Consider the following 53991-nt stretch of genomic DNA (forward strand, 5'->3'; position numbering starts at 1 on the left):
CCGGCAATACCAGGTGGCTGGCAGAATTAACGGGTAGCCCGACAGGCTGCTAGCCTGTAGATATATTGTGTAACATTAGCATCTAAGAGCTAGGTTGCTTCATAAGTTTATTTGCATGTCTATCTTGCGAGCCATATTGTGCAGAAAGTTTTGCTGGTGTATAAAAGCCGTGTTCTAAAGTTTTGCATTTAGCTGCCGATAGTACATTTTATCCGCGTTGGAAAAAGAGGTCATCATGAAAATCGAAAAAAATAGTAAACCGTTGCCTACTACCACGTCGGGTGAAGAGCGAGCGCGTGCGCCCACCGCTAACCCTGCGGGTAGCACACAATCCACCGACACCAGCGTACATCTGGGAGCAACTTCCGCACAACTTCAAAAAATGGAAAGCAGCATGGCAAACACACCGCTAGTGGATGCAGCTAAAGTCGCAGATATTAAGCAAGCCATCAGTGAAGGCCGTTTTCAGGTAAATTCCAGTGCTGTGGCTGATGGTCTGATCCAAACGGTGAAGGACTTGATTAGTTCGCACAAAACCTGACGCAATATGGTTAACGACACACCTGCCGCAGCGACGGCAGAATTTATCTCTCAGATACATGCAGAGCGCACTGCCTTGCATGCATTCATACGCTTGCTCGAAACTGAACAACAAGCCTTACTTAACGAACAGACCGAACAAATACAAGCGCTGGCTGATAACAAGACCCAAATGGTGCAGGAGTTGACCAAGTTGGTGAATGCGCGGAGGAATGGCATGCTTGCGCGGGGTATAAAAATTGAACCCGGCAGTATGGAATCCTGGTTGCAAACCCACACTGCAATTAATTTGCCAACGTGGCAAGAAATCCGGCAACTGGCTACCCATGCACAGCATATGAACCGCACCAATGGTGAATTAATTCAAGTAAAAATGCGTCATAACCAGCAGACACTAACCGTGCTGCACAATGCCACACATAGTGCCAATGGTTTATACGGCCCTGATGGCCAGCCCAGCTTGCCCGTATCAGGCCGCATCTTGAACAGTGTCTAATATAAATTCATGACAGTTGCCATTACGGTCGCTACCCTTCCCGCGTAGGTGGGAATCTACAGTTTTATGTAGCAGCCCGCACAAAGCCATCCCCCGCATAGCGCCGTACAACAGAGCCGTTCCTTGATCGAGCAAGTATTCAAGTTGTGATGCGGAAACGTAATGCGTTCAGCTTGACGTGCCACCTTACAAAGCTTCTGCGCCAGTTTCACCGGTACGGATGCGAATTACTTGTTCTATGTTGTGGACGAATATCTTGCCGTCACCAATATTGCCGGTGTGTGCAGATTTTTCGATGGCTTCGAGTACCCTCTCTAGCATGTCCTTTTCAATAGCAGCTTCCAGCTTGACCTTGGGCAGAAAGTCCACCACGTATTCTGCGCCGCGATACAACTCGGTATGCCCCTTTTGCCGGCCAAAGCCTTTCACTTCCGTTACGGTTATACCCAGCACGCCAATCGCAGTCAGAGCCTCGCGTACTTCGTCGAGTTTGAACGGCTTGATGATTGCAGTAACCATTTTCATCATTATTACTCCTCATGTGTGGTAGAGCGTAACCAGCGTTATTCAGAATCTATTGTTGATGGACTAGTAATGCTTCTCGAGCGCAATCAGCCTTGGGATACACCTAATCCAAAAAAGGGCGCCTTGCAGCACCCGTGAATGAGTGAAACTAATGGGAATGCTTCGGGATAAGACAGATTAGAGGTTGTAAGCGCGTTCGCCGTGAGTTGTAGTATCCAGCCCTTCGCGCTCCTCTTCTTCTTTCACACGCAAACCGATGGTCATATCTACAATCTTGTAGCAAACGAAGGCGACTACACCGGACCAAATTATCGTGGTCAGCACGGCTTGCGTTTGTATCCACACTTGTCCGCTGATAGTGGTGTCGACGATAGTGTTATTGACATAATCAACGATACCGGTGCCACCCATGCTCCAGGTGTTGAACACGCCGGTGAGTAATGCACCCAAAATACCACCGATACCGTGGATGCCGAACACATCCAGCGCATCATCTGCCCCCAGCAGTTTCTTCAGGCCGGTTACGCCCCAGAAACAAGCCACGCCAGCCAGTGCCCCAATGATCAAGCCGCCGCCTACACCCACCCAACCGCAGGCGGGAGTAATGGCAACCAAGCCAGCGACCGCTCCGGAAACTGCACCCAGCACGGATGGCTTGCCTTTCAATAACTGTTCAGCCAGCGTCCATGTGAGTGCGGCGGCTGCAGTAGCAACGAGCGTGTTGACAAAGGCCAGCGTGGCCGTACCGGATGCTTCTAGAGCCGAGCCGGCATTGAAGCCGAACCAACCAACCCACAGCAGAGAGCCACCTATCATGGTCATGACCATGTTGTGCGGTGCCATTGGTTCCTTGCCGTAGCCAATGCGCTTGCCAACCATGAAGGCACCGACCAAACCCGCAACAGCCGCGTTGATATGCACCACAGTGCCGCCTGCGAAGTCCAATGCGCCCTTCTGGAACAGCCATCCTGCTGCTGCCGTTGCAGTATCAGCCGCAGCCTGAGTGGTGTAGGCATCCGGCCCCATCCAAAACCACACCATGTGCGCAATCGGCACATACGCGAAGGTAAACCACAATGCGGAGAACAACAGCACAGCGGTGAACTTCATCCGTTCGGCGAAAGCACCCACAATCAATGCAACGGCGATAGCGGCGAAGGTAGCTTGAAAAACTACGAATGCGAACTCAGGAATCACCACGCCCTTGCTGAAGGTTGCCGCATTAGCGACACTACCGGTTACCGGATCAAAGATACCCTTCAGGAACAGCCTGTCAAATCCGCCGATAAATGCATTACCCTGCGTGAATGCCAGCGAGTAACCGTAGATGGCCCACAGCACGATGATCAGCGCGAAGATGGCGAACACCTGCATCAGGATGGACAACATATTCTTGCTGCGCACCAGGCCGCCGTAGAATAGCGCGAGGCCGGGGATGGACATCATGATTACCAGCAGGGTGGCCGTAAGCATCCACGCTGTATCACCCTTGTTGGGCGTGGGTGTGGCAGCGTGTGTGGCTGCCGCTTGGGCGGGCTTGACCGCGTCGGTTGCCGTAGCAGTCTGGACTGCGGTTATTGTCGATGCTGCCGTAGGGGCGGGCTCATCCGCAAATGCCGGGACTACCAGGCCATACAGCATGCCCAGCAGCAAGAAAAGAGTAAGAAGGTTTTTCATGGCGTTCTCCTTACAAGGCTTCTGCGCCAGTTTCGCCGGTACGGATGCGAATTACTTGTTCTATGTTGTGGACGAATATCTTGCCGTCACCAATATTGCCGGTGTGTGCAGATTTTTCGATGGCTTCGAGTACCCTCTCTAGCATGTCCTTTTCAATAGCAGCTTCCAGCTTGACCTTGGGCAGAAAGTCCACCACGTATTCTGCGCCGCGATACAACTCGGTATGCCCCTTTTGCCGGCCAAAGCCTTTCACTTCCGTTACGGTTATACCCAGCACGCCAATCGCAGTCAGAGCCTCGCGTACTTCGTCGAGTTTGAACGGCTTGATGATTGCAGTAACCATTTTCATAATTATCACTCCTCATGTGTGGTAGAGCGTAAACAGCGTTATTCAGAATCTATTGTTGATGGACCAGTAACGCTTCCTCAAAAATGAAAACCATCATTTCATTGTGAGTGTGTTTGGTAAGGCAGAGTTCGGCCTATCCAAAAAATGCTGACTCAGAACGGGATCGTCGCATCGACCGAAACTAGCAATTGATCCTTTCTATTATCAAAAGGCCTGTAAGCCTGACCAATGCCATCCACTCTGTCGTAACGGATGTTTGGGCGAATATTCAGCTTTTGCATCGGCTTCGAATCCATTTTTAACTGTTTCGCCGGTTTCCAATTCATGCCTATGGTGACACCATAATAATCGGCAGGTTTACAGGTAGCCAGGAAGTCAGCCGCGAAGCTAATGTGTACGCTATTGGTTGCTTGAGCGACCCGGACTGGCGAGCAAACACGGAAGCCGTCTTTATCACGGAACCACTCACCACGGATGCCCACCGACAAATCCTCCCTGAGATCATGATGCAACTGCATGTCGAGGCCATGCCAAGTAACATCCTTATGGCCGTCAGGCATGAAAGTCCCGCCCGCGAATCCACTAGTTTGGTGCAAAACCAGGAGCGTTTGTGGGGTGATTTTATGTTGCAATACAAGGCTGTAGAAACTCCAAGGCTCATTGCTTCGTGTAGAAGTCCTGCTGTAGGAGCCGGTGAGATTGGCTGAGCTTCTCTTGTCGTCGCTGGTCCAGGTAGTTCCGGCTAATCCTCCCCAATTACTCATTTCTTTATCCCAACCACCATCCCAACCGCCGGTTGCGCTGCCGGTGATTGCGCCGCCCATAAACGACCAATTCTTGTTGACCGCATAGTTGCCCACCAAGCCGGTATGGGTAAATGGTTCGCCATTACTAAAGGTGTAGGAACGTGTATAAAAGAAGTTATCAGGTGCTGGAACAGTTTCATAACCGGTTGGCGAGTAAAAATGACCGATCTTGAGATTCAGGCCGTTTCCGACCGGCACATAGGTTTCTATATAAGCCTGTGGTAATGCCATATTGTAGAAGCGGCTAGAAGAACAGCATAAATTCAGATCCCAATTGCTCCTTTTCAAAGGTTGCCCGGTATTCACATCGAATGCGGGGATGCCGTACGCTTGGGCAAAAATTGCGTCGGTACCGAACATTAAATCGAATCGTCCCCCGAAATCCCACGCTTTACCCTCCGTTACCACGGCGCGCTGTATAAATACATTAAACTGATTCAATTGAAATTCTTTGGAGCGATCAGCGAAAGTGACAGGGCCATTGAATCTATCAGCTGGGTTATTCGCGTTATAAGTTATTCCCGCATTGATCCAACCGCCGACTTCAATGCCATTATCTTTAAATAGAGAAGCGGGTTCGTCGGCAGCTACTGCTGGAAGCATAAACAAACCACCTAGAGCAATAATGAATAATTTAGTTTTGTACATGGCGTTTCTTTCTAAGATTGAGAGCGAAATTAAGGAACGCCCAATCAGTGAAAAGCAGCTTTCGTGCCACTATAATTTAGTTAATAAAAACAATATATTGATATATTTTATTAATATATAAAAGGATTTTTATGCACCAATTTTATGCATCTTCAAATGCATGTCGCACTAATTAAGTGCTCGGAATTCGTCATTTGTAATAAAGTGTTTGTTGTGAATGAACTGTATGCATATTATTTCTTAATTTATCTTTAGTTAAAGATTTGTAAAGTAATCGATATGCGCAGTGGGTCAGGAAGCATGTAGTCCGCCAGCACATAAAACTGTTTTGCCCACCATTATTATTGATATTTGTTGGAGTTATAATTAACTATTACACTCCGAACTTGAATTAGCCATACTTTATATACTATTCACTGACTGTCGCCGTAATGCATAGAATCACATTCAGATTACTGTCTCTTTGCCTCATGCTGCTCGGACTAACAAATATGTCCTTGGCCGATAGTCTGCAACTCGATAAGCTGCGCCTTCCGCCTGGTTTTCAAATTGAATTGCTGACCGATGCCGTGCCGAATGCGCGTCAGATGGCCCTAGGTCGATACGCGGATGGGCGGGGTATACTTTACGTAGGTAGTATGACTGCCGGAAACGTCTATGCAGTTGAGCTGAAGCAGGATCGAGCTGCTGCGGTACACATTATTGCATCGGGTCTGACTAAGCCCGTAGGCGTGGCTTATCGAGAGGGCCAGTTATATGTATCTGCCGTATCCCGAATTCTTCGTCTGGATGGAATCGATGATCGATTAACCAATCCGCCCAAACCCATTGTTGTCACTGATCGCCTTCCCATCGAAGCCCATCACGGCTGGAAGTTTATTGCCTTCGGTCCGGATGGCTGGCTGTATGTACCAGTTGGTGCGCCTTGCAATATCTGCAATCCAGACGAGCGCTTTGCCAATATCCAGCGGATGAAACCCGATGGTAGCGCAATGGAAGTTGTGGCACGTGGCGTAAGGAACTCAGTCGGCTTTGACTGGAGCCCGACCGATAGTTCGCTGTGGTTCACCGATAATGGGCGGGACATGCTGGGAGATGATCTACCGAGTGACGAACTCAATCACGTCTTAAAGCCCGGTCAACATTTCGGCTATCCATACTGCCATCAAGGTGATACGCCAGACCCGGAATTTGGGAACAAGCGAAAATGTGAAGAGTTCGTGACGCCGGTGGTTAAGCTTGGGGCACACGTCGCGTCTCTAGGCATGCGGTTTTACACAGGTAAGCAATTCCCAGATGCATATCGGAACAACGTGTTCATTGCTGAACATGGTTCATGGAACAGAAGCAAAAAAGTTGGCTACCAGATTGTCAGGGTGGCGCTTGACAACCAGGGTCAAGTCGTTCGTCATGAACCTTTCATTAACGGCTGGTTGCATAAGGATGCCAGCGGCAAAGAATCGGTTTGGGGTCGTCCTGCCGACGTTCTAGTCATGCCTGACGGTTCGCTGCTCATTAGTGACGACCTTGCAGGGGCAATTTACCGCGTGAAGTATACGCTTTGAGTACTTGCATTGTTGCGCGCTGCAGGAGCTTGAATGCACGTCCGAGGAAATCGCTCGGATTTCGATCGCCGGTCGCGGTTTTCAACGAGCTCCTGCTCAGTATGGATCTCGCTAAATTTGAGACTAAACATTAACTGTTGTGGTTGATTCTTGAGCCTGCCAATTGTTTGCTCTGCATTTTACGAGGTTGCACACTTTTTGAAATAGGTATCCGTTATTTATTGTCTTGACTGAGGATGCCACTTTACATAGACTGCGACGGCTTTGCTGCTATCAGTAAAGTTGTCCATGCTTGTTTTATATTTTTTATGCTTTAAATTGTCAAACAGGAAAAAAATTATGCCCGCCATCGATGTTAATGGAAAAACCTATGAAACCGACAAGGAAGGTTATCTCGTCAATTTTGACGACTGGAACATGGACATCGCGAAATTCATTGCACAGGCCGAAGAATTGGAAATGACCGATAATCACTGGGAAATTATCAAATTTTTGCGCGCGTACTACAAACAACATCAAAGCACTCCAAATATTCGTGAATTAACCCAAGCAGTCAGCGAGGAATTAGGCGAAGAAAAAGGCAAAAGCCCGTACCTGTACGATCTGTTCCCTTCAGGTCCGGCGGAGCAAGGATGTAAGATCGCGGGATTGCCTAAGCTTTTTGTAGATCCCAATGCACATACAGTTATCTAAGTTGATGTTTTCCGGTAAAAAAAGGCTGACAATGCATGTCATAGACCCTAAGAGTTTTAGTAGCCAATTCAAAGCTAAATCAGTCTAGAAGATTATCTGATTTTTGATTCAGCTGCCCTATTGCTTATTCCGTCTGCTATGCTTGGTCAGTGAGCTCACTGACCAAGCATAGCCCCTCCACAATCTTATTCAGTCCTGCCTGGTAGTGTCATTGTCTATTTTCTTGCAGCTTTAGGTGATTGAAGATAGTGCGATGATGGTCACTTCTGATTTTGATCGTGTCGAAATGCGCTGCCAGCTTTGCTGATGGCGCATACTTCGCTCTTGACACAGGCATACAACCAACGCATCAAATTTACTCCGTGACCGTAATGATTTTCGCGCAGGGGGATTTGATCAAGTGTGCATTGATACCTGAACAGATTTGTTGGCGCTCGTGCAACTTGATTAAAAACTATGGTTGCTCTGAGTATCCGGACGATGTATTTGAATTGAGGTTAAGACGCTGGCGTTGGTTTATAGCGATGGGCATAATAATATGCGAGCGCCGGAAATAATTGCGGCGGAGCGTAGCTTGGATGTTAGGGTATTTGCGTCAGACTAATTCCAACGCAAATACCTTCTCTCGTTATCCTATACAATCATTAGCGTGCTGCATTGGCCAACGCAGCCAGCGTGTCGGCTCCCAAATCGGCACTGTAGTAGCCCAGGTTAGCGCCAGTCTCATCTATACTCACCTTTGGCATCAGCCCGGCGGCTAGTAGCGATTCATTCTTGGCAGCACGATGCACGTCGTGAGGATCAACGATACCTGCATTGCTATACACGTTAGAAACTGCGCTGCTATCGTTCTTGTCTGTGCTGTCGTCCAGCGTGTATATGGTGCGTTGGTTAAGTAGGGATACAGCATGGGAATCATACTCATTAAGTAGAAAAACCAGAATGTTTCTGCCGAATACTTCTTTCTTGTTAGTTGATTTCACATGCAGGATCGCGCTTTGGATTACGCGGTGGAAGGCAAGTGTAGGTTGCGTATTAATTTCGTCGCTGTCAGGTGCGACAGCATGCTGCGTGCGGTATCACGACAACGCGACATGTTGCTGACCTCTCAAGGTCGGCATATTCAGCACATGCAAAAAAACGTTAACCCAGATGAACGTGCAACTGGCCAACGTGATTTCAGACATCGTTGGCGAAACGGGGCAAAAAATTGTACGCGGTATTATTGCGGGCGAACGTGACGGTCATGTGCTGGCGAAGATGAAGAATGCCCGCATTCGCGCCAGCGAAGAGGAGATCGCCAAGTCGCTTCAGGGCAACTGGCGCGAGGAGCATTTGTTCGCACTCAAGCAGGCGATGGCGCTCTATGATAATTATGGAACGCTGCTGACTGAATGTGACACCAAACTCGAAAGCATACTGGCAACGCTCGTTGGCGATGATGATAGTGATCCGGGCCGGGGTCGACGCGCATCGAACTCCAAGAATGCACCGCAATTCGATGTGCGAACCTACCTGTTTCGACTGTGCGGTGTCGATCTGACTCGGATCAACGGTATCAACCAGATGACCGCGCTCAAGGTGATTGCCGAAGTCGGTCCCGACATGTCCCGCTTCAAAAGCGCGAAGCATTTTGCCTCCTGGCTGGGACTGTGTCCTGGCACAAAGATTTCCAGTGGTAAAGTACTCTCGTGCGCATCCAAACGCACAACCAATCGCGCTGCTCAGTCTTTGCGGTTAGCGGCCGCCGCACTTCACAAAAGACGGCTTGCCGCTCGTCCTCGCCAAGCGCGCTGAAAAACTTGGCATGCAACTCGTTCCCGCTCCTCAATCAATTTAAAAAATCATTCAACTAATGATGTGGATATATTGTGATTCTTGAGAGTCTGAAATTGATTTGCTGGGTCGGTCATTATGCGAAGCATGGTGATCAACATGGAAGAAGCAAAGCTACAGACCTTGGTGCAGATCAAGGCATTTTTGGACGGGACATCGGATTCCATACCTATCCAGGTTGCCGGGCTGCAAATTTTGCTCATATCCTCTAGCTTTCATGATGCTGCAGCCATTGCTCCAGCATCATCAGCACCCAAATCATAACGCCGTAATAAGCTGCATGTCCCGAGCGGTGTTGTTCTATCAACGCATCAAGGTATTCTGGTCTGATATAACCGCGCTTGCGCAATGATTTCAAGCTGTCGTAGGTCAATTCTTGCAGTGGGAGATAAGATTGCATCCAGACGCCAAAAGGTAAACCAAATCCTTGCTTGCTCTTGGTGAGAGTCTCTTGGGGCAAAAAATCTTTGAGCGCTTCCTTGAAAAAATATCTGAGCTTCAACCCCTTTACTTTAAGCGAAGGGGGAAGTTGCGCTGCGAACGTGACAATGTCTTCATCCAACAGAGGGTAATGGACAGCTACACCCGCCAATTCGCACATTCGGTTAACCTTGCGCAAGTCATTGTCGGCCAATGTGAATTTCAAATCGAGATTAAGCATTCGATTGATGGATGAAATGGAATCGGTACGCCCATATTCTGCTCGCAGCAGTGCGTCCGGTTCTTGGTGATTCACTTGAGCCAAGAAGTCAGCAGTGAATATCTCGTTCAGCGAAGCGCGACGTAAAAAATTATAAGATTCCAACCGATCTGGTAATGGAATTCGGGCTTGTGCGATGTAGCTTTTTAATTTTCTCAATAATGGAATGTGATCTATGCCCGGCACGCCAAACATAACAGGCTCCAGTATGCTATGTCGCAGCATTGCGGGTACAAGAGAATAAGCTTCGAATATTTTTTGTTTGGCATAGCGCGCGTTTCCGCCAAAAATTTCGTCCCCACCGTCCCCCGCCAGCATCAGCCGGATGCCTTGCTCTTTGGCCAATTTGGCACAGCAATATGTAGGGACTGCCGATGCATTTCCAAAGGGCTCGTCGTAGGCTTGGGCAATCAGCGGGATCGTATTAACGACATCTTGTGCCGTAACATAGTATTCGTGAGCACGGGTGCCAAAATGCTTGCTAGTAATTCGTGCAAATTCCATTTCATCGTAGCCTTCGGCTGCAAATCCAATAGAAAAAGTATCTGCTGGTTTATTAAATGACTGGGCGAGTACCCCCGCGATAGTAGAGCTGTCCGTACCACCACTTAGAAAGGCGCCTACTTGTTCATCAGTTACCGATCTTCTCAAAGCGGTTTGCAGCAATTTTTTGAGACTTTCCTGGCGTTGTGTAAAGTGGCTTTGACCCGAATCAGCATACTTCAGGTGCCAATAAAAATTCGTTTCAACTTTCCCATTTTGGAATAGCGCATACTGTCCGGGCAGAAGCTTGCGCACATTTTTATATATACTTCCTGGAGAAGGAACTGAATGAAAAAATAAATAATTAAATATCGCTTGAGGATCAATCACTCGCTCCATATCGGGATGAGCGACTACCCCGTTTGTGCTGGTCGCGAAAATAAAATGGTTCCATGGTGCGGCATAGCAAATGGAATAAATACCCAATCGATCAATGGCGACAATGGCCGTACCTTCCTGTGCATTAATAACAGCAACGCAGAAAGCTCCATGCATATCCTCAAGAAAGGCATTCCCTGACCGAGAGTAGGCTTTAGCCACTGCAGCGGCTGAAGTTTCCTCTTGAGCCAACTCATTTAACTCATCGTTTCCCCAATATACATTGCCGACAATAACTACCTTGAGCAAGCCTTCTTCATGGCAACTTGCCTGGTCAATTTTTGACCAAGCTGCTACTCCCACACAACAACCGTAAAGCGACCGGATCGAATCGGCTTTTTCGTCAGTCATAGCGTCCACCATGGCATCGGTTATTTCCTTAGCAAGAATAGGATCCCTCTCGCCACCAAACCAACCACACATTCCATTCATGCAATCTCCTTAGTTAATGCTCACGATAGAATTTCACATATCAATGCAATAACCATGTATTTCTCCCATGCAATTCTTTTGTTACTTATACTTATGCCAGCATGTTACTTTATAATATTCAATTATGGAAAACGCCAATTGATGATATTAAAAAGCTATGGGATGCAATCTGAATACGGCTATCCTATCCCATCATCTACCGGAAAGAGGGATTCACGCCTTCTTTCTCGATAGAGAGATTTGGCAACTTGATGATAAGGGCATACACATCAAAAGTTCTGTTCCAGTTTAAGGTTCTAGATTTTCATAAACATTATTTCAAAAATTTCAATTGAGTGAGTTCTGGATAAAAGTCGATAAAACGCTTCGCTATCATGGGCGGCAGATCCTACGTTCAACGCGTGGTGCGTTGTGGGGTATGCGCCGTTTACCTGTAGAGCGTCCTGTCTTCGTCATCGGCTGTAGCCGAGCGGGTACCACTTTGGTGTACAAAACCTTTTCTGAATCAAAGAATTTAGGCACACTTCAGCGGGAAACGCATGATTTTTGGACGGGAATGCACCCTCTGGCCAACAAGCACTGGGCTACCCATGCATTGGGTACACAAGACGCCACTCAGAACGACAGGGATGCTGTGGCTCGCTATTTTTATGCTTATACTGGTAAAACGAGGTTTGTCGACAAGAACAACCAAAATGGCTTATGCGTACCATATCTATATACTTTATTTCCTGATGCGCATTTCGTTTATGTAAAACGCAATCCTGGTGACAACCTTCACTCTCTGATTGAGGGTTGGGGCAAGCCCGAAGAATTCGCCACTTGGTCCAGCGAACTGAAGGAAAAAGTCTCAGTAGACAACGGGCGCTACATACAATGGTGTTTTTTTCTGTCCAATGGCTGGCGCGATTATCTCGACAAATCTATTGAGGAGGTCTGTGCTTTTCAATACCGCGCTATTAATGAAGAAATTCTTGCGGCAAAAAAACGAATTCCCGCACAACAGTGGACTGAGGTGTTTTATGAAGACTTGGTACGTGACCCGGTTGCAGGATTTCGCCAAGCTTTCGAGCAATGTGGTCTGACGTTTACTCACGATCTTGAACAACACTGCGCAAATGTCTTGTCTACGCCCTATAACGCCTTTTCTGAAATTCGGCTAGACAAATGGAAAGATGGGCGCAACTGTGACCGCGTCGAGCGCGTGCTGCCGGAAGTGGCCGCTGTGGCGCGGGCGATGGGGTACAAGCTCTGAACATGTTGCTGCTGCTGCCGTTGCTGGCTTGGGCGCTGTTATTGGCGTTGTATGCCGGGCGGCTTATTACCTTGTGGCATGAGCCGGTATGGCGCTGCCCTGTACTGGTGATCGAAAGCGACGACTGGGGCGCGGGTGTGCTGTCCCAGGCGGTAGCGCTGGATGCTCTGCGTACGCTGCTCAACCGCCACTGCGATCACACTGGGCGGCCCCCGGTGATGACGTTGGGCATTGTACTGGCCATCGCCGACACCGAGGCGATACGCGCTGCTGCTGGCCGTGAGTATCTACGTATCGCATTGGACGATGTGCGCTTGACGTCAGTGCTGGCCGCGTTGCGCGCCGGTATCGATGAGGGCGTGTTCGCTCCCCAGTTGCACGGCATGGAACACTACTGGCCCCCTGCCGTCATGGCCGCCGCCCAAACCGACAAGCGGGTGGCAGCATGGCTGGCGGGCGATGCCCTGCCGCGCACCGAAGACCTGCCCTCGCCGCTGCAAAGCCGCTGGACTGCGGCTGCCGTATTGCCCTCGCTGCCGCTCTCAATCCCGGAAATCAACGAAGCCGCTGCCGCTGAAACCGCTGCATTCCAGCGCATTTTCGGCATGACGGCGCAGGTTGCCGTGCCTACTACCTTTGTATGGAATGATGCGGTCGAACATGCCTGGTCGGCGCATGGCGTGCGCTGCATCATCACCCCTGGCACGCGTTACGAATACCGCGATGCACAAGGTCGCCCGGCGGGTGATGGGCGGAGCATACTGAACGGCGAACGCGGCCAGGGCAACGTGCTATACGTGGTGCGCGACCAGTATTTCGAGCCTGCTCTCGGCCACCGCGCTGAACAAGGGCTGGCGGCGCTGGCGCGGCAAACTGGGTGCGCTCGTCCAACGCTGCTGGAAACCCACCGCTTCAATTTTATTGGAGAATCTGCCAACGCAGCCATACAAGAGCTGGATAGCTTGTTGGGTAAGGCTTGCGCTGCATACCCCACGCTGCGTTTCTTGTCCACCAAGGAAATCGCCGAGGCTATGGCGCACAAGGATGCGGAACTGATCGAAACCGGCCTGCACCAACATCTGAGTGCGTGGCTGGCACGCATCCACAACCTCCCGCGTTTTACCAAACTGGCGCGCCTCACCGGGCTGGTGTTGCCGTTGTGGCTACTGGGAAAGTTTGCAGCATGAGTAACCCACGATTTTCCGTTATCATCCCCGCCTACAATGCGGCGGCGACGCTGGCGCGCGCACTGGATTCGGTGCTGGCGCAAACCTGGCCAGCGCACGAGATTATTGTAGTAGACGACGGCTCCAGCGATGCCACCGCCGCGGTGGTGGCCGCGTATGGCGATAAAGTTCGTTATCTGTATCAGTACAACGCGGGTGTATCGGCCGCACGTAACGCCGGGGCACAGGCAGCTAGCGGCGACTGGCTGGCATTTCTCGATGCTGATGACTGGTATTATCTCAACCGCTTGAAATGGCACGCCGACTGGATTGCGTGTGATTCTGAACTCGATTTTCTGACCGGAGATTATGAATACCGCGACCCGGCGGGTAAGCTGATTGGCACGTCGATGGCTGCCAATCACTCGGGGCAACACATGCTGCTAAAAGCGGCGGGCGCACGCGAGGTGGTGATGCAAGGGTGCGAATTCGAGGCTTTTGTGGCCGATCATTTTGGCGATACCCACACACTCAGTGTGCCTCTGGCCACGTTTCTTGCGCTGGGCGGGTATCCGCTGGGCTTCGAAGTGTGCGAGGACGTGCACTTTCTCACCCGTCTGGTCGCGCGTAGTCGTCGTGTTGGGGTCGTTTGCGCGCCGTTGGGGGTTTACTTCATACACTCGGCCAGTGCCACACGTGCCGACCCGGTGCGCGCGCAGTTCGAAAATGTGCGTACTTTGATTGCCCTGGGTGAACAGGTCGCCAACTTGCCCGCCGTAGTGCGTCGTGGGTACACCACGCGGCTGCGCCAGGCACGCCTGAATCTGGGCTATGCGTTGAGTAAAACAGGCAATCGCACGGATGCGATACGTGCCGTATTACCTTCGTTAATCGAAGCGCCGAGCCTTGGCAGCGTGCGCAATTTGTTCTCCATTCTTAAAGGCTGAACATGCCGTGTTACCTGGTACTCACCGAATTATTCCTGCCCACCAAGGGCGGCACCGCAGTCTGGTTTGCCGAGGTGTACCGGCGCCTGTCGGGCAAGGAAACTCACATTGTGACTGCCGACGTGCCGGATGCGGCGGCGGTGGATGCAGTGCATCCCAACACAGTACATCGTATCCGTATGCATCGTGTGACTTGGCTCCGACCGGAATCGTTGGGCATGTATGCTAACCTGTTTGTTAAATCCTTATGGTTGGCGCTTACCCACCGCTTCACTGCTATCCATGCCGGTCGCGCCCTGCCGGAAGGCATTACAGCCTGGGCAGTGGCGCGGCTGACATTCCACCCGGTCGTGATCTACGCCCACGGCGAGGAACTTACCACCTGGGGGCACGGTGGCAAATATAAGGCAATGCGCTTTGCTTTATGTCACGCTGACCGAGTCATTGCTAATAGTGAATTCACTCGCGATGCACTCATCAAAATGGACGTGGATCCTGCCAGCATCACACTTATTTATCCTGGTGTGGACGTGACCCGCTTTCACCCAGGTTTGGCGTGTGCAAACTTGCGTCAATCAGTTGGTGTAACGGATGCTGGCAAGCTGATTTTGTCGGTAGGGCGGCTGTCACGGCGCAAAGGGTTTGACCAGGTGATCCAGGCACTACCTGCACTGATTCAGGCGGGGTTGGATGTACAGTACGTGCTAATTGGTATTGGCGAAGATTACGATTATTTGTTCGATCTCGCACGCAAACACGGCGTGGCTGACCGCGTGCACTTATTGGGGCACGTCAGTGCTGATGACCTGCCGCGTTGGTACAATGCTTGTGACGTATTCATCATGCCTAACCGTGAGATCAATGGTGACAATGAAGGTTTTGGCATGGTGTTTATCGAAGCAGCGGCGTGTGGCAAGCCCGCCATTGCCGGGCAAGCTGGAGGCACTGGGGCAGCGGTAGTGGATGGGGTGACGGGTTTTAGAGTGAATGGCACGGATACCGTTGCAGTCACCATCGCATTGCAGCGGATACTGGAAAACACAAAATATGCCCTGCAGATTGGGAACCATGCATTAACAAGAGCAATCAAACAATTTGATTGGTCTATAGTGGCTGAAAAAACTCAACAATTGCAAACGAAATAATACCTGATCATTAGCCGCTGCTGCATTTAAGTAGTATTTAATACAAGGATAAAAATGATGAGACTAATCAAATTACGGATTGCATTTTCACTGTCAATACTTGTCGTGTTTGGATCAAATCAGGCTTTAGCTTTCGATAGTAGTTATGCAGGTACTGAGGCTGATAGATTAAGACTCCCTTCCTTTTGCCAGGCAAACAGCAGCGTCCACCCCCCCCCCCATTATTGTTCTGCACTCAATTTTATTAATCGGTATAAAAGTCATTTTGGTAACAAAACTGCGCAACGTTTTTATTTAGATAGTGCATTAGATGATTTAGGTTATGCTTTCGGTCATTCGTCACCCACGAACCCGTTTTGGCCAGAGATGCATGTTCAGAAAGGCAAGTTGCTTGCTGCCGCTAAACGCAATGTCGAAGCGGTAAGCGAATTTGAGCAAGCGCTACAAAGAAATCCAAACTATGTTGAAGCGTATGTTGCGCTCAGTGATCTTTATCAGAATACCGGTCAACAATCGAAATCTATTACGGTAGTGGAGCAAGCGTTACAGCGTGCGCCAAATAATAAATCTATGCAAAGACGATACAAACAGCTGACAGGTAAAGTTTTTACGCCTCCCCCACTCACGGCCGAGCAGGCTGCGCAAATCCCTCCCACGCCAATACCTGTTGTGCAAGCCGCTGCGACAAGCGGAGTTAGCTCGACCACTACACAACCAGTTCCTGCTTCATCGCCAGTTGTCGTGCCAGAAAAGATTGGCTCACCCACCAACCCCTGGTGTCGTTTCTGCACTGATTCTGACCAGCCTTGAATGAACAATTGAGCCGGACTCGGTAGCCCTATCATGTGCGGTATTTGCGGAGTGTTTTCTTTCAGTGGACCCGATCTCCTCGATCCCTTGCCGGATATGGTGGAGCTGATGGTGCGACGCGGCCCGGATGACGAAGGGTTGTGGAGCGATCACGTGCGCTGCGCTTTCGGCTTCCGGCGGCTGTCGGTTCAGGACTTGTCGTCTACCGGGCATCAACCGATGCCAAGCGATGATGGGCGCTATGTCATTGTGTTCAATGGTGAGGTTTACAACTTTCGCGAACTGCGCACCGAGCTGCAAAGTCAGGGCGTTCGCTTCCGTTCAAGCGGCGATACCGAAGTCGTCCTGTATGCGCTGGTCCGCTGGGGCCGGCAGGCGCTCGAGCGTTTCAATGGTATGTTTGCGCTGGCCTTCTATGACACGCTGGAAAAGCGCTTGCTGCTGGCGCGTGATCACGCCGGAATCAAACCGCTCTATGTCCTGAACACTGCACAAGGCCTCGTGTTTGCTTCACAGTATGACCAGATTTTGGCGCATCCGCTGAGCCGCGCCTGTGCAGTCAACGGTGATGCGCTCGGTTTGTATCTGCGTCTGGGTTACATACCCGCGCCCTACGCGTTGCTCAAGGGCAGCCAGATGTTGCCAGCAGGCGCCTGGATGGAAATCGACGCACTGGGTGCAATACGTGAAGGTCGCCATTTCGAGTTTCTGGTTTGGCGCGAACCCGACCTGCGCGGCGATGCAGCCGTGGAGGCACTGGACGAGGCCATCACCGCCAGTGTGAAAAGCCAGTTGGTGAGTGATGTGCCGGTCGGCACCTTTCTCTCGGGAGGCATTGATTCGCCCTTGGTCGCCGCCAAAATCCACGCTCTCGGTCGCGAAGATGTCAAAGCCTTCACCATTGGCACCGCCGGACACGCCACGGACGAATCCGCCGATGCAAGCATCTATGCAAAGGAAATCGGCATCACTCAAGTGATCGAGCACATCACGCCGGAACAAAGTCTCACCATGCTTCATGAAGTCGTCGAAGCCTGCGGTGAGCCCTTCGGCGACTTCTCCATGTTCCCAACCCTGCTGGTGTCGCGGTTGGCACGGCGCGAGGTGACCGTCATGCTATCCGGCGATGGTGGCGACGAATTGTTCTGGGGCTACGCCAAACGTTTCGCAGATGTGGTGGCACGTAGCCCAGACTTTGCGCAACCGCTGCTACTGCGCAAAATGCGTTGGGGGATGAAACGCCATCTCGGCATTGGCAACGCCTACCCACAGCTTACCTGGCCCACGATCGGTGACTGGTACCGTTCTAAACAAAGCCATCTGCACGAAGACTGGCTGTGTGAAGTATTTCCCGAAGGACCTTTCTGGCCGGATGATTGCAACCTTTTTCAGTACGCGGGGCATGACCGATCGGAAACAGCCCAATGGGCTCGCCACAATGAGTTCGTCGGGCGCATGAGCATGATCCTGCTCAAGGTAGATCGCGCCAGCATGCATGAGTCGCTCGAAGTGCGCGTTCCCTTGCTGGATCGCCGCGTCATAGAAGTCGCCAGCCGCACCGACTGGCAAAGCTGTCTCGACCTCGAGCAACGCGTTGGCAAACTGCCCCTGCGCCGCCTGCTCAGCCGTCACGTCAAACACCAAACCCAGGCCAAGCGCGGCTTCACCGTTCCCATGGGCGTATGGTTGCGCGGGCCATTGCGCGAAGTGTTCGAAGCTGAAGTGCTGTCACGGACCGAGTTTCTCGGCTATCCCATCAATCAACGCGCGTTGCGCCGCCGGTTTGCAGAGTTTTTGTCTGGATCATCGGACGAGGCATGGGGATTCTGGTTACTGTTGAGCCTGGCATTGTGGGAGAAACAGCACTATCGAAAATTCAGATATTGAAAATCCAAGCCAGGATGCGATCTTGTAGCCCTGCTGCCATTTGGGACTGCAAAGGAGAACTGATAACCCTTTCCACTACCTTCAACCATTGCGTGGAAATGTTTTCGGGACTGAAGTGCATCCAAGCACAATCCCGTGCATGGTATCCGAGTTTCTCCCGCGTAGCCTGATCTTGAAGCATGTCGATTCCCAGAGCGAATTCCTCTATGCTCGTGGCCAGAAGGCAGTTTTCACCATGCCGTGCGAAAGATTCATAAGCCGGCAAAGGGCTGGCGATCGTAGGCATGCCCAAGGCCATGAACATGTTTAGACGGTTTGCCGATTTCGCAACATACTGTTGCCCTTCCGGCATGGGGACAATGGCAATGTCACAATTGAGAATGTATGAGAACACAGTATCAAGCGACCACTTGTGTGTCGGCCAGTTTCCCTTTGAGATGGTCACGAATTCTACCTTGTCGCTGATGCTTTGGAGGCTGGACAACCGGTCAAGGTATTGCGAGATGAAGTCACGGTAGCTGCCATGTCCCACCCAAACAACCTTAAGTCGTTCGCCAGAAGCGGCGTAGTTATTCTTGAATACCTTGGGTGGCACCTCGATCATGTCTTCGATCACAAACGCGCGCCTTACGCTTAAAAGTGCCTTAAGCTTTCCAGTAGGGACGATAGTAGCATCGAAATAACGGTCATATTCCCCCGGAATGTCGTCACAGCGGATGGCGATTGTGCGAATCCCGTTGAGTCGGCACCAAAGACTCAGCTTGTACATCATCCAATTGGGGCGTTCAAATAGCAACACATCATAGCCATTTCGGAGCAAGCGCCGTGCTAAACCAAGCAGTTTGCCTGAGTAGTTCGTGTGCTGACTATTGAAATCAGAAGCAACTATTTCTGAGTTGATGCCTCGCTGAAGAAATTCTTTGTGTACATGGAATCCTTGCAATCGTGAACTCGCGACTGTCATGTCGCCGGATATGCACCATCCCACCTTTATTGTTTTATTCGTTTCTGGCATGGCAATTATTGAATACGGCAAAATTTAGCCATGTTTATGCAAATCGATTTTATGTAACTGGTATCGAATTTCATAACATGGAAAGATATGGCAAAGGTTTTCCTCATAGAACTCCGTTGTGTATACATTGAAGTTAACGATTTTCTCTATGATTTTTTTAATTTTTTTGCGCCCGCGGAATGGCGAAGTAAAAATTAACTTCACACCAAGCAACTCTAACGAAGGCTTGTTCTTATAGTTAGGCACCTTTCTTTTTAAGAATCTATCAATAGACAGATAGGAAAAAGAGTAAAGCCCGAAGAATTGTTTGTGTGTGTAGTCTGAATAAAAATAGGGATTCGTGAAGTGAGGCACAACACATACTAATTTCCCGCCAGGCTTTAGCACTCTGCTCACTTCCTCTACCAACTTAGGCAAGTCTTGAATATGCTCGAAAAAGTGAAATGAATGCAACTCATCAACCGTATTCTGTGGGATGCGTTCGAGAATTTCAAATACGTCACCGACAATGTCTACACCCTCATAATCGATAGCGTCTATGCCTATTGCTTCTGGTATCTTCTTTCTTGGGCCGCATCCGAGCTCAAGTATCACTGGGCTGCATTTTGTAATATTGGTCAATAAGTTTTGATGATCAATGATTGGCATAATATGGGGCCTCTAAATTGCTTTCAAGTTCGCCATTCTGGCGACAAGCCGTAATCTCGTGGAGAAAATCAACAACCCATATCCAGAGCTTCCAGGCTTTCTTCGGGTTAGAATAGTCGTTGTCCGATATTGGTCGCGAATCATGTGTTTTGATTCTTTCCCGTGATCAAACGGCGCGCAACAGAAATGCCTGGAAGCTCGATCCATCGATATGTTGCTGAAGCAAAGAAATAGGTGGTCAGTACAGTGAATGCCAGCGTAACAGATAGCTTCAATGACTCACCCCACAAGCCGAGGTTGACGATGAGCAGCACCGAAATACCAACGAACAGGTTGAATGTCGGCCAGATTCTGAAGGTACGCTTGAGATAGTAATGCCGGATGTCACGCAGGCCGGACATTTTGCCGTTGCTGATCCATAGCGTGCATCCGCTCAATACGAAAAACAGGGCTACCGCATAAGAGCCCAGATCGAGCAAGCCCAATGGCAAAAAATAGCTGGGCTCGTCCAAGCTGGAATATTTAATCTCCGTTGCCCTGATCGAGTGCGACACAATGACCAGAAAGGCGGCAATGCCTCTCAACCAGGTCAATTGTTCAAGACGAGGTTTGCTCATGGTTTCATTGTCCGATTGCCGACGCCTGAACCCGCTGCCATCCAGCACTGTCTGTCGTACTGACACGCCCGATTTTTTGAATCAACCCCGCCATGTATTCCGCCGAATGGCCTTCGTGCGCGTAGAACGTGCGGCGCATGTGCGCCCGGCCTTCGGCCTTGGCCTGCGGGTTGGACAACGCGGCTTGGCAGGCGGGCACGAGCTCGTCGAGACGGCTGAATGAATGCGAGGCGCCGACGAAAATATCCTTCAAGCCGGCAAAGGTGAACTCAAAATCCGGTTGGTCGAAGAATACGATGGGGCGGTCGAGCAAGCTGTAAGTGGACATCACCGAACTGTAATCGCCAACCAAAAGATCAGCCGCCGCCAGCAGGGTTTCGACATCGCTGGTCTGAATGAAACGGACATGGGGATACTGTGCTTCGATGATGCGCATGTCTTCGAGCACGGCGGCCTGCCAATCAGCGGGCACGTTGTGGTTGGCTTTCCACAGCCAGGGATGCCCGGTCTGGATGAGATTGCACTCGGGGAAGGCTTGCGCCAGCGCGCGCAGTGGTGCGGCGTTGTAACTGCGCAAAATGGCTTGCGGCTGCCAGTGTGAGGTGATGAGCAGGGTCATGCGATCGGGAAGCCCCAGTTGTTCGAGCACGGCACGGCGGTCGAATTCCCCCCTGCAGAGTGCGTCACTCTTGGGGAAGCCAACGGGGATGAATACCCGCCGTTCATTGAAAAGTCCAGGCTGGTAACGGTCGAACCAATCATATTCGGCTTCCGAGAGGCCGCAAAAAATATCGCATTGCTTGATCGGTCCGGTTTTATTGCCGAGGATGCCGAACCCGGGGCCGTGATGCATGTATAGGCGTAAAGCGTTGAATGCCGGGTAAAAGGGGTTCATGTGTGTGCTGACCAGCATGTGCCATTTACTTAGGCGGGCGCGCCGGCTTGGTAGTTGCAGGGAATGGAATAGTACGCGATCTTCCGGCGTGGCGAAATCGATGTCGTTTACTACGTCGGGTTTGTCGGTCGTGATCAGCACCAGCACATCCGGGCAGGCCTGCAGTGCACGGATGACTGGCGATTGACAGGCAAAGCCATAGCTGTCGGTCAGCACAAAAAGCACTCGAGTACGGTGGGCGAATCTTTCGAAGCACCAGTCGAAGGCAGCTCGGACATTCGCCAGTATTTTTCTGCGCAAGTGCGTGGACGTGAGCGCGGGCAATTTCACGATTGCACCCTCACCGCAAGTCACTGCATGGTGATTTGCAATGCGCTCCTCCGGTTGTATGTAGAGCTCGAGTCGCTGCCACAGTGATTGAGCGACTTCGGGTTGGCAGTCGATGACATCGCGGGTACAGCCGGGGTCGCTTTCAACATCGAAGAGCATCAGCTGATAGCCCTCTTCCAAGGGTTGGTATACCAGTTTCCAGCGCCCGCTGCGCAGCATGCGATCTTTGGCCGTGAGCACAATAGGCAGGTATTCGGGCTTGAGCGTGAGGGTGCCGCTTTCGCGGTCGGGCACTGCGATCAGTTCCAGCAGGTCGGGATAACGCAAGTGTTTGTCGGGCAGCCCCGGAATGTCAGTGATCCACATGCCGGTTTCGTTGAAGGCATCGAGTTGCGGACAGTGTTCATGTTGACTAAAACAAGCCGCAAGGGAAACCCCATCCATGTTGGCGGCGGGGTTTGCACCGGCCAATTCCAGCAGTGTGGGCGCAAGATCGATGCTGCGAACCACTTGGTCTACTTTTCTGCTGGCGGGCTTGCGAGGATCGCTGATCAGAAGTGGAATGCGCGGGCTGAAATCGCCCACCGCCGAATTGCCCTGCCCCCAGGTATTGTGCTCGAAAAACTCCATGCCGTGATCGGAATAGACGACGACGATAGTGTTACCCGCCAGCCCACAGGTGTCGAGGTGTTGCAGCATGCGCCCGACTTCATCGTCGAATTGCGCCACGCAGCTGTCATACAGATCGATGATCTGGTCAAGATCGAACTCTTCTTTAGGCGCGCCCTGGCGACGGATGATATCGAACGGATCGGTCAGCTTGGCCATGGCGAACTTGGATTCACCGTTATAGGACGGATCGGCAAAGCGCGTGTACCACGGCCATTCGGAGGCAAACGGCGGGTGCGTGGTGGAATAAAACACATTGAGAAAAAATGGTTGGGTACTTTCCGATAGACGCGAAACCAGATGCCGGGCATATTTGCCCATCGGTTGGGTCAGCGGTACGCCTCCTAGGTAATAAATTTCCGGGAGCATCAGTCGCCCCAACCGGTTGTGGGTAAACAGCGATAAAAAAAGGCGTAAATCCTTAGGCCCCTGCCGGATCAGATATTTTAGGTTCCACTGGTCTTCTGGCAGGTCGGTGTAATCGAAACCGAAGGAGAATTTGCCCATGTCGCCGCCGCACCAGTCGGAGATAGCAGCGGTGCGGTAGCCCTGTGCCTTGAGAAGATGGGGCAGTGCATCGACTTTTAGCCGGGTAACATCGTCCGCGTTAAAATTGTCGCGAATGCCGTGGGTGTGCGGCCAAGTACCTGTCATTAGCGAAATCAGGCTGGGAGCGGTGCGAGCGCAGGGTACATAGCAATTGGAAAACAGCACCCCCAGCTCGGCCAGTTTATCAATATTGGGCGTGAGGGCGCGTCGATATCCCAGCGTACCCAGCCGATCTGCACGCAAGGTGTCTGATCCGATCATGAGAATATTGGGTGGCGCATCGGCCGCACGTTCGGGTGTTCGGCGGGGTGGACGTGCCTCGGGCAACCAAGCCGCCCAGGTAATTGTGCCTGCAAAAAATAGCACAGCAGCCCACAACGCAATCAGATCGGCCATCTGGTTCTGCTTGATCAATTGTAATGAAGTGGCGATCAGCAACAACAAAGTGGCAGAAATACACGCAAACTGCATTAGATAAATGCGCTCCGGCGTCATCCAGCGCCACAGCCCATAAAAGCGGCTAATGCGGTAATGCATGGAGGCGACGAGCAACCCCGGATTGAAGCGCAGCTTGCGGATAAATTGCAGCATGACCGCGCCCGATATACCCAGCACTGCCGCGAGTGTTGCAAGGCCACTTGACCATTCGCCGCTCAGACTTACATTCAACATGTAATACAGTAATACTCCTGCACTGCCAGTAAATAGCATGATAGAAAATGCCCAGGCAGATAGACGGGCGAGCGCAAACAGGGTGTAGCGCCGGTAATGGGCGAGTACTTCTTTTTGAATGCGTGGCCCGGTTTGAGAAAAATCCATTAGCGATTTTGTCAGCAGTGCCATAGAACCTACGCCTGCCACAAATAACGCAGGTAATCCACCAGCCCAGCGTGCACTGCCGCTGGTAAACCAGGCAATCAATCCACAGGTAACTGTCGAAATCGCCAGCGCTACAATGAGCAAGTTGCCGCGATCAGGGGGAAGCGAAAGGTCTTTACCACGATGGCCCGATTCCCGACGGCCTTGCAGTTCTCCCAAGGCGGCAGCCGTCCGCATCCAGTAGAAACGCCGCTTGGCCCATGATCGGCTGAACACGCTGTGAAGCCCATATTCAGCCAGCTTGCGCCACATATAGAGCGGTATCCGGCCATGGCCCTGAATGCGCGAGGTGGAGCGGGTGCGCTGAAAACTTTTTTTAAGCAGGTAGCTGAGTTTCAGGCGATCAATATCCACATAATGATGCTGAACTATGTCCGGCGCGTACTGGCAACGTATACCGCGAATCATGGCACGCAATACATATTCGCTGTCCTCGCCGCCACCCAAATCGTGACCGTGCGGCCCAAGCTCGGTTGAAAACTGCCCGGCAAGGGCGAACACGTGGTGTCGCACCACGAGATTGCCGCCCCCGGGGATAGGGCCTTCTTCCGCCGTGATCGTTTTGGGTTGATCGCCCTGGTTATAGCGTGGCACTGGCAGCGGGTAAATTCGATACGGTCCTTCGTCATGCACCCATGCGGGCTCAGTTCCATTCCAGTCAGGCAAGATGCGACCACAATACAAACCCGCATCGGGCCAGCTTTGGGCAGCATGTGCAATTGCAACCAGATAATTTTCATCGACTCGATGGTCATCATCGACAAAGGCGGTCAGTTCAGTGTCGATTTCTGGAATGGCCCGATTGAGCGCATGCGACTTGCCCGGCGTGGGTACTTCAATCAGGCGTAGCGGCAGCCAACCATTAGTTGCTTGTTGCGTCTCATATGCCTGCATGCGCGCCACCGTATCGTCGGTGCAGGCATTTGCTGCCACCAGAATCCGTACTGGCATTTCTGGTCGATGTGCTGCATTCAGTGAAGCCAGCAGCCGTTCCAGCAAATCGGCTCGGTTGTGGGTGCAGATGAGAACAGTGATCAGATTGGCCACAGGTCAGCGCGAACGGTACAGACCCTGCATCAGGCCGAGAAAATGGCACACCACCATTTCTCGGTTGAATGCTTCATCCAGGGGCTGGGTCATGTGTCCCCACAGCATGCGCGCCATGGCGCGCATGAACTGGGGTAAGACATACAAGGGAATGTTGAACAGCCGGCGTTCACCGGCCAGCCCGCGGCTCTGCGCGATGTTGAGGCTGGTCTGGAAGCGCCAGCGGCGAAAGTAGCGCTTAGTCAGGCGGAAAGCTTCAACTTTATGGTGAACTCGGGACTGTCCCAGGAAAATGGCTTTTAGCCCGGCCGCCAGGATCCGCTCGAACATCTCGCCGTCCTCACCGCTGGCCAACAAGTTTCCTTTGCGACCGCGGTTGGTATCGAACAGGGCGACGCGGTCGAACACCGTCCGTTTCATGGCCATGTTTGCACCAAATGGCGCCTGGCTCGCCAGCGTGATCGGGTAGTCATCGGTACGGTCGGTGCGAATCGCGAGAAAGCCATAAAAGCGCTCAGTGAGCCACGCGGGTGGCGGTGTTTCCCAGATCGGCGCGATGTATCCGCCGCAGGCATCTGCGTTGGACTTCTCCAGTCCACTTAGTGTCACTTCCATCCAGTCCGGTTCAGGCAGCACGTCGTCGTCGGTAAAAAGAAGGACGTCTCCCCGCGCTGCGGCGATGCCGTGATTGCGTGCGTGTGACAATCCTTGGGTTTGCTCGAACTCATAGCGGAGGAGGGGCCACTCGCGCTGCACCTCCTTCACGACCCGGTGTGTGTGATCTCTCGAATTGTTGTCGACAACAACAATTTCCCAGCTGCGAGACGGGCTCGTTTTTTGGGCGCGCAGTGCGTGCAGCGTGTCGCGGAGCGACTCGGCGCGATTGTAGGTGCAGACGATGATGCTAGCATCCATAACTTATTTCCGTAATATTTTACGTTATCTAATATTAGCGAAAGGTCATAAGATAATAAAGGGCACCTCTAAAAATCCAATTTCCATCACAATACGGCGTTACTCGAAAAAAATTATCGCTTACATATCAACTATATGCCGCGCTCAAATTTTTTACTCGTGCCTTGTCTTGCTTAGAAACTTGAATTTTTAGAGGCGCCCTAAAGTGGAGTCGCCTCGTGGCAGAGATGTGTATTAAGCGTGAGGTTTTCATCATTGTGTAGGATGACCGTGTATTTTCCGTCGCCGTGACGGAGTGAACTTTTTACAGATGACAGAACCATTCCGACATGTTTATGCGCCAGTAAAGTGTGAAGTTGAAGGTGAGGACATCCTCTCCGATCAGGCCGGGTGGATAATACTCTGGAATTATAGTACCGATATAGCAATTGAAGGTTTAGTCACGTGATTGTCTGAATTAACCGCCACGGCAAGCGCCTTTCGCGCACGAAACCCGAAACCAGATTCAGGATGTTTCCAATCCGAGATGGTGCTTTGTTTGTATCCATCAGCCCCCCTTGTTTAAGTGTGGCAATCAATCGCCGATTTTCGTATCTAAATCTGTATATTCATCGATCAGATATGCGGGACGCGCTTTCACCTCTTCGTAAATCTTGGCGATGTATTCTCCAATGATGCCCAGGCTGATCATAATGAAGCTGCCAATGATCAGCAGGGTCAGGATCATGGTGGCAAAACCGGATACGGCGCGGCCCTGAAACCAGGACCACAGAGTTTCAACGGTGAGTCCGAGTCCCAGCGCCAAGGTCAGAAGCCCCATTAGGGTCACGATACGCAACGGTGCGCTGGTGAAAGAAACCAGTGCGGTAAGCGCCAACTCGACCAGCCCCAGGAGGGACCACCTGCCCTCCCCGTCGCTTCGTTCTGCTACGTCGAAAGGAATTTCGACGTTCCTGTAACCCACCCAGTCGGCCAGCCCGCGGAAGAAACGCCGTCGTTCGGGCAGCTGTTTTGTAATCACATCCACGACAACCCGATCCATGAGCTTGAAATCGGACGAGTTCTGGATGTTGATTCCCCCGAGCCAGGATATGGTTTTATTGAAAATCCAGGCACGGAGGCGTGTAGCCGCGCTGTCGTGCTGGCGCTGGCGTTTGACGCCATGTGCCACTTTGGCTCCACCACGCCATGCGTCCAGCATTTGGGGTATCACACTGGGAGGATGCTGCAGATCCGCATCCATGGTAATCACCGCATCACCCCGGGCGGCATCGATCCCTGCCATCAAGGCGGCTTCCTTGCCGAAATTGCGGCTGAAGTGGATGCCGCGTATCCGGCTGTCGTCGCGGGCGCGCTGAGAGACCACGGCAAAGGTCTGGTCTTGGCTCCCATCATCAACAGCGATGATTTCCCACCTGACGTCGCAGTCATCCAGGGTGCGGCCTATCACGTCAAATGCATGGCTTATGCCCACTTCTTCGTTATGTGCGGGCAGGACAACGCTGATAAGTGCCTGGGCAAAGTCCTCGCCAGGTAGGGATGTGCGTTCCGTCACGTGTTGATCTCCTCTGGATTTACTCGCAGACCTTCTCTTGTGGTCAGCAGATGGCGGTAACCGATTAGTCTGATGTTGTTGGTTGCAAACGCTTTTTTCAGTTCAGGATCGGAGAGCGTTTGTCGCTCAAGCTCCCAGTCGTGATATGCAAGGAGACGCCTGCCCTTAACTTCCCCGGGATCGGCCATGCCGGGGTGACACATCAGTTCATAAACCTTTCCCGGTTTCAGCTTGGGTAGCCGGCTCGAAAGGTACCGCTGTGAGAGTCGGCCGCTCTCACCCATGCCAAGAAAAATGGGGACGGCATGCGCCATGTGGAAACGGTTCATTAGCGTTAGGGCAGACATGATGCTATCGCGAAGCAACGCACTGGCGGACCATGCTCGCGGCCATTCGGGGGTGGCAAAACGCACATGCTCGATGCCGTATTCACGCGCTAGCGCCAACGCTATCGGGTATAGGGGGGGCAGCATATGAATGTGCTCGTGAGAATTCAGGAAACTGAGCTGGAGGTTCCTGGCCAGGCAATGTTCGATTTGGGCACGCCACTCATCGCGAATCAGGTCGACCGGGATTCGACGCGACAGGACTGCTTTTGCAATGGAAAACTTGCCAGGAAATTGTCCACCCCAAGTGTTCAATGCATCTGAAAGAGGCCTTGTAAGCGGCAAGCGATCAGTCAGATTGAGGTGTACTCCGATATCCACGTCCGGCTGGTCTGCAAGCCAGGAGGCATGCTCATCCAGAAAAGGACTGTTTGCGAACACGCCCGTAGCTGTAACGGTACCTTGGCGCACACAGTCCAGAATGCCCCGGCTGACCCCCTTAAAGTAGCCGTAGTCATCAGCATTGATGATCAGGTAAGCGGGTTCGGGCCCGCTTCTGGTGGATAACTCCCCGGGTCCGTTCATGGTTGGGATTTCACCCCGTTGGAGGGTGGGTGCGCAAGAAATATCAACAGGTTCACTTCCCTGCCGACCACCTGGTAGCCTACGGGCAATCTGCTTGCAATTTTGTCCTGCCAATTCGCGCCATCTGGACTGCGGACAATGTGGTTGTCAGGCACGAGCACGACGTACACTGGGCGGTTCCTGCGCATGTCACGGAAGACCTGGCTTACCGCGCCCGTTACGATGGACAGGTTGCTTTCACTCGGAAATGGAAGCGTGCGCACCGGACGGCCGCTGAAATAAGCAAGCAACTGGCCTTGATTGGACAAGATCAATGCATCGCCGGGTAGAGCGCGCACTGCAGCCGGAATGGTCGCGTCTTTGGCAAGACGTTGCTTGATCTGATCGGTGAGGATCCGTCCATTTGCAAGAAAGGGTTGCGCTGCCTCGACTATGTTAGTGCTTCGGGAAAAGGCTTCCTGCATTGTGTGTTCCGTGCGCAGGTCGTCGACAATGAACCAGAGCCGGCTGGCCAGCAATATTGCCACGAGCAGCCCGGTCAACAGTTTCGCCTTCCGATCGCCAAGCGCCAGCAGCGCAACCACCATCAAGGCAAACAGGATCCAGACGTATTGCATCATATGACGCAAGAGGTAGTGGAAATCCAGCCCGTGGTAGGTATGGGCGATCACGAGCATGGCGGCGCCAGCACCGGAATACAACAATCCGTATAGCACGGCGAATCGTGCAGGCAGCCCCGCGTTGCGCCAGTGGCGTGTCAATCCCCAAGTCAGCAGCCCGGCTGTAGGCGCAGCCGTGAGCACAAGAATCTTGAAATCCCAGGCCAGATACCTGGCTAAGGTGGGCGAGCCGGTGATATCCCATAACAGGCCATGGAGATAGACACGAAAGGACTCGAGCAGGGTTGCATCTGTGCCAACCATCAGGACGTAAGGCTGTACCTCGCCAAAGACAAGGTAATTTCGCAGCAATAACAACCCAATGACGGGGGCGCTACCGAGAAGGATCCAGCCACAGTTCTTCGCCGCGGATGAAACGGGCATCAGCCGCAGCAGCGATGCGCCAATCAAGGCCGCTACCATCCCCGCAAAAGCCGCGGTGACAGAGTTGCGCAGCGCATATGCCAGGCCCAGGATTATGCCGGCAGAGAGCAGGAGGGCGATGCGCGGTCGCTCAGCGACACCCCGGACCATGAATCCCGTGGCCAACACGATCAGTAACAGCGTGGGCACATCCGTGTTGACCGTGGAACCATATAAATAGATGCCCGGAGAAAACACCGCCAGCGCTGTGACAGCTGCCGCCCATGCAAAGGGAAGGATTGGACGCATTGCAAACAGCAATGCCATTGGCAGCAAGGCCCATGAAAGGCGCGAAAACGCGAACGCTGCGTTTTCGACGCTTAACCCAAGCGCAGAAAGGCCGGCGATCGTCAGTGCGAACCCCGGGGGTTGATAGCGGGTGGGTGCATAGTCCAGGTCTGGCGACTCTGTTTCGTTGACGACACTTGTAATCCCCTGACCTTTGAGAAGATTCGTTGCGGACACCATATATCCGATGGCATCGTTGCCGATCGGGAAACGAACCTGAGCCGTGACGGTCGCCAGTGCCCAGATCAGGACTGCCAACGTCAACGCAAACAAAATCGAGAATCTGGAATTAGCTTCATGCGGCATGTTGTCTATCCCTTGGGCGACTATTTATTGAATCCGATAGAATTAACGCGCATCGTTAAAGGTCCAAAACCTGTTTCCAACGAAGTTCCAGACCAGTACGAGTCCGGTGGAAAGTACTTGGGCCAACAGATAATACAAGCTTAATATTTTGACAAAAACAAGCATGAAGGAAGCATTAAGTGCTAGCCCTGATGCAGCAATAATAAAGAATTTTGTAAGCGCTTCTCTATGTCGTTTCTTGCTGCGGAATGTATAACGCCGATTAAGCAAATAGTTCACCACGGCTCCCAGTGTGGCCCCGGCCGTCGAGGCAGCCACTGCGTTCGCGCCAAGCACCTCCACCAGCATCACCAGCAGCACATAGTGTGCCATTGTGCCAATTGCGCCCACTCCGGCGAACTGCATGAACTGCAATTGCCATTTTGGACGGAGTTGGTTCTGTTCCGGCATGGTGTCAGTCAGGCCGTAAGATCAAAACGTCGCGTGCTCGTTGCTAAACGAGTCGCTCCCATCGGCACACGGTTGCCTACCATTCATATCCTAGTGCCTCGGCCACCGGCGCGACAGCGCGCCGAAGCAACCACCGTTCCAGCGCATTTACCCGAGCCTTTTCGCCGCCACGCTCCGAGGTGCCAACCTTTGCTTTCAGCACGGTGCGGTCAATGGTGATGTTCAGATAGGCTTCAAGTTCATCTAGCGGCGTGAGGCCAGCCACCAGGTCCTCATACCGAATCACCAGTGCATCCAGGGCCTTTGCATCCGTCAGGAACCCTTGCATCAGATTGCGCCAATGCGTACCAAAGGCTGTCGGGGTGAACACAGGCTGGTCGGGGAATGTATTGTACCAGCTGCGGCCGTAGCGACAATAGGAACGGTAAGCCTCAAGTGGATTGCGGTACAGCAATACGAAGCGCGCTTTTGGATAGAGCCAGCGTAAATAGGCGCAATGCTCCGCGTCCAGACGCACCTCTTTTATGCCCCAGCGCGCAGCGCCCGCGCATTTCGCGGGCGCTGCGAACATCGCATCGAACAAGGCACGTTGGCCTTTGCGCCAATCCTCGAGCGAAGGAAAAAGGTTGGCAATCCACTCGCCGGATAATTGATTGGGCGGTGTGCCGTCGTAGAAATATTCCTGCGGCGGCCAGTCGGGCCGGAACGCCTTCATGCTCGTCGCCAGCGCCTGGATCAGGCCGCACTCGTCGTAGGGCTCGCCCCAAATCAGCACTCTGGAATCGGACATGATGAGCCGCTGCAGCAGCGTCGAGCCGGATCGCCAGCCTGCTGACAACAGGAAGATGGGCGCCTCGGGATCATTCGTGGCATCCGCGGGACACAGCTTCTGAAGCTGCGCCACCCCGGCCATAACGTCCGGGCTCTGCCGCAGCGACTGGCAGTGTTGGGCACGTGCCTGAGTGGGACCTTTGAGGGCAGTCAGGATCGTTTGGAACATGAGCATCAAGTCCTGGGGGCGATGTAGGCGAGGGTGCCGTGCGCACCGACACGATTCAGCAGCGCGGCGCGGGTATCACCGAAACTCGACTGGCTGGACTGATAGCGTGCAAACAATGGCTCGATCTCGCGGGCAAGCCTGCTCCGCAATTTGGATTGGCCGCGCTCAACCAGCCAGGCGCCGAGACGATAGGAGGCGCGCTGGCGGATTGCGAGTGCGCGCCGCAAGCCTGCGTCCTTGAGTTCGGCCGGGTGCTGCAGCAGCAGATTGGCAAGAATCTCAGCGGCGGTGTCGGCGTCGATCACGCCGTTCTTGAACCGCACCAGAACGTCAGACGCCTTGACCTCTGGGAAGCGTGAGCAATACAGCGTTGCGTCATCGCGACGGAAGTAATACAGCGGTTCGGCAAGATGGCAGAAGCGGAATTGGCGGGCGGCACGCAGGAAATAATCGTAATCCTCGACCAGGAACAGTTCGGGATCGTAGTCGCCAACGCCTTCATAAAGCTTGCGTGTGTACATGAAACATGCGCCAATGTGGTTGCCCTTATCCAGTTGCAGGGTGTCCGGCAGGCGATCGTGCTGCGGCGCGAGCGGGCGGCCGTTTGCATCCTGTTCCGAAAACAGCCAGTAATCGGCGTAAACAAAATCGCAGTCACCCGCCGCCAGCTCGCCGACCATTTTTTCGATTGCCATGGGGGCTAACAGGTTGTCGTCCGATGTCCAGGTGAGGTAGTCGCCACGCGCGAGCGAGAAGCCCTTGTTCAGGGTCTTGGGCAGTTTGAGATTCGGGTCGTTCTTCACGTAGCGGATGCGCGGGTCCTCAAAGGACTGCACCACGGCGGCGGTGTCGTCGGGCGAGTTGTCGTCGACGACGATGAGCTCCAGGTTGGCGTGCGTCTGGTCGAGCACGCTGCGGATCGCCTGCGCCAGCAAATGCGCCCGCTTGTAGGTGGGCAGGACGACGCTGACGAGCGGCTGGGTCACGCTGCGGGTTCCAAGTTTGCAAAAATCTTCTGCACGATCTTGATGCTCGCGGTGCCGTCGCCGTAGGGGTTGGCGCGCGTCGCCATCGCCTGATACGCGGCGGGGTCGTCGAGCAGGCGGCTCGCCTCGCGTACGATGTCGGCGGCGTCCATGCCGACGAGCTTCAGGGTGCCGGCCTCGACGCCTTCCTGCCGCTCGGTGACCTTGCGCAGCACCAGCACGGGCTTGCCCAGGCTGGGCGCCTCTTCCTGCAGGCCGCCGGAATCGGTCAGAACCAGGTAAGCGCGCTTCATCAGCTGCACCAGCGGCAAATAGTCGAGCGGGTCGAGCAGGCGAACATTGGGGATGTCGGCCAGGTAGCGGCTAACGACCGCACGCACGTTGGGGTTCCGGTGCACCGGGTAGACGAGCTCGATGTCGTCGGCATATTTTTGAGCAAGCTCGGCCAAGCCTTTGCAGATTGACTCGAACGGCCAGCCGAAGCTTTCGCGCCGGTGCGCGGTGACGAGCACGATGCGCCTCGAGTCGAATGGGATCGCCTCGAGCGGCGAGCCAGCCATCTCGAAGGGGCGGGCAGAAACGTCGAGCAGCGCGTCGATCACGGTGTTGCCGGTGACCGCGATCGCCGATTCGGCGATGCCTTCGTTGAGGAGATGCTGCCTCGCCTTGTCGCTGTGTGCAAAGAAAATGTCGGCCACTGCGTCGATCATCCTGCGGTTGGCTTCCTCGGGGTAGGGATGATGCTTGTCGAAGGTGCGCAGGCCGGCCTCGACGTGGCCGATCTTGACCCCCGCGTAGAAGGCCGCCAGTGCCGCCGCCATCGAGGTCGTCGTGTCGCCTTGGACCAGCAGCAGATCGAATTTCTCCTCACGAAGCATCCTGCCAATTTCCTGCAGCACGCTGACAGTAATATGCTCCAGAGTTTGGTTTTTCCGCATCAGGTTCAGATCGTGGTCGACGCGGATGCCGAACAGGTCGATCAGCGGCGCCACCATGTCCTTGTGCTGCCCGGTCAGGCAGTTGCGGTTGTCGATGACACCGGGATGACGCTCAAGTTCGGCGATCAGCGGGGCCATCTTGATTGCCTCGGGGCGGGTACCAAAGACGGTGAGTACCTTAAGCATGTTTATCCTCCGCGCGCATTTTAAGCAGGTGCGCATCGAGGAAATATTTCACCGCCCAACTGATTTCCGCACCCGAAATGTATTTTGCGCCCTTGCCGTAGCTGCCGTTGAATCCACCGGACTTGTTCTGGATCTTCTCCAGGTAGCGCATCGCTTTGTCCGCCAATTCCTTTTTGCCCAGTGTATACCAGACGATGGCGTACTGTGCTATCCCGGTCGAGCACACCCAATCCACATCTGGATAGGCCGGAATGCTGCCGTCGCGCCGCTGGCATTTTTCCACGTCGGCCATGCCTTGGGCAGCCAGTTCCAGTTCGCCCATCTCGCACAATGCCTCCATGGCATAAGCATGAAAATGCGACAGCCGGTTAAAGGGCACCAAGTCTTCCCGCTGCTTGTAATGGGCAAGCACGAAGTTCGCCGCATCTTCATATTCCTTCACCCCCAGCAGCTTGCCAGCCTGGGCCAGCGGCGGCAGCGCGTAGGTGTGGATCAGGTCGCTGGCGATGTCGGTCCACAATTCGGTCGTAGGCGTATTGAGGCGGCCGCTGGCATCCACCTGCGTCAGCATCCAGTCGCTTGCGCGCCGCAGCGAAGCTTCCGCGCCCTCCACATCGCCAAGGGCGGCGCATAGCCCGCGCATGATCTGCGCGGTATCGAACGTATAGGGCACGCCATCGGGCGCCGGAAAGGCGCCATCCGGCAGCTGGATCGACAGCAGCCACTTGGTGCAGGTGCGCGCCAGTTCTTTCTCGCCCCAGTTGTAGAGGGTGGGAATGAAATATCCCGTGACCTCCGGGTAGGGTACCGGCTGTTTCGTGTGAACGATGATGCCTTTGCCGGTCACCATGTTTTGTTTGAACCAGTCCATGGCTCTTTCATAACTGGGCTTTGATTTTTGCCAAAAAAACATCTACATTTCCTCGTCTTGTTCTGAGTCGCTAAGATGCAAGCACGATGCTGTCTAGCGCCCCAAAACTGCTGAGTCCACTGCCGCGTCAAACTTGCGTCCGAAGTCTTTACCAGAGCGCGTTATGGCGTCGAGATCTAAAAAAGTGAGTGTTTTGGGATGCTCCACCCTGGAGGTTTTCCACACAATAAATCTGCGGTTGTCATCACATACCTTTAGTTCCTTGCAATTCCATAGCACCGTCTGGAAGTAGGATTCAGATGGTATAAATGTATGGCGAAAATACTCAAGCACTTCCGGTCGGTGCTGCCCAAACGCAATGAGGTGCGTAAGTGCGCGGTGCGAACAGGTAAACCAGTCACTGCCTTTGTAGCACAATAAGGCGTCCGAGAATGGATGCCTTATTGTGCGTATGCCAAGCCGCAGTGGTGTATTGTGCGGACCGCCTTCGATCCGCAACAGCGATTGTTGAAGATTCAACTGCTGACGCCCCCAATTGAAGGCGGCACGCAGCCACCGTGGAATTCGGTACGCATAGCGAAAGCGCGGTAACGGCCGATAATGCAAATAGTAGCGGGCGTGATACGGGCCGTTTTTTACCGGTGCAGCTTTAACAAACGCGTCGTAGTGAGTGACTCTAAGTTCGGTTTCTATAGTGGCAAGGGGACGAAGTGGGTAGTCTTGGCCTGAAATAACCGACAACCAAGAGAAGTCTAGATTTTTGAGAGCATAGGCGATGCTGTGAAGGTATGCATCCAAAAAACTGTTATCTCCCCACTGCACCTCCACTCGTGGTACCACTGAATACACTCCATCAAGTTCCCGTAGGGCGCACTCGTCGAGAGGAGGGCTCTTCGCATCATGATGCAACAAGATGGCGGAATTCGGGCTCGTGGCACGCAGGGTTCGAATCAAACGAAACAGCTGCTCTACCTTGCCGTAAGACAAGATCAGATAAACGAACTCATGCCACGGTAAGTTGCTTGGCTTTGTCAGCTCAGTCATTACGCGGCCCCCCCGATCGCGGGCTGACCTGGCTCCTTGATGCGCAGCACCTGATCGGCCTTCACTCCCTGTAGTTCCTGTACCACTCCACTTGGCCACACGACCCTAATTTTTTCGACTTGCTGATGTTTGGCAAGGCCAAAATGCAGGCGCTGATGATTCTGCCCCCGCTCATGTATCCCGCCATCCTGGACGCGTACTTGGGTTACTCCTCCTGCCGTGACGCGAATTATCGCACCGATTCCGTCGCGGTTGGATGACGTTCCTTCAAGATCGAGTTCCAGCCAGTGGTTGCCATTCCCGACATTATGGTAGAGCCGATAGGTGCCGTTTTCGGAAGGCAGACCCAAACTTCGCCCCATGCTTCCCCCAGTGGCGACAAGAAGGTCGAGAAACCCGTCGCCGTTATAATCCACGGTTGTGACGGAGTCACCTACGCCTTTCCGGTCTCCGGCAGCACCTCCCGCCGCGCGCACCACATCGAAGTGTCCGTCGCCGCGATTGAGCAGCAGCAGATTCTCCTGCTTTCCGATTTCGCCGGAAGCCACCACGAAAAGATCCAGATGCATATCGTTGTCGAAATCTCCGGCAACGACATTGACACCGGCGATGATCCGCTTGTTGATACCCCGTTTGTCACTTTCTTCGACTAGCTTGGCATCTCGGTTCATAAATAGCCGCGCTGGTGCTTCTTCCGGGCTTGGCGGGTCGCCGATGGCCGCCAAGTCGGTAATGGCTCCGGTAGAGGTGACCTTGATTGCGATCTGTTGATGTTTGGACTTGTCTAACACCTCACGGGGTGCGGTTACACGCACCTCCCATTGATCCGGTGCGGTCATCCCGATAAAAACACCCGCTTGCTTGCCCGGTTCGTTGGCAGGTAAACCGGCGACGCCTGGTATTTTGGACGACAAGGCGAACGTGAAGTTGCCAGGGTGTGTGCCTTGCTTGCCAAGATGTATGCGATCAACCGACAGGGCATTATTAGGCGAGGCAGAGGCCACCCGGAATGTCAGCTGCCCAGTTGAGCGGAAGGTAAAACCTATCGGCTTGTCCACGTTTGCCTGGTCGCTCCGCACGTCGGCAATGACCTCGTTACTTCCGGGACGGCCAAAAGCGACTGGCCCCGGAGGGTTTTTTCGCGCTAGGTACAGATCAATGAAACCATCATTATCAAAGTCGCCGGCGGCGATATCTTCGAAGGCGGTTTTTGGTAGAAGATCAAGCTCTCTTGTAGGGAGTGTTGAAGTGTCGAATATTTGCGAGGTAGTTTTCCCCCCCGTGACTTTGCATACCACGTTGGGATGGTTGTCGTTATTGAGTGAGGTGGTAATGCAGAACATCGGCGACCTTGAGACGAACTTCAAAGCATCAGTCGATGCGGAAAACTTGCCGCCTTGCTGAAGAAAGATAAATGGCGGTTCAAGCTTGTCGAATCTTGATTCCGCACCCTGGAATAGATCGAGCTGACCGTCCCGGTTGAAGTCGTGCCACAAGGGCATGCGCGTTCTGCCAAAAGGATTTGCTATACCGGAAACCTCAGCTACATCCTCAAATTTTGTACCAAGATTTTGAAAAAGACGTTTCGGTTCCGAACCGACACCCTGGCCTGCGCCGGTCAGCTGAACCAGATCCATACGGCCGTCATTGTCGAAATCAGCCCAGGCCGCGCCGTGTTTATCACCTGAAAGATCCTTTGGTGCAAATAGAGTGTCTGTCACATCGGAAAAACGCCCTTGCCCCAGATTTCGAAAGAGTTTCGCCCCACGCAGGTGGTTGGTTACATAGAGGTCCGGCAGGCCATCGCCATCGAAATCACCCCAGGCTGCACCGTGGGTCATGCCGATGTATGTTATGCCGGAATTGGAGGTGGAGTCTTCAAAGATGATGGTGTTGACTTCAGCGTGGCGGAGGAAAGTCACGCCAAAGGCAAGAGCGATTATTATCACGATCAAGATAAAATAGCGCAGTGTCTTAGGCATATGGTTTACTCATTATTTTGGCTGGTATAAGTGCCATTCTACCCGATTGGTGAAGCCAGAATAATTCATCTGTTTGCACTGCTCGGTCATCGCTGTAGGGTGGCGCTGATTCATTCTTTTCCTGTTATGCCCGCGAAGACCAGGCATTCATAAATACCTATAAACACTGTATTCTGCATGCACGGCAATGGTAACGCAGAGTTGCAATTAATCCAGCGCTTTCTTAGCGGATCACATGTTTATCGAGATTCAGTAACTACCATTCCATCTAAGTCATGATCTTTCTTGACAAGTTCACTACGCAAAACCTCCAGATAGGCGTGCCCAAAGCGTAGATCCGGCTCCAAGTGGTTGCCTTCTGCCCACTCGTTCCAGGATTTCAGAAAAACCAACCTATGCTCGGGGGGCTTGCCTGATACATACTCAAGTGCTTGGCGCAAACTTTGGCGAAAGAGCTCGGGGGTAGAGCCTTCCATGACCAACCCATTCATCCCGCTTCGTGGTGTGTTGTCCCAACTTGGAATAACGCATGGCAGATATTCCATCTGTTGCGTGCATTCAGGAACAAAATTTTTCAGCAGGTCCTTGTATTGGTAGATAGAGAGACGATGCCCACCGAGTTTGGCCCTAAGCTTGAGTAGGGTATGTCGCCATGGTACCTTGCTCGTCAAGCCTGGCAGATTCTGAACCACTGCGGCATCAAAGCCGTTAATCTTGGGATCCCAATTATCGTGATGAGATACGCCCACTAAATAAATGCCAGGTAGCCCGGCTTGTTCCGCCATTTGTCGGAATAGTTGGGCAACGTGTTGAACATCGGGCACGTCTTTTGGTTTATAGATGATGAACAGCGGCTTGCCATCTACCTTGAGGTAACGCTCGTCTCTGAAGGCCGGCAGAAGCTCGCGGAAATGGGCCTCGTAATCCTCCGTGCCGGGATAAGTCTGCTCCATCAATATCCGCTTGGGGTTGCCATGCCAGATACCCGACCATGTGGCGTTTGCCCAGCATAGGCAAAATGGAAAATCTGGTTGACCTGACGCAAGCACTTCACTGAATGGTCGTTCGAGTAGGCGTTGACCCCCGAACCAATAGTGATAATAGCAAAAGGCCTCAATCCCATATGCGCGTGCCATTTCTGCCTGCGCAACGCGTGTTTCCGGGACGCGTAGATCGTAGAACCCAAGATCCGCTGGGACATGGGGTTGGTAGTGACCATGGAAAAGCGGCTTGGCCTTTGCGGCATTGGCCCACTCTGTAAAGCCTTTTCCCCACCACTCATCGTTTTCCGGGATGGGGTGGTATTGGGGGAGATAGAAAGCGATGGCGCGTGTAGCGGCCTTAGTGGTTAATTGCTTTAGCATACTTTGTCTCAGTTATTGGAAGAGTGGGTCTGCAGTCAACCTAATAATAATGGCTTCAATATTTCTGACATAGACATCCACGCTGAACAGGTCTTTAGCTCGTGCGCGGCCTGTGATGCTGAAATGTGATGCCAAATCGTTATTAGACAGAACCTGCGCGGCGGCAGCCGCTAGTTCTTCTGGGTGGTTAACAGGTACCAGGAAGCCGGTAATGCCATCGACGACGATTTCTTCTGGTCCGCCGCACCGAGTTGCAACTACAGGAACGCCAGCCGCCATAGCTTCCACAATGGTTCGGCCAAATGCCTCTTGCTCCGCCGAGACTACCAATAGATTAATGCCGGCCAGCATATTGGCTACATCAGTTCTCCATCCAACAAAATGGCATATATTTTCTAATCCAGCCTTTCGAGCTTTGATAATAAGCTCTCCAACCAATTTCTTCTCGCCATCACCAACAATTAAAAAGGCAATATCGTCAAAGGAAGCCTTCAGTTTTGATGCCGCCTCAATAAAGATACTATGGCCTTTTCTTGGTGTTATAGAACCTATCGTGGCAATGATCTTCGTATCTGATCCGACGCCAAGTTCTTGACGAAGCCCAGACTCCGTGTCCTGGATTAACTGGAATGAATCTAGATCAATTCCGTTATAAACCACAGACACTTTATTGTTGATGTTGCTACATGAGTACGCTTGGGCTAACGCCCGTGAATTCACAATCACATGATCTGAGAGTGCACCAACGATGTAAGAAATGAGGGATTGCGGTAGCAGTGGCTTGAGGTCTTTGTTTCCGGCTACATGTTCTCGTAGATGCCACAAATGGCGTCGATGGGTAGCGCGAGCGGCAAGAGCGCCCTCAATGCAGGTGACGGTATTGGTATAGACAAGGTCGATATCATGCTTCTTGATCACGGTCGCGATAGCATTAGCTCGCCTCTTTAATCCAATGAGTACTTTGGCTATACGTTTTGGGTAAATCTCTTTGGCCGCCTGGCCAAAAGCCACCCAATGATTAAGAGGAAGAATAATTACTGGAATATCCAGTTCCCTAGCTTCGTCAGTTAACGGCCCGTTCCGAGGTACAAGTAGATAAGGTGTAACAAGGTCGCGGTTAATGCCTGCCAGGAGCGCCAACAATGAGCTTTGGGCACCATAGAGCATTGGGCCATGTGAGATGAAAAGCACTTTAATCATTATGATGAAGTGCGGGGCGTGTTGTTAGTCCTTGTCATCTGGAATGCGGCATTTATGTTGACACAAGAGGATACCTGATTAGCCATGAAGTTCAGCCAGCGCAATCGACAAGCCTGAAGAGGCGCAAGATATGCGTCATTCTGACGAAAGGCGATGTGAAATTTGGATCAACAACGTGCAGTTTCAAAGGTTTTTCATCCATACCGGACGACGAAATTGTGTGGCTGAACATTGTGGCTAATCAGGATAGGATATGATTTGTCTTGTAAGAACTGCTATTCCTTTGCCGCGCTTTAGCCGAGTCAAGTGAAACTCGGGATATGCTTGTAACCATTCCTTAGATACCGCTATTTCTCCCGGTCTGTTCGCATCATCGAGAATGATGGTGCATTTCTCCGCCAAGTGTGGATATAAAACCAGCAGCGCGGGTAGTCGTGCTCTTTCTTGCCCATCTTGATAAGCGGGTGGTCCATCGACGATTAAGAGGTCAATTTTTTTGCCTTCCAGCAACTGGGGAACGTCAGCGTACCACTCCATGCCAAGTGGCTCGATTTTCACGAGCGGACAGTGAGCGAACTTGACGCGATCTTCGACGCCGTTTGCTTGCGCATACCTCCTGGAAATCTCCAGGAAATGACTTTCATGGTCGATTGAGATATGAAGATAATCTTTAGCTTTTTGCAATTCCATGGTGCGCGCTATTAGTACGGTCGAACTTCCGGAACCAAGTTCAAGGATGGTTCGAGGCGGTTCGGCGATGAGCTGCTGGATCAAATATTTGGCGTGGAAGCTATCGATACTTACATCACCTAGAAAGACCGGGAATCTCAGGCCAAGCGCCGTTATGGCCACAGTGTTTTCAATTTCGGCCGTTTTCTCGTCTAGCACGGTCAGAAATTGACGATCTATGTGGGAGGTTAGGTGGGAAATTTGGTTGCTAAGACGCCAAATCATTAACCCAATAATTCCAAAGGCGCCTACAAGTAAAACGGCAACGAATATAGATAAGATTGATAACATATTGTCCTCGAATGGTTGTTTTAAAAAATCATGCGGTGAAGGTTGATTCCTGAGAAAATTCCCACCGCGCTGGAATATCCACCAACCCTAACATTGCCATCTTGGAAACTGCAACATCCTTTGGGTGAACTGTAAATATTTTCATATTTTCACCATAAAATATTTCGCGCCGGTTCCTATCTAGTACGCCGACGCGAATACCGTATGTGCCAGGAACCAATGGTAATCGCTCGATTTTGCACTCTATGAAATTACGACCAACCATTACAGTTGCTCGATCTTCAAGGTGCGCAGTTCCCATGGAGGCAATGTAAACCATGTCGGTAGTATGGAAGCCATAGACAATTTCTGCATTTATAATTTCACGGTTAGCATTAAATATTCCGTGGATAGTAGCTGGTGCTCCACAAACTAATTCGTCTCGCTCGCTCCCTTCAGCATCGAAAAGAGTGAGCGATTCTAGAGTCACTTCGCCGGTCATACGTACATTCCGTCCGGACTTGTATTGTTGAGCAACCTGCTCGGAGATTTTGGCGTTGCTTTGTTTGTAGAAAAGTTCGCAAATATCTTTAGGTGCGCCCTCGGCACTAATTCTGCCATGATCGAGCAGTAGGGCGCGCGTACAGAGGCGCTCAACTTGCCGTATGTTATGACTAACGAGTAGTACCGTCCTGCCTTGTTGATGGATCAGATCTTCCATTCGATCAAAACACTTGCGCTGAAAAGCCAGATCCCCCACCGCCAGCACTTCGTCCACGATCAGGATATCTGCGTCGATGCTGGTAGCGATGGCAAACCCAAGGCGTACCGACATACCGGAACTATAACGTTTGATCGGTGTATCGATGAATTCTTCCAGTTCGGCGAATGCGACGATGTCGTCAAATTTCCTCTTGATCTCGGCCTTGGGGATGCCGAGGATGGCGCCATTGAGGTATATGTTCTCGCGTCCGGTGAGATCGCCCACCAGGCCGGCACCCACTTCGATCAGTGGCGCTATCTTACCTTTGACGGTGATGTTGCCGCTGGAGGATTTTGAAATATTGGCCAGCAGTTTGAGCATGGTGCTTTTGCCGGCGCCGTTGTGGCCAATTATGCCAACGACTTCACCTGCTTCTATGTTGAAGCTGACGTCGTCCAGCGCCTTGAATGGGGCACGTTCTTCAACTGGCTGGCCTGTGAGCCGCCGCCACTGGTTTAGTGCAGTGGATTTCAGGCTCTGCAACTGGCCAAGCTGGTATTCTTTGGTGACGTGGTTGACTTCGATGATGGGCATGGTTATTTAAAGTCTTCCTTACTAAGGCCGGACTGCCTGGGAATAGAGGCAAACGTGCCTAATGGTATTTTCTTCTTGGGATCAGGAACAATCACGGTTCTTTCACCTTTACGGAATTTCTTATGGCTGCTTTTTTGGGAAATAAAGATGAAACCGTGCCGCAGCAAGATATTAACAATCGTATTTGATGAATAAAGCTCAGCCATTGACAGCGTATTCTCCAAGCAGGGCTTCTTCTATGGGGTGGTATTCTGCCTCCCCTTCTTCAAAGTAGAGCTCGGTGGCGTCCTTCAGATTCTGGATCGCTTCGTCAATAGTGTCGCCACAGCTTGCTACGTCAATATTTAAGCATTGTGAAACGTAATATTTATCTTCCCGGTAAACGACAAATTTAAGGTTTTTCATGGTTCACTTCCATCCATAATAAAAGGAAACCGACTATCTGGAATAAGTGAAATGGGGTCGCACCAGTCAATTGGGATAGACACCATTTCCCGGTTTTCGCAGCTAAAGCCGCTCCTATAAAAGCGTTCGAGACTGAGGCCGCATGGGCAGAGCCCAGGTAATGATCTGCCAGCTTTGTTACCAGACGCGGCGAGAGATTTTGGTCGAACAACAGCTTCATGCCGCAACGGCGATCTGGTGTCTCTCGCGGTCGGCTGCATAGGCCAGGCAGGCCTGGATATCTTCCGCAGTAAGGTAGGGGAAGTCGGCCAAGATTTCACCAGGCGTCATGCCAGAGGCCAGATAGTCCAGAATGTCATATGCCGTCATGCGTATGCCACGGATGCATGGTTTGCCTCCGCGCTTACCTGGCTCGATGGTGATTCTGTCTCTGTAGTTCATGCTTGATCTCCTTATGTATTCCGCAGAATCAATAAACTCATTGCATATGGTGCGGGCCAGCCTGCAATTTGCTGTGACGTGCGGTGCTACCTTGATAATGATTGACGTCTGTTTAGCGTGTTGGCCAGCAGATTGAGCATCGTGCTCTCGACTGACCTGTTGGTGCCAATAATACCAAACAATACCGCGCCTTGCTCGACAGAGAACGTGACATCATCAAGTGCCTTGAACGGGGTGCGTTCTTCAATCGGTTGTCCGGTGAACCGCCGCCACTGGTTGATCATGGTGGTTTTCAGGTTCTGCAATTGGCCAAGCTGGTATTCTTTGGTGACGTGGTTGACTTCGATGATGGGCATGGGGCGATATCAGTTGGAGTGTGGTAACGCGATATTACTATCAGCGGACGGGGTACTTTTTTTCTAGTTCGTGAGCATAGGCAGTGACCTTTGGCACCACAGCGAGAAGCTCTGGAGCGAGGGCCGCGACAGCGGCATAAATTTCGGCCATCTTGTCCGCCGCGTATTCATGTGCGATCAGATTTCTAAGTTCACGAATTCGTACAAGCTTTATGGCGTCATCTACCCACCCGCGCTTTTCAGCACGATGAATGCGATCCAACAGTGTTCCTGTAGCCGTGAGCTCCAGATCGTCAATAAGTCGCATCACTCTTTGCATGAGCAGATCGGATAGTCGGGCAAACCTGCTGGCTAATGATTCCAGGCGTTCCAGTTCTTCCGGCTGCCAGTCTTGCTGATTGAGCAGGTTGTGCGTCGGGTTGAGGGAAAAGCGCAAATGAGTAGCGGCGTTTTCCAGGCCGCGCAGCTCTTCCTGCAGTAGGAGCAGTTTATCCACATTCATAGCAGTTTCCCTTCTTTTACAGCCAGACGAGCGAATGGCCTGGAAAGATCAGCGTAGACGGCAAGATCAATTTTCTGCTCACCCAGTTGTTGATGGAGTTGGGCAAGGATGGTTAATTTCGTCATCAGGTTTATTTTCCTGGATAAAACAAGAAGGTCAATATCGCCACCCTTGGCGATATCGTCCGCACGCGAGCCAAAAAGGTAGACAATCGCATCCGGGTCCACCGATCGGATGGATTGAATGATGGCGTGTCGTTCAGTTTCGTGAAGGCGCATCGGGGTGATGAAAACAAATCAATGAACAAATCAATGGGGGCAGACACCAATTCTCGTTACTCTTGCCGGCGCCGTTGGTACCAATAATACCAACAACATCGCCTTGCTCGACGGAGAAGTTGACATCGTCCAGCGCCTTGAATGGAGCGCGTTCTTCAATCGGTTGGCTTGTGAGCCGCGCCACTGGTTGAGCACGGTAGTTTTCAGGCTTTGCAATTGGCCAAGCTGGTATTCCTTGGTGACGTGGTTGACTTCGACGATGGGCATGGTGAGTAGCGTATAGGGGTAGCGGGTAGTCAGCAGCGGTAGTGGGTGGGACTGATTCCCCCTTGTAATTTTCATGCTGCTTTGTATTGTCTGACATCCAATTCTACGCCTGCTTTCAGCGCTTCCTCAGCGTGTTCAAGCAAGCGCCTGACGACGGCATCATGCCAGAGGCCAGATAGTCCAGAATGTCATATACCGTCATGCGTATGCCACGGATGCATGGTTTGCCGCCGCGCTTGCCTGGCTCGATGGTGATTCGGTCTCTGTAGTTCATGCTTGATCTCCTTATGTATTCCGCAGAATCAACAAGCTCACTGTATTTGGTGCGAGCTAGCCTGCAACTAACTACGACATGCGGCGTCACCTTAAGCTTGATAGTGCCTGATGTCTGTTTCGGCGTTTTGGCCAGCAACTTGAATATGTTACTCTTGTCGGCGCCGTTGTGGCCAATACTTAATGCCAAGTACCTCACCTTGCTCAACGGAGAACGTGACGTCATTTAAGGGCCTTGAATGGAGCGCTCTTCAACCGGCTGGTCTGTGGCCGCCGCCACTGGTTGAGCGCTGTAGTTTTGAGGCACTGCAACTGGCCAAGCTAGTATTTCTTGATGACATGGTTGGCTTCAAAGATGGGGATAGGGGTAGCGAACAGCGGATAGGGGTTGGTGGGTAGTCAGCAGCGGTAGTGGGCTACGGGCTGGTTTCAAAACGGGCGCGCCAATTTCGATACAGTCGGCTAAAGTTTTGGCTGCATCAATTGCAGCCATAAGGGCAGCAAAGCGAACCTCCGATTGGTCTGGATATTCGTGGGCCAACCTGTTACGAACTTCGCGCCAAGCCAACCAATTGTCCACATCAAGGTATCCCAGCTTTTCCAAACGATTTAGCCGGTCACGCATGGGCCAATCTTCAAATGGCTCACGCAGACTGGCCAGTGTTGCTGGTATTAAGCGCTCTCCCACCGTGTCCTGCAATTTGATAAAGCGAAAAAGCAGTTGGTCCACAATCCGGACGCGGGCGGGATCACTTTCCAACGCTTGCCACGTGATCGCAGGCGATACATTCTATTCAGCTAATACTTCCGTAAGGATGTCAAAGTGGCGATTCGCCTCCCAAAGCACAGCAACAAGTTTGTCTGTCGGCATCATACTTGCGCCACCTGGATTCCTTCACGTTTTGCCGCAGCAACTACCTCCCGCGAATCTTGCTGGACTTGCGTGGCAATAACGACGTCAATGCGCTGTTCATCAAGCAGCCGGTAAATGCGCGACACAAAACGGGTGCGACGGCGCACCAACTCCGCAGGGGGCATGGCTTCGGTAATCTCAACCAGCAGATCAATTTCTCCCCCACGCTTGCTGTCATCCACACGGGAACCAAAGAGAAACACTGATGTACCAGGTGTAAATGCTTCCCGGGCAGCTTGTGCAATGGCATTCACCTCGTTGGGTTGCAATCTCATGTTTATCCTAAAAAAACGCGCATAGCAGGTAACACCTGTAATCTTTACGCGCAATCCGCTAACGTCTATCTACTTGCCCTCAAATCACATCCGCGAAATAAGACTCCGCCCGCTTGAAGAAGGCGTAGCTTAGAGGGAGCAGGATCGTAACCAAGATAAGGCCGGGTACCATGGCCGCCAGATCCGGCGGCTGGTTTCTCAGCACTACGCTCTGAAACGCGTCAATGATGCCCGCCAGAGGGTTAAGGGTATATAGGGTATAGAGCAGGTTGGACCACTCGCCGGCAGCTTGTTGCTCCAAAAGCTTATCCTTCACCAGTTGCAATGGGTAGATCACCGGAGATGCATACATGAGCAGGGAAAGCAGCACGGGCAAGGCAGTCCCCATATCCCGGTAGTAAACATTGATTGCTGCGCCAGCAAATGCGATGCTTAAGGCTGCCAGAATCGTGTAAAGAATGATGAAAGGTACCCATAGGATGTACATGCTCGGTATATATTGAAACCAAATCATGAGTCCGGCCAGGATAATAAAGTTGATGCCAAGCTCCACAAGCTTGGTGACGACTGCCGTTATGGGGAATATCTCGCGCGGGAAATAGATTTTTTTGATCAGGTTGGCATTGCCCACCACACTGTTTACTCCCTCTGATGCAGATTCTTGAAAGAAAATCCAGGGCATGAGTGCAGCGAAGGTTAGGAGGGGATAAGGAATGTTGCCACTGTCAATGCCAACGAAGCTCTTGACCAATGTAAAGATCAGCATGAGGATGAGCGGCTTCACTACAGCCCAGGCAATGCCCAGATATGCCTGTTTGTAGCGCAGCGTGACGTTCTTCCAAGCAAGTACTGTCATCAGTTCGCGGTATTCGACAAGATTTTTTACTACTGCAATCATCTGCGTTGTTGCTCCCTTTGATCTGTTGATGGATTATAAATTTGAGTTGCACATACTTTGGATATCGGCCTGACTGGCACTGAGTCCGATACCTCGTATAGTTTGCGCCACCTGCCACCAGTATTCTTATTTGTTTGTATTGTTATTTTTGCGATTTTTTAGCTGTAAGCATGAGCCCGCGCAGATCAAATCTTAAATGGCATTTTTCGACTAAGCTTCAGAATTTGCGTCCTCTTTTCATTATTGTCGGCTATACAATTTTTATTGAAAATACCTGCCGTCATTAGCTTAATGAAAAACCTCTTTGCTTGCTTTGTATCCTAACATTTTTAATAAACTCTGTGCCAACTATGGTTTCGGGGATTGCTTGAGCATGATTGAAGTTTTTGATTTGTTTATGGGACAAGCCGAGAGCACATGTCTGAGTTGCTGGAGAACTCAAAATAAAACTGATAGTTGAAAGTTGTAAGCTAATGGAATGGTTTTAATAATTATAAGCACACGAATAATCATGCATGCCAAATTGATTGCGCCAGTATCAGCATGAACGATGGGGGTATTATGCAGCGTTCAATTGCACGCCCTCTTCAGGAGTGTTTGGCATTGCATGTTAACGAGAGTTTTTTAAGAAAAGCAGGATAGAATTGGCTAAAATTACAAAAATTGCAGGTCAACAAAAGTTATTTAATCTAACTGACTTTCATGTGCAGCCTGGTAACTATAAATGAACCGTACAGCAAGTAAAGATTTTCGCTCGCAGCATTTTATTAATCGTGAGCTAGGTCAACTTGAGTTCAACCAGCGCGTGTTGGCACAAGCAGAAAATGTCAGCATCCCGATTCTGGAACGTCTGAAATACCTGTGTATTGTCAGCAGCAACCTGGATGAGTTTTTTGAAATCCGTGTCGCCGGGTTGAAGGAACAAATCAATCTTAAAATTATTGCCTCCGGGCCAGACGGCATGGATGCACGCCAGACACTCAAGCAAATACGGGAGCAAGCGCATCGTCTCATCGAGCGGCAATATCGCATACTTAACAGCGACATTCTGCCTGTATTGGATATGCATGGCATTCGTTTCCTGCGCCGCACTAGCTGGAATGATACTCAACGCGCCTGGATCAAAAATTTCTTTTTGTGTGAAGTGATGCCGGTGCTTACTCCAATCGGCCTTGATCCATCACACCCTTTTCCTCGTGTACTTAACAAAAGTCTGAATTTTGCTGTCGATCTGGTAGGCAAAGATGCCTTCGGGCGCAATTCTGCCAAGGCCATTGTGCAGGCGCCGCGCGTGTTGCCGCGCACTATTTTATTGCCGTCTGAAATCAGCGGTTGTGCGCATGGCTTTGTATTTCTTTCTTCTATTTTGCATGCTCATGTCGGCGAGCTGTTCGGCGGAATGGAAGTGTTGAGCTGCCACCAGTTCCGTGTTACGCGCAACAGCAATCTGTTTGTGGACGAGGAAGAGGTGAAAAATCTACGCATCAGTTTGCAGGGTGAATTGCCGCAGCGGCACTTCGGCAATGCTGTGCGCCTGGAAGTTACAGACAATTGCTCGCCGCAGGTAGCCACGTATTTGTTGCAGCAATTCGAGCTGGGACAGGATGACCTGTATCGCGTAGATGGCCCGGTAAATTTGGTGCGCCTGATGGGTATTCCCGACCAGGTCGCGCGCGATGACCTGAAATTCCCTGCTTTTGCTCCTGGCATACCCAGCGATTTGCTGAAGAAGGGCGCAGATATGTTCAAAGTCATCCGCAAGAACGATATTCTGCTGCATCACCCTTTCCAGTCGTTTAAACCTGTCATCGATCTTATCCAGCAGGCCGCCGCCGATCCAAGTGTGGTGGCCATCAAACAGACCGTGTATCGCACCGGTGTGGATTCAGAATTAATGGAAGCACTCGTCACCGCTGCCCAACATGGTAAAGAAGTGACTGTCGTGGTGGAGCTGCTGGCGCGTTTTGATGAGGAAGCCAACATCAACTGGGCAAGCCGTTTGGAAGAAGTGGGGGCGCATGTGGTGTATGGTGTTGTTGGACACAAGACACATGCCAAGATGTTGATGGTGGTTCGGCGCGAGGATGGCAAGCTGCGCCGCTATGTGCATCTGGGCACCGGTAATTATCATCCGCGCACTGCACGGCTTTATACGGACTTCGGCCTGTTCACGAGCAATGAGCAAATGTGTGCAGACGTAAATGAGGTATTTACACAGCTGACCGGTCTGGGCAAAGCGGGCAAATTAAATTATTTGTGGCAATCGCCTTTTTCGTTGCACAGCCAGATTCTGCGTGCTATTCAGAATGAAACCAAACTCGCCAAGGCAGGCAAGCGCGCGCACATTATCGCCAAGATGAACGCGTTGCTTGAACCGGAAATCATCAGGGCGTTGTACGAAGCAGCGCAGGCCGGTGTGAAGGTGGATCTTATTGTACGCGGGGTGTGCGCGCTTCGTCCGGGAGTGCCGGGACTATCCGAAAATATCCGTGTGCGCTCGATAATTGGCCGTTTTTTGGAACACACACGCATATTCTATTTTCGCAATAATCTGGCGCATAACGTGTATCTGAGCAGTGCCGATTGGATGGACCGCAATTTCTTCCGTCGTATAGAGGTGTGTTTTCCAGTGCTCGACAAGAAGCTGAAAAAACGCGTGATCGATGAAGGACTGAAAGTTTATCTACAGGACAACTTTCAAGCTTGGGAAATGGATTCGAATGGCCATTATCGAGCGAAGGCCCCCCGTCGTTCTGTGCTGAAATGTGCGCAATTTTCATTATTGCAGCGACTCGCCGATCCGGCGCTTAAGCTGCCATAAGCGATATCTCTGGGCCAGGAAATGAGGAAGATGTAACGTCAGGAGGAAGAACAGTTTGATGGATTTAAAAGAGGACGAATAAAATATTACGTTGAATTCCCTTTCGATTCAATTTGTTCAAATATGAACCATATATATCAGGCGATGCAAAAAAAGTGCGTCAGGGGGAGCTGACGCACCAGAAGGGGAGCTTTCATGAACAAAAACAGAACAGAACTCAGATTATTTCGTTTGCCTACTTTCTTTCGCAAACTCATCTTTGCTTAATTTGCCGTCATGGTTGGCATCCAGTTCTTTGAATACCTGGGTGGGCATTTGCTTGGTTGTGGCTTCTTCCAAACTAACAAAGCTATCATGGTTTGTGTCGTAAGCTACCCAAGACGGCGTATCTTCTTTTGTTATGGAATCAGCCTGAACAATGCCAGTCGCGCCAATTAACAGCATAGAAACTAGAGCTATTGATTGGGCCGCTTTATTTTGTAACGTTGATGAATAATTCATCTTGTTTCCTTTATCAGCTCAGCAATATTGCTGTATTGATAAGCTAAGCATATATCATGCCATTTTTAATTTGTATTAAAAAACAGATAATTAATATTATTTTTTTATAAAATTTAAATAATTGGAATATTTGTGTCGCTACATGGCAACAGAAAACCTGCATGATAATTCTAACTACTTGAAATAGAGTAAGTACTATTGTCGTCGAGAACAGACGTATTAGAAATATCCATATGGATATGTGAGATTGAGTTATAAGTGCATCGCACACAACGTTCACAGCGAAGGCAATTCAGATTATTACGATTGAGTTGCTGACGCGGGTTAAAACTTTATTTATCTCCAGAGCTATGGATTTCTACAGTATTTATTTTTCAGTCAGTGCGTTGCACTTTGATTATTTGGATAAGTAGCGCATGGAATTTTCTACTGCCTGCCGATTATGTCCGCGCTTGGCGAACTTTCTGGATGAGGTGCGCCAAGCACATCCAGATTACTATGCTCATCCGGTCCCATCCTTCGGTGACGCGCAGGCGCGCCTGCTAATAGTGGGGTTGGCACCCGGCATGCACGGAGCGAATCGCACAGGTCGGCCGTTCACCGGTGATTTTGCCGGCAAATTGCTGTATTCCACACTTTATCAATTTGGTTTTGCCAGTCAAGCCGAGCCTTTGAACATGGCAGGCCAAGCTAATGCCGAACTGATTTTAAGCGATTGCCGCGTTACCAATGCTGTGCGTTGCCTGCCGCCGCAGAATAAGCCGGAACCTGCAGAGGTGCGGCAATGCAATCAATATCTGGTGGCTGAACTGGCTTCTTTGCCGTTGGGCGCAGTAGTACTGGCTTTAGGAGCGATTGCCCATCTGGCGGTGTTGTGTGCGCTGGGCTTGCAAATCAAAGACTATAAATTTACGCATGGCGTGCGGCATGCACTACCGAACGGCATAATGCTGTATGACAGTTACCATTGCAGTCGCTACAATACCCAGACCAAGCGCCTGAACGAAGCGATGTTTCATGCCATTTTCAGCGCAATTACTCTATATTTGCATAGCCTTGATCCAAACAATAAATAGCCTTGACCCAAACAATCGAGTTTGATCTTAAATCATTTGTCGCTAGTTTGCCCCTGCTGCCTGGTGTGTATCGTATGCTGGATAGTCAAGGGCAAGTGCTTTATGTCGGCAAAGCTGGGCAGCTTAAAAAACGCGTCGCATCCTACTTCCAGAAAACAAATATCTCGCCGCGTATCAGCCTGATGGTGTCGCATATTGCCTGTATTGAGGTGACGGTCACTCGCTCCGAGGCTGAGGCCCTGCTGCTGGAAAATAACTTAATAAAAGCATTAAAACCGCGATATAACATACTTTTTAGAGATGATAAATCCTATCCATATATCGTCCTGACCGGGCATGGCTTTCCTCGCTTGGCATATTATCGTGGTGCGATTGGTAAGCACCAACAATATTTCGGACCCTACCCCAACTCACATGCCGCCAAGGAAAGCATACAGTTGCTGCAAAAAGTATTTCGCATCCGTACTTGCGAGGACAGCACATTTTCCAATCGCGCCCGCCCCTGTTTGCTGCACCAGATTCATCGCTGTACTGCCCCTTGTGTTGGGTTGATTAGCCAGCAGAATTACGCAATCGATGTACGTAACGCGAATTTGCTATTACAAGGCAAGCAAGGTGAGGTAGAAGGATTGCTGCGACTAGCCATGGAGCAAGCGGCAGAAGCCCAACACTACGAGCAGGCCGCTGCGCTACGCGACCAGTTGCATGCGCTGCATACGGTGCAGCAAAAGCAGTTCATGGAAAGTGGTCGTGCAACGGATGCGGATATCGTCGCCGTCGCTGAGTTGAATGGCGCGCTGTGCGTGAATCTGGCCATGGTGCGCGGCGGCAGACATCTGGGTGATAAGAGCCTTTTTCCGCAAAATGCCGAAGGGCAGGCGGCTGATGAAGTGCTGCATGCCTTTCTGACACAGCATTACTTAAATCATAGCGTGCCGCCTCTTATTCTCACCAGCACGCCTCTCGCGGCAGATGCCTTGGAAGAACTGCTTGGAGAGCAGGTAGGACATAAGGTGCAGATACGCCACAGCGTAAGTGGTGAGCGGCGCCAATGGTTGGATATGGCGCTGAAAAATGCTCTACTGGCATTACATCAGCAAGCAGGTCAGCAGGCCGGGCAGCTTGCTCGACTGGAAAAACTGCGCGAAGCGCTTGCGCTCCCGCAACTGTCACGCATCGAATGTTTTGATGTCAGCCACACCATGGGTGAAGCGACTGTGGCTTCCTGTGTCGTATACGATAGTTTGGCCATGCGTACTGCCGAGTATCGGCGCTACAACATTAGCGGTATTACTGGGGGAGACGACTACGCAGCAATGCGCCAAGCCTTGTTACGTCGCTATCAAAAATTACAGGCAGGGGAAGGCAAGCGTCCCGATTTGATTTTGATAGATGGCGGTGCGGGTCAGCTAAGTGTGGCTTGTCAGGTGTTGGAACAACTTGGCCTGATGGAAATCCCGTTAATGGGTGTAGCCAAAGGCGTGGAGCGCAAGCCCGGGTTAGAGCAATTGTTGCTACCGCAGCATGAAAAACCGCTACAATTGTTGCCGGACAATCCAGCATTGCACTTGATTCAGCAGGTGCGCGATGAAGCGCACCGTTTCGCTATTAGGGGACACCGTGCCAAGCGTGGTAAAGCGCGCACAACGTCCATGCTGGAGGAAATCAGCGGGGTAGGGGAGAGGCGCAGACGTAATTTGCTGGCCCGGTTTGGAGGTCTGCAAGGCGTGTACCAAGCCAGCTTGGAAGAATTGGCGCAGGTAGATGGTATTAGTCTGGCGCTGGCGGAAAAAATTTATCAACAATTGCACTGATCATGCCACTCAATATCCCAAATCTGCTGACTTGGTTTCGCATTATGCTCATACCTGTGTTTCTCGGGGTGTTCTACCTACCCGACACAACACTTTCCCTGCACCACAAGCATTTAGTCAGCACGGTAATATTCGCGTTGGCCGCTCTTACAGATTGGCTAGATGGTTATCTGGCGCGCGCGCTCAATCAGACTTCCGCTTTTGGCGCATTTCTCGATCCAGTCGCTGACAAGCTGATGGTGGCTGCTGCATTGATTGTGCTGGTAAAGCTTGGCTATGTGGATATGGTCATTGCATTCATCATTATCGGTCGTGAAATTGCCATCTCTGCTTTACGCGAATGGATGGCTCAGCTTGGTGAAAGTAAGAGTACCGCGGTTTCCATGTTGGGTAAGGTGAAAACTGTATTTCAGATGAGTGCCATATTGCTGCTGCTTTGCCATGAATCGCTGGTTGGTTTGCCTGCTAATACATTGGGTACGTTGCTGATTTATCTTGCTGCTATTTTGACATTGTGGTCTATGATTTATTACTTGAAACTTGCGCTGCCACAAATTGCCCGCAACAAATAGAAGGGGCATTATGTTGCATAAAATGTCCACTTCTAGTGGCAAGGCGCCACGAAATAATGCTTCGCCATTGTGCTATACAGAAAAGAACATTTCATTGAGCCCCCTACAAACAACCCGAACATTATGTTAGCCCAAAGTAGTAATGTCCGGTTTCTCCCAAGTAGAAATGTCCGCTGGT

53 protein-coding genes are annotated in these 53991 nt (G+C 51.6%); 15 read left to right on the plus strand and 38 right to left on the minus strand.

Annotated elements, in window-relative coordinates; all coding sequences use genetic code 11:
* The first annotated feature begins 235 nt into the window (after positions 1-235).
* On the plus strand, positions 236-541 hold the full coding sequence (gene flgM / locus MJ768_RS11450) for a flagellar biosynthesis anti-sigma factor FlgM (protein ID WP_239291946.1): 306 nt from the start codon (positions 236-238) through the stop codon (positions 539-541).
* A gap of 6 nt (positions 542-547) precedes the next feature.
* Positions 548-1036 (plus strand): flagella synthesis protein FlgN, encoded by a 489-nt coding sequence (locus MJ768_RS11455; RefSeq protein ID WP_239291947.1) that lies wholly within the window; start codon positions 548-550, stop codon positions 1034-1036.
* A 186-nt stretch (positions 1037-1222) separates the two neighbouring features.
* On the opposite strand, the gene MJ768_RS11460 is transcribed toward MJ768_RS11455, so the two are convergent.
* The 4 genes from MJ768_RS11460 to MJ768_RS11475 all read right to left on the minus strand — a co-directional run bounded on the left by MJ768_RS11460 (position 1223) and on the right by MJ768_RS11475 (position 5041).
* Complete coding sequence (locus MJ768_RS11460; protein WP_239291948.1) at positions 1223-1561, minus strand: P-II family nitrogen regulator; 339 nt, start codon at positions 1559-1561, stop codon at positions 1223-1225.
* A gap of 177 nt (positions 1562-1738) precedes the next feature.
* Positions 1739-3238 (minus strand): ammonium transporter, encoded by a 1500-nt coding sequence (locus MJ768_RS11465; protein WP_305855928.1) that lies wholly within the window; start codon positions 3236-3238, stop codon positions 1739-1741.
* A 10-nt stretch (positions 3239-3248) separates the two neighbouring features.
* The gene (locus MJ768_RS11470; RefSeq protein ID WP_239291948.1) at positions 3249-3587 is read right to left on the minus strand and encodes a P-II family nitrogen regulator; all 339 of its coding nucleotides are present in this window, start codon (positions 3585-3587) and stop codon (positions 3249-3251) included.
* A gap of 152 nt (positions 3588-3739) precedes the next feature.
* Positions 3740-5041 (minus strand): porin, encoded by a 1302-nt coding sequence (locus MJ768_RS11475; protein WP_445082997.1) that lies wholly within the window; start codon positions 5039-5041, stop codon positions 3740-3742.
* Positions 5042-5532: 491 nt separating this feature from the next.
* Between MJ768_RS11475 and MJ768_RS11480 the strand changes: the two genes are divergently transcribed.
* Together MJ768_RS11480 and MJ768_RS11485 are read left to right on the plus strand one after the other, a co-directional pair.
* Entirely contained in the window at positions 5533-6606 is a 1074-nt protein-coding gene (locus MJ768_RS11480; protein WP_239291949.1) for a PQQ-dependent sugar dehydrogenase, read from the plus strand.
* A 339-nt stretch (positions 6607-6945) separates the two neighbouring features.
* Entirely contained in the window at positions 6946-7299 is a 354-nt protein-coding gene (locus MJ768_RS11485) for a TusE/DsrC/DsvC family sulfur relay protein (protein WP_239291951.1), read from the plus strand.
* Between the two features lie 644 nt (positions 7300-7943).
* On the opposite strand, the gene MJ768_RS11490 is transcribed toward MJ768_RS11485, so the two are convergent.
* Positions 7944-8282: a hypothetical protein gene (locus MJ768_RS11490; protein ID WP_239291952.1), complete on the minus strand. Its 339-nt coding sequence runs from the start codon at positions 8280-8282 to the stop codon at positions 7944-7946.
* A 169-nt stretch (positions 8283-8451) separates the two neighbouring features.
* On the opposite strand from MJ768_RS11490, the gene MJ768_RS11495 reads away from it, so the two are divergent.
* Complete coding sequence (locus tag MJ768_RS11495) at positions 8452-9096, plus strand: transposase (protein ID WP_239291953.1); 645 nt, start codon at positions 8452-8454, stop codon at positions 9094-9096.
* A gap of 247 nt (positions 9097-9343) precedes the next feature.
* Here MJ768_RS11495 and MJ768_RS11500 read toward each other — a convergent pair whose 3' ends face one another.
* Positions 9344-11188, minus strand: coding sequence for an asparagine synthetase B family protein (locus tag MJ768_RS11500; protein WP_239291955.1), 1845 nt, complete (start codon positions 11186-11188; stop codon positions 9344-9346).
* Between the two features lie 418 nt (positions 11189-11606).
* On the opposite strand from MJ768_RS11500, the gene MJ768_RS11505 reads away from it, so the two are divergent.
* From MJ768_RS11505 to asnB, 6 genes are read left to right on the plus strand one after another with little or no spacing between them, the layout of a single operon-like run.
* Positions 11607-12443: a sulfotransferase family protein gene (locus tag MJ768_RS11505; RefSeq protein WP_239291956.1), complete on the plus strand. Its 837-nt coding sequence runs from the start codon at positions 11607-11609 to the stop codon at positions 12441-12443.
* Positions 12444-12445: 2 nt separating this feature from the next.
* Positions 12446-13630: a hypothetical protein gene (locus MJ768_RS11510; RefSeq protein ID WP_239291957.1), complete on the plus strand. Its 1185-nt coding sequence runs from the start codon at positions 12446-12448 to the stop codon at positions 13628-13630.
* Entirely contained in the window at positions 13627-14556 is a 930-nt protein-coding gene (locus tag MJ768_RS11515) for a glycosyltransferase family 2 protein (protein WP_239291958.1), read from the plus strand. Before MJ768_RS11510 ends, MJ768_RS11515 begins: the two co-directional genes overlap by 4 nt.
* Before the next feature lie 2 nt (positions 14557-14558).
* Positions 14559-15701, plus strand: coding sequence for a glycosyltransferase family 4 protein (locus MJ768_RS11520; RefSeq protein WP_239291959.1), 1143 nt, complete (start codon positions 14559-14561; stop codon positions 15699-15701).
* Positions 15702-15755: 54 nt separating this feature from the next.
* A complete protein-coding gene (locus tag MJ768_RS11525; RefSeq protein WP_239291960.1) occupies positions 15756-16511 on the plus strand; it encodes a tetratricopeptide repeat protein in 756 nt (251 codons plus the stop codon).
* 33 nt (positions 16512-16544) lie between these two features.
* Complete coding sequence (gene asnB / locus MJ768_RS11530) at positions 16545-18398, plus strand: asparagine synthase (glutamine-hydrolyzing) (protein ID WP_256449859.1); 1854 nt, start codon at positions 16545-16547, stop codon at positions 18396-18398.
* On the opposite strand, the gene MJ768_RS11535 is transcribed toward asnB, so the two are convergent.
* The 31 genes from MJ768_RS11535 to MJ768_RS11680 form a co-directional block, all read right to left on the minus strand.
* Entirely contained in the window at positions 18388-19362 is a 975-nt protein-coding gene (locus MJ768_RS11535) for a glycosyltransferase (protein WP_239291962.1), read from the minus strand. The two genes, asnB and MJ768_RS11535, sit on opposite strands and share 11 nt — an antisense overlap.
* Positions 19363-19437: 75 nt before the next feature.
* Positions 19438-20061, minus strand: a complete 624-nt coding sequence (locus MJ768_RS11540; RefSeq protein ID WP_239291964.1) for a class I SAM-dependent methyltransferase — start codon at positions 20059-20061, stop codon at positions 19438-19440.
* Positions 20062-20201: 140 nt separating this feature from the next.
* The gene (locus MJ768_RS11545; RefSeq protein ID WP_239291966.1) at positions 20202-20678 is read right to left on the minus strand and encodes an acyltransferase family protein; all 477 of its coding nucleotides are present in this window, start codon (positions 20676-20678) and stop codon (positions 20202-20204) included.
* 4 nt (positions 20679-20682) lie between these two features.
* Positions 20683-25047, minus strand: coding sequence for a sulfatase-like hydrolase/transferase (locus tag MJ768_RS11550; RefSeq protein ID WP_239291968.1), 4365 nt, complete (start codon positions 25045-25047; stop codon positions 20683-20685).
* A 3-nt stretch (positions 25048-25050) separates the two neighbouring features.
* On the minus strand, positions 25051-25962 hold the full coding sequence (locus MJ768_RS11555; RefSeq protein WP_239291969.1) for a glycosyltransferase: 912 nt from the start codon (positions 25960-25962) through the stop codon (positions 25051-25053).
* 574 nt (positions 25963-26536) lie between these two features.
* The gene (locus MJ768_RS11560) at positions 26537-27517 is read right to left on the minus strand and encodes a glycosyltransferase family 2 protein (RefSeq protein ID WP_239291970.1); all 981 of its coding nucleotides are present in this window, start codon (positions 27515-27517) and stop codon (positions 26537-26539) included.
* A complete protein-coding gene (locus tag MJ768_RS11565) occupies positions 27514-28428 on the minus strand; it encodes a carbohydrate deacetylase (RefSeq protein WP_239291971.1) in 915 nt (304 codons plus the stop codon). Before MJ768_RS11565 ends, MJ768_RS11560 begins: the two co-directional genes overlap by 4 nt.
* On the minus strand, positions 28425-30104 hold the full coding sequence (locus MJ768_RS11570) for a glycosyltransferase family 39 protein (protein ID WP_239291972.1): 1680 nt from the start codon (positions 30102-30104) through the stop codon (positions 28425-28427). Before MJ768_RS11570 ends, MJ768_RS11565 begins: the two co-directional genes overlap by 4 nt.
* 42 nt (positions 30105-30146) lie before the next feature.
* On the minus strand, positions 30147-30554 hold the full coding sequence (locus MJ768_RS11575) for a GtrA family protein (RefSeq protein WP_239291973.1): 408 nt from the start codon (positions 30552-30554) through the stop codon (positions 30147-30149).
* A 76-nt stretch (positions 30555-30630) separates the two neighbouring features.
* Positions 30631-31554 (minus strand): sulfotransferase family protein, encoded by a 924-nt coding sequence (locus tag MJ768_RS11580; protein WP_239291974.1) that lies wholly within the window; start codon positions 31552-31554, stop codon positions 30631-30633.
* Positions 31555-31559: 5 nt separating this feature from the next.
* A complete protein-coding gene (locus tag MJ768_RS11585) occupies positions 31560-32540 on the minus strand; it encodes a glycosyltransferase family 2 protein (protein WP_239291975.1) in 981 nt (326 codons plus the stop codon).
* Positions 32537-33664, minus strand: a complete 1128-nt coding sequence (gene wecB / locus MJ768_RS11590) for a non-hydrolyzing UDP-N-acetylglucosamine 2-epimerase (protein WP_239291976.1) — start codon at positions 33662-33664, stop codon at positions 32537-32539. The genes MJ768_RS11585 and wecB overlap by 4 nt, the downstream gene beginning before the upstream one ends.
* On the minus strand, positions 33657-34577 hold the full coding sequence (locus tag MJ768_RS11595) for a prenyltransferase/squalene oxidase repeat-containing protein (RefSeq protein WP_239291978.1): 921 nt from the start codon (positions 34575-34577) through the stop codon (positions 33657-33659). The genes wecB and MJ768_RS11595 overlap by 8 nt, the downstream gene beginning before the upstream one ends.
* Positions 34578-34628: 51 nt before the next feature.
* Positions 34629-35579, minus strand: a complete 951-nt coding sequence (locus MJ768_RS11600; protein WP_239291979.1) for a beta-1,6-N-acetylglucosaminyltransferase — start codon at positions 35577-35579, stop codon at positions 34629-34631.
* Positions 35579-37561: a CRTAC1 family protein gene (locus tag MJ768_RS11605; RefSeq protein ID WP_239291980.1), complete on the minus strand. Its 1983-nt coding sequence runs from the start codon at positions 37559-37561 to the stop codon at positions 35579-35581. The genes MJ768_RS11600 and MJ768_RS11605 overlap by 1 nt, the downstream gene beginning before the upstream one ends.
* 239 nt (positions 37562-37800) lie before the next feature.
* Complete coding sequence (locus MJ768_RS11610; RefSeq protein ID WP_239291981.1) at positions 37801-38925, minus strand: glycosyltransferase WbsX family protein; 1125 nt, start codon at positions 38923-38925, stop codon at positions 37801-37803.
* Between the two features lie 12 nt (positions 38926-38937).
* Complete coding sequence (locus MJ768_RS11615; RefSeq protein ID WP_239291982.1) at positions 38938-40125, minus strand: glycosyltransferase; 1188 nt, start codon at positions 40123-40125, stop codon at positions 38938-38940.
* Between the two features lie 237 nt (positions 40126-40362).
* Entirely contained in the window at positions 40363-41145 is a 783-nt protein-coding gene (locus MJ768_RS11620) for a class I SAM-dependent methyltransferase (protein ID WP_239291983.1), read from the minus strand.
* 28 nt (positions 41146-41173) lie between these two features.
* Entirely contained in the window at positions 41174-42421 is a 1248-nt protein-coding gene (locus MJ768_RS11625; RefSeq protein WP_239291984.1) for an ABC transporter ATP-binding protein, read from the minus strand.
* Positions 42422-42423: 2 nt separating this feature from the next.
* Positions 42424-42627 carry a type II toxin-antitoxin system HicA family toxin gene (locus MJ768_RS11630; protein WP_239291986.1) on the minus strand — a complete coding sequence of 68 codons (204 nt, stop codon included), beginning with the start codon at positions 42625-42627 and terminating at the stop codon, positions 42424-42426.
* Entirely contained in the window at positions 42620-42826 is a 207-nt protein-coding gene (locus tag MJ768_RS11635; RefSeq protein WP_239291987.1) for a type II toxin-antitoxin system HicB family antitoxin, read from the minus strand. The genes MJ768_RS11630 and MJ768_RS11635 overlap by 8 nt, the downstream gene beginning before the upstream one ends.
* A complete protein-coding gene (locus MJ768_RS15500) occupies positions 42813-43046 on the minus strand; it encodes a DUF5615 family PIN-like protein (RefSeq protein WP_445082998.1) in 234 nt (77 codons plus the stop codon). The genes MJ768_RS11635 and MJ768_RS15500 overlap by 14 nt, the downstream gene beginning before the upstream one ends.
* On the minus strand, positions 43043-43267 hold the full coding sequence (locus MJ768_RS11640) for a DUF433 domain-containing protein (RefSeq protein ID WP_239291989.1): 225 nt from the start codon (positions 43265-43267) through the stop codon (positions 43043-43045). The genes MJ768_RS15500 and MJ768_RS11640 overlap by 4 nt, the downstream gene beginning before the upstream one ends.
* An 86-nt stretch (positions 43268-43353) precedes the next feature.
* On the minus strand, positions 43354-43623 hold the full coding sequence (locus tag MJ768_RS11645; RefSeq protein ID WP_239291990.1) for a hypothetical protein: 270 nt from the start codon (positions 43621-43623) through the stop codon (positions 43354-43356).
* A gap of 40 nt (positions 43624-43663) precedes the next feature.
* Complete coding sequence (locus MJ768_RS11650; protein WP_239291991.1) at positions 43664-44125, minus strand: HepT-like ribonuclease domain-containing protein; 462 nt, start codon at positions 44123-44125, stop codon at positions 43664-43666.
* A complete protein-coding gene (locus MJ768_RS11655; protein ID WP_239291992.1) occupies positions 44122-44403 on the minus strand; it encodes a nucleotidyltransferase domain-containing protein in 282 nt (93 codons plus the stop codon). Before MJ768_RS11655 ends, MJ768_RS11650 begins: the two co-directional genes overlap by 4 nt.
* Positions 44384-44767: an ATP-binding cassette domain-containing protein gene (locus tag MJ768_RS11660; protein ID WP_445082999.1), complete on the minus strand. Its 384-nt coding sequence runs from the start codon at positions 44765-44767 to the stop codon at positions 44384-44386. Before MJ768_RS11660 ends, MJ768_RS11655 begins: the two co-directional genes overlap by 20 nt.
* Before the next feature lie 18 nt (positions 44768-44785).
* Positions 44786-45169, minus strand: coding sequence for a DUF433 domain-containing protein (locus MJ768_RS11665; protein WP_239291994.1), 384 nt, complete (start codon positions 45167-45169; stop codon positions 44786-44788).
* A 123-nt stretch (positions 45170-45292) separates the two neighbouring features.
* A complete protein-coding gene (locus MJ768_RS11670) occupies positions 45293-45673 on the minus strand; it encodes a hypothetical protein (RefSeq protein ID WP_239291995.1) in 381 nt (126 codons plus the stop codon).
* A 140-nt stretch (positions 45674-45813) separates the two neighbouring features.
* Positions 45814-46131 carry a hypothetical protein gene (locus tag MJ768_RS11675; protein WP_239291996.1) on the minus strand — a complete coding sequence of 106 codons (318 nt, stop codon included), beginning with the start codon at positions 46129-46131 and terminating at the stop codon, positions 45814-45816.
* Positions 46132-46210: 79 nt separating this feature from the next.
* The gene (locus tag MJ768_RS11680) at positions 46211-47029 is read right to left on the minus strand and encodes an ABC transporter permease (RefSeq protein ID WP_239291997.1); all 819 of its coding nucleotides are present in this window, start codon (positions 47027-47029) and stop codon (positions 46211-46213) included.
* 724 nt (positions 47030-47753) lie between these two features.
* Here MJ768_RS11680 and ppk1 point away from each other — a divergent pair.
* On the plus strand, positions 47754-49850 hold the full coding sequence (gene ppk1, locus MJ768_RS11685; RefSeq protein WP_239291998.1) for a polyphosphate kinase 1: 2097 nt from the start codon (positions 47754-47756) through the stop codon (positions 49848-49850).
* Between the two features lie 222 nt (positions 49851-50072).
* On the opposite strand, the gene MJ768_RS11690 is transcribed toward ppk1, so the two are convergent.
* Positions 50073-50351 (minus strand): EF-hand domain-containing protein, encoded by a 279-nt coding sequence (locus tag MJ768_RS11690; RefSeq protein WP_239291999.1) that lies wholly within the window; start codon positions 50349-50351, stop codon positions 50073-50075.
* 416 nt (positions 50352-50767) lie between these two features.
* Between MJ768_RS11690 and MJ768_RS11695 the strand changes: the two genes are divergently transcribed.
* Genes MJ768_RS11695 through pgsA form a run of 3 tightly spaced genes read left to right on the plus strand, consistent with a single transcriptional unit; the run spans position 50768 to position 53813 of the window.
* Positions 50768-51427, plus strand: a complete 660-nt coding sequence (locus MJ768_RS11695) for a uracil-DNA glycosylase (protein ID WP_239292000.1) — start codon at positions 50768-50770, stop codon at positions 51425-51427.
* 14 nt (positions 51428-51441) lie between these two features.
* Positions 51442-53241 carry an excinuclease ABC subunit UvrC gene (gene uvrC, locus MJ768_RS11700; protein WP_256449860.1) on the plus strand — a complete coding sequence of 600 codons (1800 nt, stop codon included), beginning with the start codon at positions 51442-51444 and terminating at the stop codon, positions 53239-53241.
* Between the two features lie 2 nt (positions 53242-53243).
* Positions 53244-53813: a CDP-diacylglycerol--glycerol-3-phosphate 3-phosphatidyltransferase gene (gene pgsA / locus MJ768_RS11705; protein WP_239292002.1), complete on the plus strand. Its 570-nt coding sequence runs from the start codon at positions 53244-53246 to the stop codon at positions 53811-53813.
* Positions 53814-53991 lie beyond the last annotated feature (178 nt).

This window comes from Candidatus Nitrotoga sp. 1052, from assembly GCF_927312905.1.
GTDB lineage: Bacteria > Pseudomonadota > Gammaproteobacteria > Burkholderiales > Gallionellaceae > Nitrotoga.

Excerpts from the sequence above, each read along its gene's own strand:
- flgM (WP_239291946.1), top strand. The coding sequence starts at position 236 with ATGAAAATCGAAAAAAATAGTAAACCGTTGCCTACTACCACGTCGGGT.
- MJ768_RS11455 (WP_239291947.1), top strand. The coding sequence starts at position 548 with ATGGTTAACGACACACCTGCCGCAGCGACGGCAGAATTTATCTCTCAG.
- MJ768_RS11460 (WP_239291948.1), bottom strand. The coding sequence starts at position 1,561 with ATGAAAATGGTTACTGCAATCATCAAGCCGTTCAAACTCGACGAAGTA.
- MJ768_RS11465 (WP_305855928.1), bottom strand. The coding sequence starts at position 3,238 with ATGAAAAACCTTCTTACTCTTTTCTTGCTGCTGGGCATGCTGTATGGC.
- MJ768_RS11470 (WP_239291948.1), bottom strand. The coding sequence starts at position 3,587 with ATGAAAATGGTTACTGCAATCATCAAGCCGTTCAAACTCGACGAAGTA.
- MJ768_RS11475 (WP_445082997.1), bottom strand. The coding sequence starts at position 5,041 with ATGTACAAAACTAAATTATTCATTATTGCTCTAGGTGGTTTGTTTATG.
- MJ768_RS11480 (WP_239291949.1), top strand. The coding sequence starts at position 5,533 with ATGTCCTTGGCCGATAGTCTGCAACTCGATAAGCTGCGCCTTCCGCCT.
- MJ768_RS11485 (WP_239291951.1), top strand. The coding sequence starts at position 6,946 with ATGCCCGCCATCGATGTTAATGGAAAAACCTATGAAACCGACAAGGAA.
- MJ768_RS11495 (WP_239291953.1), top strand. The coding sequence starts at position 8,452 with ATGAACGTGCAACTGGCCAACGTGATTTCAGACATCGTTGGCGAAACG.
- MJ768_RS11500 (WP_239291955.1), bottom strand. The coding sequence starts at position 11,188 with ATGAATGGAATGTGTGGTTGGTTTGGTGGCGAGAGGGATCCTATTCTT.
- MJ768_RS11505 (WP_239291956.1), top strand. The coding sequence starts at position 11,607 with ATGCGCCGTTTACCTGTAGAGCGTCCTGTCTTCGTCATCGGCTGTAGC.
- MJ768_RS11510 (WP_239291957.1), top strand. The coding sequence starts at position 12,446 with ATGTTGCTGCTGCTGCCGTTGCTGGCTTGGGCGCTGTTATTGGCGTTG.
- MJ768_RS11515 (WP_239291958.1), top strand. The coding sequence starts at position 13,627 with ATGAGTAACCCACGATTTTCCGTTATCATCCCCGCCTACAATGCGGCG.
- MJ768_RS11520 (WP_239291959.1), top strand. The coding sequence starts at position 14,559 with ATGCCGTGTTACCTGGTACTCACCGAATTATTCCTGCCCACCAAGGGC.
- MJ768_RS11525 (WP_239291960.1), top strand. The coding sequence starts at position 15,756 with ATGATGAGACTAATCAAATTACGGATTGCATTTTCACTGTCAATACTT.
- asnB (WP_256449859.1), top strand. The coding sequence starts at position 16,545 with ATGTGCGGTATTTGCGGAGTGTTTTCTTTCAGTGGACCCGATCTCCTC.
- MJ768_RS11535 (WP_239291962.1), bottom strand. The coding sequence starts at position 19,362 with ATGACAGTCGCGAGTTCACGATTGCAAGGATTCCATGTACACAAAGAA.
- MJ768_RS11540 (WP_239291964.1), bottom strand. The coding sequence starts at position 20,061 with ATGCCAATCATTGATCATCAAAACTTATTGACCAATATTACAAAATGC.
- MJ768_RS11545 (WP_239291966.1), bottom strand. The coding sequence starts at position 20,678 with ATGAGCAAACCTCGTCTTGAACAATTGACCTGGTTGAGAGGCATTGCC.
- MJ768_RS11555 (WP_239291969.1), bottom strand. The coding sequence starts at position 25,962 with ATGGATGCTAGCATCATCGTCTGCACCTACAATCGCGCCGAGTCGCTC.
- MJ768_RS11565 (WP_239291971.1), bottom strand. The coding sequence starts at position 28,428 with ATGAACGGACCCGGGGAGTTATCCACCAGAAGCGGGCCCGAACCCGCT.
- MJ768_RS11570 (WP_239291972.1), bottom strand. The coding sequence starts at position 30,104 with ATGCCGCATGAAGCTAATTCCAGATTCTCGATTTTGTTTGCGTTGACG.
- MJ768_RS11575 (WP_239291973.1), bottom strand. The coding sequence starts at position 30,554 with ATGCCGGAACAGAACCAACTCCGTCCAAAATGGCAATTGCAGTTCATG.
- MJ768_RS11580 (WP_239291974.1), bottom strand. The coding sequence starts at position 31,554 with ATGTTCCAAACGATCCTGACTGCCCTCAAAGGTCCCACTCAGGCACGT.
- wecB (WP_239291976.1), bottom strand. The coding sequence starts at position 33,664 with ATGCTTAAGGTACTCACCGTCTTTGGTACCCGCCCCGAGGCAATCAAG.
- MJ768_RS11595 (WP_239291978.1), bottom strand. The coding sequence starts at position 34,577 with ATGTTTTTTTGGCAAAAATCAAAGCCCAGTTATGAAAGAGCCATGGAC.
- MJ768_RS11600 (WP_239291979.1), bottom strand. The coding sequence starts at position 35,579 with ATGACTGAGCTGACAAAGCCAAGCAACTTACCGTGGCATGAGTTCGTT.
- MJ768_RS11605 (WP_239291980.1), bottom strand. The coding sequence starts at position 37,561 with ATGCCTAAGACACTGCGCTATTTTATCTTGATCGTGATAATAATCGCT.
- MJ768_RS11610 (WP_239291981.1), bottom strand. The coding sequence starts at position 38,925 with ATGCTAAAGCAATTAACCACTAAGGCCGCTACACGCGCCATCGCTTTC.
- MJ768_RS11615 (WP_239291982.1), bottom strand. The coding sequence starts at position 40,125 with ATGATTAAAGTGCTTTTCATCTCACATGGCCCAATGCTCTATGGTGCC.
- MJ768_RS11620 (WP_239291983.1), bottom strand. The coding sequence starts at position 41,145 with ATGTTATCAATCTTATCTATATTCGTTGCCGTTTTACTTGTAGGCGCC.
- MJ768_RS11625 (WP_239291984.1), bottom strand. The coding sequence starts at position 42,421 with ATGCCCATCATCGAAGTCAACCACGTCACCAAAGAATACCAGCTTGGC.
- MJ768_RS11630 (WP_239291986.1), bottom strand. The coding sequence starts at position 42,627 with ATGGCTGAGCTTTATTCATCAAATACGATTGTTAATATCTTGCTGCGG.
- MJ768_RS11635 (WP_239291987.1), bottom strand. The coding sequence starts at position 42,826 with ATGAAAAACCTTAAATTTGTCGTTTACCGGGAAGATAAATATTACGTT.
- MJ768_RS15500 (WP_445082998.1), bottom strand. The coding sequence starts at position 43,046 with ATGAAGCTGTTGTTCGACCAAAATCTCTCGCCGCGTCTGGTAACAAAG.
- MJ768_RS11640 (WP_239291989.1), bottom strand. The coding sequence starts at position 43,267 with ATGAACTACAGAGACAGAATCACCATCGAGCCAGGTAAGCGCGGAGGC.
- MJ768_RS11645 (WP_239291990.1), bottom strand. The coding sequence starts at position 43,623 with ATGCCCATCATCGAAGTCAACCACGTCACCAAAGAATACCAGCTTGGC.
- MJ768_RS11650 (WP_239291991.1), bottom strand. The coding sequence starts at position 44,125 with ATGAATGTGGATAAACTGCTCCTACTGCAGGAAGAGCTGCGCGGCCTG.
- MJ768_RS11655 (WP_239291992.1), bottom strand. The coding sequence starts at position 44,403 with ATGCGCCTTCACGAAACTGAACGACACGCCATCATTCAATCCATCCGA.
- MJ768_RS11660 (WP_445082999.1), bottom strand. The coding sequence starts at position 44,767 with ATGTCAGACAATACAAAGCAGCATGAAAATTACAAGGGGGAATCAGTC.
- MJ768_RS11665 (WP_239291994.1), bottom strand. The coding sequence starts at position 45,169 with ATGACGTCACGTTCTCCGTTGAGCAAGGTGAGGTACTTGGCATTAAGT.
- MJ768_RS11675 (WP_239291996.1), bottom strand. The coding sequence starts at position 46,131 with ATGAGATTGCAACCCAACGAGGTGAATGCCATTGCACAAGCTGCCCGG.
- MJ768_RS11680 (WP_239291997.1), bottom strand. The coding sequence starts at position 47,029 with ATGATTGCAGTAGTAAAAAATCTTGTCGAATACCGCGAACTGATGACA.
- ppk1 (WP_239291998.1), top strand. The coding sequence starts at position 47,754 with ATGAACCGTACAGCAAGTAAAGATTTTCGCTCGCAGCATTTTATTAAT.
- MJ768_RS11690 (WP_239291999.1), bottom strand. The coding sequence starts at position 50,351 with ATGAATTATTCATCAACGTTACAAAATAAAGCGGCCCAATCAATAGCT.
- MJ768_RS11695 (WP_239292000.1), top strand. The coding sequence starts at position 50,768 with ATGGAATTTTCTACTGCCTGCCGATTATGTCCGCGCTTGGCGAACTTT.
- pgsA (WP_239292002.1), top strand. The coding sequence starts at position 53,244 with ATGCCACTCAATATCCCAAATCTGCTGACTTGGTTTCGCATTATGCTC.